The following is a 56,083-nucleotide window of genomic DNA, read 5'->3' on the forward strand; positions in this document are numbered from 1 at the left end:
CCATTGCTTCCAGCTTGTCGATGAGATCGCGGTCGTTGCCTTCCGGCTCGGCCTCGGTCGCCTCCAAGCCAGCCAAAATCTCCTTGATGCGGTCGATCGAGGACAGGATCACCGTCACCGCCTCGGCAGTCACAGGCATGCCGTCACGGAATTTGCCCATCAGGGTCTCGCCGGCATGCGCCAGCGCTTCCAGCCGCGGCAGGCCGAGGAAGCCGCAGGTGCCCTTGATGGTGTGGACCAGGCGGAAGATGTTATCCAGGATCTTGGCGTTGTTCGGCTCCTGCTCGAACTTCACCAGTTGATTGTCCACGGTGTCCAGGCTCTCGCTGGTCTCCGTCAGAAACTCCCGCAACAGATCATCCATGAAAACAGGCCTTCATACAGGAAGGGCGCGCACGAGGCGTGATGCGCCATTTCGGAATGGGGCCAGCTTCACCGCAAAGCGTTTAATATTGGTTGAGTATGTGCAAAAGAACGGCACCAACAAAGAGATAAGGCGCTCCGGACAAGCCGAAGCGCCTCGTAAAGATTGCATTAACGCGTCGCGAGCGAGGCTTCGCGTTTACGAAGCGGTAACGATGATGGCTTCGCCTTCCGGCTTGAGCGTCACGGTGAGCCCGCAGGCCTGCGCGAGCAGCCGCGTATAATAAGGCTGGATCGCATGCGCATCGGCAGCCGGCCCGCGCTCGCCGCTCAGGAGCTCGGAGATGTTCTGCGGCAGGCGTGCATTGTGTCCGGTCGCGGTGATGCGAAAGCTCATCACCTCGCCCTCGCCGACCGGATCGACCGTCAGCATGCCGCCGCGCGGGATCGTGTGCTGGGCGACGACCAGCATGTTGAGCAGCAGCTTGACGCGGTTCTTCGGCAGCAGCAGCCGCGGCAGATTCCAGGTGATCGAGCACTTGCCGTCCTCGATATGGCCCTTCGCCATGGTGTGGGCATCGCCGAGATCGATCTGCGCGCCGGAGGAGCCGGCCGCGCCGAAGGCAAGGCGGCAGAACTGCAGCCGGGCGGAGGCCGTCTTGGCGCTTTTGCGAATCAGGTCGAGCGCGAACTCGCGGTCCTCGGGCTTGGGATCGTCGTCGAGCACTTCGAGCCCGTTGACGATGGCGCCGACGGGGCTGATGAGATCGTGGCAGACCCGCGAGCACAGCAGCGCGGCGAGTTCGAGCATATCGGGAGCGGCAGTGGTCGCGGGCGACGAAGCGTCAGACATATAATGGGGTCCTGGAGGGTTCCTGGAATTGCACGGCGCTGGACGCCGCGAATCACGCATGCTTGACGGATGCTGCGGGTTCTAACATTCGCAACCCCGCGGCAGCTAGCTTGCGATCGGTTCGAGGCGGCCATAAGCCCGGGCGAATCGATCGGGGCGAATCAGTGGACGAGGAACGATATTGCCGACAGATGAGGCATGCAGGTGAAACGGATCATTGACGGAGCGGCCGCTGCCGGCCTGATGGAGCCGCTGACTGCGCTGGTGGTGAAGGCGGGCGAGGCGATCCTCGCCGTCAACCGCGCGGCCATGCGGATCGACGGCAAGCAGGATGGCTCGCCGGTGACCGAGGCCGACCTTGCCGCCGACCGCATCATCGCGGACGGACTCGCGCAGCTCGCGGGCGACGTTCCGACGCTGTCGGAGGAGCGGACCCAGCTCGCCTCCCCGCCGTTCCAGGGCAGCTTCTTCCTGATCGATCCGCTCGACGGGACCAAGGAGTTCGTCGCCGGCCGCGACGAGTTCACCGTCAACCTCGCCTTGGTGACGGACGGCGTGCCGCTGCTCGGCATCGTCTCCGCACCCGCACTCGGCCTGCTCTGGCGCGGCATCGTCGGCCGCGGCGCCGAGCGCGTGAGGTTCAACGGCGCGACGATCGCCGCCGCCGAGCCGATCCGCACCCGCAAGCTGCCGGCGCGCGGGGAGCCTTGGATCGCCGCAGTGAGCCGTTCGCACGGCGATGCCAGAAGCGAGGCGTTCATCGCCGACAGGCCCAATGCCGTCAGGATGACGTGCGGCTCGGCCGTGAAATTCGGCCGCATCGCGGAAGGCGGCGCCGACATCTATCCACGTTTCGGGCCGACCTCGGAATGGGACGTCGGAGCCGGCTGCGCGGTCGTGACCGCGGCCGGCGGCAAGGTGACCGACGGCAAGGGCGGCGAGCTCCGATTTGGCCAGCGCCGCGATACCGGCTTCATCATCCCGGAATTCATCGCGTGGGGCGACCCGCAGGCGGTAGGCTGCGACTGACCAGGGCTCGTTACTGCCCGAGCTTCTCCTGCAGGGCCGGCCAGCGCTTGCCCACCTCATAGAGGAAGCGCTCGGGATCGGCGACGAAGGCGTCGCGATTGTCTTCCCGGCTGAACAAATAGAGCCGCTGCGCCACGATCGCGAAGAAATGCGGATTGGCGGGGACGGTGACGCCGCGGGCGATATCGACCGGATCATAGCCGCCGAATTGCGGTCCGTAGATTTCGGGATGGGCCTGGAAAGAGGCGCGGTTGCCCTCGTTCCGGAAGCGCCAGACGGCCCCCCAGAGGTTCGCCTCGAACTCCGCCGTCCCCTGCACGGCCGCGCCGGCGACGAAATAAGCGACGGGGTCGAAGCCCTCGATGGCGACGCCGCTGAAGCGGTTGACGACGATCCGCTCGGTGGTGGCGGCCCCTGTCGGTCCGCCGGCACCGAGGATCCAAATGCCCGCCAGCAGGCAGAGGCGGCGGGCGATCAAGGCAATTCCGGGGCGCAAAGGGCTATCTTCCTGCCGTTGTGCCGTCATAGTTGCTGCGGATAACATCCGAGTCGAGGGGACATCCGGCGCAACCTAGGGCCATGCCTGTTGGCGTGAGGTTAAGGAAGCGACCGGATTCGGTACCAGGGGTTCTTTTATGACTTTCGCATCACGCCTTGCTGCGCTCGCGCTTGCCGCGATGATCGGCTGGATCGTGCCGGCCTCCGCCCAGCAGGCGCCGCCGCCTGACCTGCCGCCGCCGCAGCGGACCCCGACGCCCAATACCTATGGGCCGGACGAGCTCGTCACCGCCGGCCATCGCTTCTTCGGCAACGTCTCGCGCGGGCTCGCCTCGATCATCGAGAAGGCGGTCAGCCAATGGGGCCTGCCGAACGGCTACATCCTGGGTGAGGAAGGCTCCGGCGCCTTCGTCGCCGGCCTGCGCTACGGCGAGGGCACGCTCTACACCAAGAACGCCGGCGACTTGCGCGTCTATTGGCAGGGCCCCTCGCTCGGCTTCGACTGGGGCGGCGACGGCGCCCGCACCATGACGCTGGTCTACAACCTGCCGGCCACCAACGCGATCTACCAGCGCTTCGCCGGCATCGACGGCTCGGCCTACATCATCGGCGGCTTCGGCATGACCGCGCTGACCTCCAACAACATCGTGCTGGTGCCGATCCGCTCCGGGCTCGGCCTGCGCCTCGGCGCCAATATCGGCTATCTCAAATACACCCCGCGGGCGACCTGGAACCCGTTCTAGGCCCACGTCCTCCCCACTGCCCACCGATCAAGGTTAACGACAGAGCGGGGCTGGCTTTCTGCCGGCCCGCCATGGCATTGTCGTTGGTGAATTTTTCCTTAAGCTTGGGAGTTCTGGCCCATGGTCGAACCGATCATGTACCTGGCGATCGGTTTCCTGCTCTCGATGCTGTGCGGGCTTGCGATCGTGCCGCTGGTGCATAACCGCGCGGTGCGCCTGACCACGCGCCGGCTCGAGGCCGCCACCCCGCTCTCGATGGCCGAGATCCAGGCCGACAAGGACCAGCTCCGCGCCGAATTCGCCATGTCCGCGCGGCGGCTCGAGATGAGCGTCGAGCAGCTCAAGAACAAGACCACGAGCCAGCTCGCCGAGCTCGGCAAGAAGAGCGACGCCATCAACCGCATGAAGATCGAGCTCGGCGAGAAGAACGCCACCATCTTCGCGCTGGAGGCGCGCGAGAAGGCGGTGAAGGAGCAGCTCCGCGCCACCGAGGAGGAATTCGCCGCCAAGACGGCGTCCTTGCGCGAAGCCGAGATCGCGTTGACGGACAAGCAGGCCGAGCTCGCCAAGATCAACTCCGAACTGTCCGACCGCTCGATGATGGCGGAGAGCCGCCAGGTCGAGCTGGTCGCAGTGCGCGCGCAGATCGAGGAATTGAAGCACCGGGTCGGCGATGCCGAGAAGGAATTTGCCGCCACGCAAGCGCGCCTCGCACAGGAGCGCACCGAATCCGAGACCGCCTCGCGCGAGCTCGGCGAGGCGCGCGGCCGCGTCGAGAATCTGAGCCAGCGCGTCACCGAGCTCGACCGCCAGCTCATCGTGCAGGTCAAGGAGGCCGAGATGCTGTCGAGCCGCGTCGCCGATCTCGAAGGACGCCTTGCCACGCAGGGCAAGCTGCTCGCCGAGCGCGACTACGAGAACAACCAGCTGCGCCAGGCCAACGAGGCCAACGAGCGCACCATCAAGGAGCTGCGCGTCGAGATCGCGGGCCTCAGCGGCGGCAAGTCGTCGGCTGCGATGGAGCAGCTGCGCGCGGAAAAGGCCGCGCTGGAGGAGCAGCTGCGCAGCGCACGCGACGAACGCGCGAAACTCCAGCGCGACATCAACGCGATCCAGCAGCAGGCCGAGAGTTCCTGGGCGACCGAGCGCATGGAGAACGCGCTTCTGCGCGAGCGCATCAACGACATCGCGGCCGAGGTGGCAAAACTCGCGATGCAGCTCGAAGGCCCGAACTCGCCGATCGAGGCGCTGCTCGCGGCCGAGGCCGGCCAGCCGCCGAAGCCGGCGCCGCGCCCGGCCAACGATGCCGCGACGGGCGGCGCTCCAGCGCCCCGCCTGCCCGAAGGCGGAGGAACGCTGGCCGAGCGCATCCGCGCGCTCCAGGCCCACGCCTCCCGCGCCCGCCAGCAGGGCGCGTAACCGCCCAAAATCCGGCTTCCCCTGCGGAAGGCGCGACCTGACCAAGGTTTTCCGCCCCGGCGACGGCTTGAAAACTTGACACCTTGGGCCGGCACTTCTAAATCGCGGGCTCCGATGTGCCGGCCGGCCTAAGGTTGCGGCCGCCTGCATGATGGTCCCGGGCGCATAGCTCAGCGGGAGAGCGTTCCCTTCACACGGGAGAGGTCCAAGGTTCGATCCCTTGTGCGCCCACCACGCTTCGCCAAAAGGCTTCGCGTGGCGCAGCCACGCCCAATGGCAGCGAAGCCTGTCCGGCGTAGCTCGAAGAGCGTAGACGGACCGGGGGTCTTGCTTCCGCTCTGTCAAAAATTCGAAAACAACCCCATGCACAGTAGCCGACCTCAGTCGGATCAAAGGGTTACGACTTTTCCGAATTTTCCTTGCTCCGTCGGGCAAAACAGGGGCATGATGGCATCATCGGGAGGGGCGCACGCTTGATGAGCATGCTGCGCCTGAGGGCCCGCACGGCATCGCCGGCTTAGAGATTCAGGGATGAGCTGGATGACGCTCCCTCGCCCTCCTTCGAAACTCTGGATACGAATCGCGATCGCGGTGCTTGCTGTGGCCGGCATCGGAATCGCGGCCATGGTTGGTCTCATCTGGTTCGCACTCGAAGGATTTGCCAGCTGCCGCAACGTGGTCCTGAGCTCGACGCGGTCGCCCGACGGCACCAAGGCCGTGTTCGTCTTCAGGCAGGAATGCAACGCAACGGTTCCGGATTCCACATATGCGAGCATCGCACCGATGGACCGGACCTTTTCACCTGATCGCAACCACGCATTCCTCGGCTTCGCCGGTCACGCGGAGATACTACCCAGCTGGCGCGGGAGCAACGTCGTCGAAATTGCGATGATGCCAGGGGTCGAGGGAGGCTTCATCCGGCACGATGAGAAGGTCGGCTCGATCCGGATCGATTACATATGATCTGCGGGCTCGACGAATGATCACCACTTCATGGAGCCCGAACCGGCAATCTCTGCTCCGCAACCACGCGCACCGGCGGAAAAGAAACGCAATCCACGACGTCGAACAGCACGCTGATGCTGCCGCTGAATGACTGCGCGAAAGCGATCGCGTCATCGCGCTTTGCGTCGGCGATTTGTGTGCCGAGCGTGCAATGAGGTCGCCAGTTTTCCGGCCGATAATGCAGCCGACACAAGGCTGGATCGATTGCAGCGCTGATGGAAGCGTGCCACCGGACGAGCGTTTCATCGAACTCCGGCTCCGCCCAGAGCACGAGCGGCGGACCTGCGAACCAACGAATTCGCTTGAACGCGACCTGCAATGGCCCTTCGCCTCCAACTGCGCGGAGCATGGTCTCCCACGCGGTCTTCGCGGTAATCTCGGGCGCATCATAAATGGCGAATGTAAAATGCGGCCGATAGCCGAGACCCCTCATCGAAGGCTGGCTCTCAAACGCGGCAACTTCATCCCACAAGGCTCCGATCCGCTCTGCGGAGGAATGGTCGGACCGAATGTTAATAGCCAAAGCCATGCGCCGGTCGCTCTGTGAAGCAATGGATTTTTGCCTCATCAATGGCGACAAAACCAGGCCTTTTGCGCGCTAGTGAGCCATAAGGACGGGGATATCCGCGTGCTCCATGATATAGCTGGTCGCTCCACCGAATATCATCTGCCGTAGCCGCGTGCGGGTGAAGGCTCCTTTGATCAATAGATCGCAACCGTGTGCCCTGGCGGCATCGAGGACCGCCTCACCAGTCTCGCGCCCGTCCAGCTCCACGCTGATCAAGCTGGCCGCAATGCCATTGTATTGGAGTTGCCGGGCGATCTGACCGGCAGACGGTCCCGGCACCGCCTGGCCGCCGATCACGGTCAGGACCGACACCCTTTCGGCCAGACGAAGCAGCGGCATGGCAAATGCGTCTGCCCGCGCTTGCTCGGTACTCCCGTTCCAGTGGATCATGATGTTTGTTGCGACGCTTCTTGGTGCATTCGACGGCGTCAGTAGAACGGGCCTGCCGCTCTCAAACAGCGCGGACTCGATCGCGCGGCGGTGAGGGCCCGCAGCATCAACGTCGGATCGCGCCATCACGATCAGATCGAAAGCGCGCCCATAACTTCCGACAAAGTCTTCGCCCTCAGGCGCGGTCTCCAGCCAGCCGAAGCAAGGCGGGTTCGACCCTGCGGTGGCGCGGGGAACATCATGCTTCAGCATGAATGCTTCGAAAAAGTTGCGCATGTCGTTCAGTTCGGCTTCGCTCTTCACTTGATACGTGTCCAGGAGAATGCCGGTGGCCAATTCGGCGGCCGCATATTGAGGGATGCCGAACCGGAGTGGAAAGCCTTCGATATAGGCGCCGGTGCGACGCGCTAGGCCTACGGCCACAGCGAGCGTAGCTGTCATCATCGGAATATTCTGAAGCGGGACCAGGAGCGTCTTCATTTCGAATCTCCGATTTTCTGACGAAGATTGACGGTGGATGCATGCTCTCAATTGGGGCGGCGTCTGCAACACCTTCACTTTGCGAGCCGCTCTGGTTTGCCACCGGCAATGGTTGCAATCATGCGGCCTGCGCAAGCCTCGTATCGATCTCCTGGCGCAGCGCGGCGAAGTCGATTGGCTTGGTCAACAGGTCGGCGGCGCCCTTCTCCAGCGCCTTGCGTTTGGTCTCGGCATCACCGTAGGCCGTGATCATGATAACAGGCACATCGGGGCGGGCCGAGCGCACGATAGGCAGCATCTCCAGTCCGCTCATTCCGGGCATATTGATGTCGGACAGGATCAGAATCAGGGTGGCATCCGCAATCTCGGCCGCGCGCTGCAAGGCCAGGGGCGCCGAGGATACAAACTCCATCAGAAAACGACCGGCGCGCAGATCGCGCCGAAACTGCTGGCGGAACAGCGCCTCGACATCGGGCTCGTCGTCGACCACCATGATATAGACGCTCAATTTCTGCCTCCGCTCTACAATGGTGCCGCCCGCGTACGCGGCAGCGTAATGATGAACTCGGTATATTCGCCCGGCTCGGTATCGACCTCGATGCTGCCGCCGTGCTGCTTCACAATGATGTCGTGGCAGATCGAAAGGCCAAGGCCAGTTCCTTCGCCGGCCGGCTTGGTCGTGAAGAATGGATTGAATATCTTCTCTCTGACTTCGGCCGGGATGCCGGTGCCATTGTCGCGAATGCGAATTTCAACGGCGCCGCCGAGGTCTGTGGTCGTGGCACGCAGCCTTGGCTCGAAGCCGTCACCGACGACCTCCTTTTGTTTGCTGGCAGCGTAGAAACCGTTTGAAACCAGATTGAGGAACACCCGCGTGATTTCCTGCGGATACAGCTCGAGCGCTCCCGCAGACGGATCGAGTTTTCTTTCAAGCGTGATATTGAAGCCGGCTTTTTCAGCGCGCGCTCCGTGATAGGCCAGGTTGAGACTTTCTTCGAGGATGGCGTTGATCTCCGCCGCGCGGCGTTCGCCGGACCCCTCGCGGGAGTGCAGAAGCATATTCTTGACAATGGAATCGGCGCGCGTTCCGTGCTGCACGATCTTTTCCAGGTTACCTTGCAGCATGTGGATCAGCGCGTCGATGTCCTGCCTTTCCGCCTCGCCGAGGCCGGCTGAGCGCAGCGCGTCGCCGAGCTCGTCGGTCAGTTCGGAGGACAGCGCAGCAAAATTGTTGACGAAATTGAGCGGGTTCTTGATCTCGTGCGCAATGCCGGCCGTGAGTTGCCCGAGCGAGGCAAGTTTCTCGGTCTGGATCAGCCGATCCTGCGTATTTCGCAGTTCCTCGAGCGATTGCGACAATTCCATGGTGCGCTCGCGCAGTTCATTCAGCAGGCGTGCATTCTCGATCGCGATCACGCCCTGGTGTGCGAAGTTGGACACGAGCTCGATCTGCTTGTCTGTGAAGGGTTTCACTTCCTGGCGGAAGATCGTGATGGTGCCAATCAGCTCATCTTCCTTGAGCATGGGCACGATGACGACGGTCCTTGCGCCGGCAAGGTCGGCGAGCGCGCGAACATTGGGATTGCCTTCGATATAGGGCGGCTGCGTCCTGATGTCGTCGATATGAACCGTCTGATGAGCCTTTTCGACGGTGCCAAGCCCGCTCGCGGGATGTGGGCGAATGTTCTGGTAGAGCCGGGTATCGACATAAGCTTGCGGCGCGTTGTGCAATGCGACCGTGCGAAAGCCGCCCTCCTCGTACAGATTCATGGTGCCAAAGCCGGCGCCGCAAATTCGCGTCGCATTCTCCAGCATCTTGTGGAAGACCGGAGTGAGTGCGCCCGATGAAGCGCTTATGATTTCCAGCACCTCCGACGTTGCCGTCTGCCGCTCCAGCGATTCATTCAATTGCTCGAACAGGCGCACATTGCCGATGGCGATAACGGCCTGATCGGCAAAAGTCTGCACGATCTCGATCTGTCGTTGGGTAAACGGGCCCGGTTCCGGTCGCGCCAAACTGAGAACCCCGATCGAGGTGCCCTCACGTATTAGCGGTATGTTGAGGGTCGCGCGATAGCCGCCGATTCTCGCGAGGTCGTGCCGCGAGAAGTCGGGGTCTTTCATGAGATCGGCGACATGGTCGACCCGGCCAGTGAGCGCTGCCCGGCCGCTCGGCGTGTCGCGGCTAGGCGCAAGCGGCTGGCTCTTGCGTAGCGCGACCCATTCCGGTGGGTTGTTATGGGAGGCTTCCAGGTGCAACAGCCCATCGCGAATGAGATAGATCGCGGCTCTAGGGTCGCCGCAGAGCCGTGCGGCCGAGCTGACAAGCGTCTCGAGAACATTGGGCAAATCGAACGCCGAACGGCTGATCACCTTGAGCACGTCGGCCGTTGCGGTCTGCTGGCGCAGCGACTCGCTGAGATCCTCAGTGCGTTCGCGCAACTCCTTGAGCAACCGCGCATTCTCGATGGCGATCACCGCTTGGTCGGCAAAGGTGGCGACGAGCTCGATCTGCTTTTCGGTGAAGGGCTGCACGCGCTTGCGGGCGATCACGATTGCGCCGATCGGCTCATTTTCGCGCAGAAGGGGAACACCGAGCGCCGTGCGTTGACCAGCGATCGTGATCGACTCCTGCAGGCCGTATTCGGGATCGGCAGCGACGTCGAGGATTTGCACCGGACGGCGTTCGAGGACGGCTCGACCCGTGACCGTGCGCCGGCCGGGGGCGATCGGATGAGCCTGCAGAAAGGCAATGTAGTCGTCGGAAAACCCGACCGCTGCTCCGGCCTGATATTCATCGCCCTCGCGGCGCATGATGAAGGCCATCTCCGCCTCGCACAGCCGTGCCGCCGAATCGACCAGCGTGTCGAGCACGGTTTGCAGATCGAAGGTCGAGCGGCTGATCACCTTCAGCACGTCGGCAGTCGCAGTTTGCTGCTGGAGCGATTCGGCGAGGTCGCGCGTTTTCGCCTGGACCTCATCGAACAGCCGCACATTCTCAATCGCGATCACGGCCTGATCGGCGAAAGTGGAGACCAGGTCGATCTGCTTGTCCGTGAACGAGTTCACGGTCTTGCGGCCCAGAAATAGCACGCCGATCGTTTCTCCGGACCGAAGCAGGGGTACGCCCAGAAGGGTGCGGTAACCGCCGGCCCGCTGTTGCTCGGGATAGGCATAGTCGGGATCGACCAGGGCATCTGGGATCTGAACAGCCTTGCCGCACAGCAGGACCCTCCCGACGAGGCTACCGCGTCCAGCATTGAGCCGAACGCCCGCCGAGACCTTGGCCCACTCGGGCGAGAAATTGTACCGAGTTGCGTGATAGAAGGAGCCATCGGCGTCCTGCCGGAGGATTGCCGCCATGTCGGCCCCACACAGCGACGCCGCCGATTCCGTCAGCGTGTCGAGAACCGTTTGCAAATCGAACGCGGAGCGACTGATGACTTTCAACACATCGGCGGTCGCGGTCTGCTGCTGCAGCGATTCCCGCAAGTCGTCGGTACGCGCCTGCACCTCGTCGAACAGCCGCACGTTCTCTATGGCGATGACGGCCTGGTCGGCGAAGGTCTGCAGAAGCTGCACGTGATGCGGAGCGAAGGCCCCCGGCTCTGCCCGCGTGACGCTGATCATGCCGATCACCACGCCGCCAGTCGCGAGCGGAACGAACAACATGCTGCGAAAGCCGCGGGCGCGCGCGATGAATTTGATCTCGTTCGTCAACGCTTCCGTATCGGGGGTCGGCACCACCTTGCCCGCCTGTGTCCTCGCAAAACTCTCGAAATCGGTGATCGGACGCGGAAACATCTTCTTCAAAGCTTCATCGGCGGCAGAATTCGTCGGCGTGAACGCCGCCAAGTGGGCATTGCCGTCGATGAAGCGGAATACGGTCGTCGAAAAGCCGCCGAGCAAGGCATTTGCGCGCCTCGCGATTGCATCGAATACCGGCTTCACCTCCGATGGCGAGCTGGCAATGATCTTGAGAATGTCCGCGGTGGCGGTCTCGCGATCTTGTGCGGCGCGCAACTCGGCCAGGAGCCGCGCGTTCTCCTGCTGCAATTCCGCCACAACGCCCTGAGGAAGCGCGGCCATGATGAAAATCCGTGTCGGCAGCCGGTTCGCGGCCGACGTCAAAATTTAATCAAGAAAGCGCCGCGAATTATTTCACCATCAGGTGCTTCCGACCAGACATACCGTGAGTTGATTTTCGATCGACTACGCGTCAATTCGTCCTCGTGATCGACCGAAGCGGCAAGTTTCACACAATGCCGCTGGAGGCCGATTTACCTCGGGTCCGCCTGGTGCTGGCGCCAGGGGGATCGCGGGACCCACGTGCCGCGAGCGCCGTAGATTGCGTCCCGAAACACCTAGGAGAGCCCCATGGCGACCATATTCATCACCGGCAGCACCGATGGCCTCGGCCGGGCGGCGGCCCAATCGCTGCTCGATCAGGGGCACCGCGTGGTGCTGCACGCGCGTTCAGCCGATCGTGCCGCGGCTCTCGGCGGCCTCACTTCGCGTGCGAAGGGATTGGTGATCGGCGATCTCAGGAGCGCGGGGGAGACGCGGAGCATCGCGGACCAGATCAACGCGATCGGGCGCATGGATGCGGTCATTCACAATGCCGGCGTCTACACGCGGCCGAGCCGCGGCGCGACGCCGGAAGGCCATGCCGAGACGCTGGCCATCAACACGCTTGCGCCGTTCATGCTGACGGCTCTGATCGCGCGGCCCGCTCGATTGATTTATCTTAGCAGCGGATTGCACCGCGGCGGAGAGGGCTCGCTCGACGACCTCGATTGGACCAAGCGGGCCTGGAACGCCGCCACGGCCTATGCCGAGAGCAAGCTGCACGTCGTCGCGCTCGCCTACGCGCTGGCGCGGCGGTGGCCCAACGTCCTCTGCAACGCCGTCGATCCCGGTTGGGTGCGCACGAAGATGGGAGGCGCGGGCGCCCCTGTCGATATCGACACCGGGCAACGGACCCAGACCTGGCTGGCAGTCAGCGAGGATCCTGCGGCCCTCGTGAGCGGCCGCTATTGGCATCATCTCGAGCAGCAAGAGCCGGCCCGTGAGGCGACCGATCCGAGGTTTCAGGACCAGCTCATCGGCAAACTGAGTGAGCTGACGGGCGTCGAGCTGCCGGAGGTGTGACGTTCGATGTATCCTCGTCATTGCGAGCCAACGGGTCCGCGCGAAGCCCGGCCCGATGACAGGCTCCACGAAGCAATCCAGAATCTCTCCGCGGAAAGACTCTGGATTGCTTCGTCGCACCAGTGCAAAATTGCTTCGCAATTTTGTCACGGGCTCCTCGCAATGACGGCGGAGAGCGGCGTTTCACGTCGCGCGCTGTGGCCGCCAGGCCGTGTAGAGACCGATCAGTGTCCCCATGGCGACCAGCGCAGCTGCCAGCAGCACCTGCAATTCGCCATCGTCGGTGGGGCCGATGGACGACACCAGCCGGGATACGATGACGAACAGAATGCCCACTGCGGCCGCGGCACCCACGCAGAGATAAGCGAGCTCGCGCGTCAGGCTGCGGCCGAGCAGTCCGAGCGCCGTGAAATACATCGAACAGGCGTTGGGATGAACGAACAAGGCAATGCGCGCATAGCGGCCATAGGCGTCGAACAGGGACTCGCATCGGCGCAAGGCCGCCTTCGAGGCCACCCGCTGCAGAAACGGCCTGAAGAAACGCGCTTGTCCATAGCTGAGAACGGCGCCCAGGATGATGGCGAGCCACGCCGCGAGGAAGACGGAGCCGTCCACGGCCTTCGGACTGAGCGCCACGGACATCAGGATGAGGGCGGTGCCGGGAAAATAGCCGAAATACGGGAAGACCGCTTCCACCAGCACGCAGGCGAACATGAAGACTGGAAACCATGCCGACCCGGCCGCGCCATGGACGATGGCGTTCAGGTCGAACAGGCTCGTCCTGTAGAGAACGAGGTACATGCACATGGCGAGGCCCGCCAGCGCATAGAACGGCAAGGCTCCAGACAAGAACCGTCTCATCCAATCATCAACTTCGTTTGGCGGAGACGACGGCCTCGCGCTGTTCCGGATCTGCTTTAGGCGAATGGGGTTGCTGCTGTCGATGGCGCTCTTTGCCACGCAACTCACCTCGGCTTGCGCACCCCTACGCAATCGACAGGATCTCGATCTCCTGCGCACCTGAACCGACGACGTCGCCGACCGCCTTGCCCATCAGCGACCTCGCGACGGGCGCGACGAACGAGATCGAGCCGGCCTTGGGATCGGCTTCGTCCTCGCCGACGATGCGGTAGGTCTGGACGCGGCCGTCAGCGCGGCTGAAGCTCACGGTGCTGCCGAACGCAACGATTTCGGTCGCGACAGGATCGGGCATCACCTGCGCCGTACGCAAGCGTTCCGTGAGATAGCGGAGATCGCGCAGGGGCACGGCGGACTGCCGTCGCTTCTCGTTGACGTCCTCGATGGCTTGCGCGGCTTCATAGGCCGCCCGCGCTTCGGCGAGCTGCGCCTGCAATGCGTTGAAGCCTGCTTCCGTCACGAGGTTCGGATGCGGCGAGATCGGGCGGTCCGGCAACAGCGTCTCGGACGCGGTTTCGGCGCTCTCTTCCTTGGTGAAGGCGACGCTCAATTGAAGATCCTGTCGAACTGTTTCGCTTGCGACACCGTGCGGCGCCCGCGACCGAGATTATATCTCAAGTTCGACGAAACGGCGGAGCTTGAAGACGAGGTCCGGCACGGCCTGGCGGAACCGGGTTGCGTTCTGGAAACTGGTCGAGAACGGCGCGAAGGTGAGCATCGCGTTCCAGTGCCGGTAACCATAGACCGTGACCGAGACGCCGGAACTCGGGAAGTTGTCCAGCTTGCGCAGCTCGCCGAGCACGAGATCGGCAATCGCCTCCGCCGGCAGCAGCCGCTTGCCGTTCCGCGTGGTTGCGATTTGCGCGGGCGGCTCGGCCGGCTCGGGGGCCGCCGCTGCGGCATCGGGCGCGCTCTCGGCTTCGGCCGCATCGGATCTGGACGTCGCGGCCGGCTCCACGGGATCCGCCGGAACGATCGGCGGGACCTCGGCGAGCGGAGGCGGTACAACAGGGTCTGTGCGCTTACTGCCTCCCAGGATGCTGCTGATCATGGCCACAAGGCCGGCATCCTTCACCTCGTCGCTCATCATTCCCCCCGGGCTTCGGCCTACTCTAGCACCGCTCGCGCAGACCGCCACCGGCGATGTGGCAGGGCCATCGCACATGGGAGCTCTTCCCTTGCGGCCATCCTTCGAGACGCCCGCTTTGGCGGGCTCCTCAGGATGAGGTCGGAGTGCGCGGCAGCAGCTTCAACGAGCGCTGGTGCCGCAGAGCCTCATCCTGCGAGGAGGCGCGTAAGCGCCGTCTCGAAGGACGAGGCGTGCGCGCCGGCCGCGCCACAAGTCATAGGCGATAGCGTGCGATCCGTTACTGCTTAGCGAACGGAATGTATTGGTGGTACCGCTTGGGCACCGAGCTGCGGTAGCGCGCCGGCACGGTGCCGGTGTCGACCGAATGATCGATCTCCTGCTGGCGGGTCATCTTCTTCTTCGCCGGCTTCTTCGACGCGCTCTTCTTGCCGTCAGTGGGCTGGCTGGACGTGTCGGTGGTCGCGCTTGGCGCTGTGGTCGTCGCAGCCGGCGCAGTGCTTGTCGCGGCAGGCGCAGCGGTTCCGCCCGCGGCCGGCGCGCCCTGCGCCAGCGCGAGCGGCGATTGCATCATGAGCATCAGCGCTGCCGTCGCAGCCAGCAAATATGATTTCTGCATCAGAACCTCCAAAATACCTGATCCGAATGAGCCAGCGTAGGCCTCCGGCATCGACGCGTGCAAGTCCGCCCACGATAGGCCCGATCGCACGCCGGAACTGTGGTGGGGGTCACACTCCCGGCATGGTCTGCCTCACGACATCGCAGCGTGCGCAGGTGCGCAATGGCGCGCTCGGCTATGCGCGAGCTGCGCGGCCGGTCTCCTCCAGTCGCGAGGCGAACCAGCGTGACAGCGGCTCGTCGACGGCACCGCTGACATAGACCTCCGACATCGTCACATGTTGCCTGTCCAGCACCAGGAGCAGGCCGATCCAATAGGGAAACCAGACATGGACGTCGGTCAGCGCCCGCAGCTTGTGCTGGTCGTGATCGAGCGGCGTGTGGTTGCTCGCCTTGCGGATTTCCACGGCGAGCAGATTGTTCGGGATCTCGCGCTGATGCACGACGACATCGGGGTAGATCGACTTGCCGAGATGGTCGTCGGTCGAGATGATGGTGCCGTGCGGCAGATGCAGCGTGCGCTCGCCGAGCCGGTCGTAGTTGCAGTCGACCGACCAGCCCGAGAACTGCTTCTCCAGATGCACGGCGAAACGGTGCGTGACCGCCCGCTCGCCGACGTCCTTCTCGAACAGGAAGCCCTCGTGGGCGTAGAAGTCCCTGACAGCCGCGATCACCTTGTTCAGCTCGGTCTGCATCGTGCCTCCGGGCCCATCACGTGCGCGCCAAGTTGGTAGCCCGGATGAAGCGTAGCGCAATCCGGGACTCTCGCAAAACACACCAGCCCCGGATTACGCTACGCTCCATCCGGGCTACATGAGACCGGAATTCGCGGCGCAATCGGTCCGGTCTACATCTGAACTTCGATCAGGCGCGGGCCGGGCTCGGCGACGGCCTCTGCCAGCGCCTTGTTGAACTCGTCGGCGTTGGTGACGGCGCGGCCGGGAACGCCCATGCCCTTGGCCAGCGCCACGAAGTCCAGGGTCGGGCGGTCGAGGCGGAGCATGTCGTTGGCGCGCTGGCCGGGCTCGCCGGCGCCGACATTGTCGAACTCGCCGCGCAGGATCTGGTAGATGCGGTTGGCGAACACGATGGTGACGATGTCGAGGTTCTCGCGTGCCTGGGTCCACAGGGACTGGATCGTGTACATCGCGCTGCCGTCGCCGACCATGGTGATCACCTTGCGGTCCGGGCAGGCGATCGCGGCACCGATCGACAGCGGCGTCGAGAAGCCGATCGAGCCGCCCATGTTCTGCAGCCAGTCGTGCGGGGCGGCCGCCGCCGTCGGCGGGAAGAAGCCGCGGCCGGTGGTGAGGGATTCGTCGACCATGATCGCGTTCTCGGGGATCGCACAGGCAATGGCCTGCGCGATCGAGGCGAAGGTGAGCGCGCCGGTCGGCTTGACCAGCTCAGCCAGAGCCTGCGGCTTGACGTCCCTGGCGCTGGCCTTCACGGCACCGGCGAGCGCCTCGAGCGCGGCAACCGAATTCTCGCCCCAGGAGGTCATGCGATGCACCTCGCAGCCCTGCGGCTTGAGCATGCTCGGCTTGTTCGGATAGGCGAAGAACGCCACGGGATCGTCGGACTCGACCAGCACGATGTGACGGAATTTCGCCAGCATCGGCAGGGCCTGATCAATGACGTAGTGGATGCGGTCGATCGAGAAACGGCCGCGGCCGCGCGCCATCTTCGGACGGAAGGTTGGGCCCATCACCGTGCAGCCGGTCTTGCCGGCGATGCGCTCGGCCAGGGCCAGCCCCTGCGCGCTCAGCGCGCTGCCGGTCATCAGGAGCAGCGTGCCTTCGCCGTCGCCATGCAGGATCTTTGCGGCCTGCTCGACCGCCTGCGGCGAATAGCTGGCGCGCTGCTGCTCGGCCGGAACCTCGGCAATGCCGTCGGCCTCGTTCCAGGCAGTGTCGGCGGGCAGGATCAGGGTCGCGATCTGCGGCGGCGCGCTTTTGGCGGCGGCAATCGCCGCAGCGCCGTCGGCGGCGACCGATTTGGCATCCGGGGAGGTGCGGACCCAGGACGACATCGGCCGGGCCAGGCCTTCGATGTCGGATGTGAGCGGCGCGTTGTAGCCGATGTGGTAGACGGCGTGCTGGCCGACAATGTTGACGATGCCGGAATTGGCCTTCTTGGCATTGTGCAGATTGGCAAGGCCGTTGGCGAGGCCGGGGCCGAGATGCAGCAGGGTCGAGGCCGGCGTGCCCTTCATGCGGAAATAGCCGTCGGCCGCGCCCGTCACCACACCTTCGAACAGGCCGAGCACGCAGCGCATGCCGGGGACGCGGTCGAGCGCCGCGACGAAATGCATCTCGGAGGTGCCGGGGTTGGTGAAGCAGACGTCCACCCCGCCCTTGACCATCGTCCGCACCAGGCTTTCCGCACCGTTCATTCTGTCTGCTCCCGCAACCGGCATTTCCAGTGATCCGCTCGATCAATCATTGTTCGCGCGGCCCGTCAAAGCAATAGCGGGCATTGCGGCCCTGCCCCGCGTGGCGACGCCCGGATTTGGCTAACGCTTTCCAGCAAATTGGCGAGAGTTGCGATTTGGTAACGTCAGTCGTTAACGATGCGACCCTCACGGGCCCGTGGCTTGCGAAATCCGCGCAAATATGGCCTCTGGATCCGGTTGAATCGATTTTTTTCTGGGGGAAATGATGATCCGGTTTTTTGCCGCACCGATGGCCGCAACGGCGCTGCTGCTGACTGGCGCAGCCGACGCGTCCGCGACGGGAATGATAGACTTCACGGGCACCAGTTCCACCAGCTATATCGGCCGCGGCGGCGCGAGCCCGATCCCCCGCACCACCGTCATGTATAACGGCAGCTACGCCCCGGGCACCGTCGTGGTGAACACCGCCGAGCGGCGGCTCTATTTGGTGCTCGGGAACGGGCAGGCGCTGCGCTACGGCATCGGCGTCGGCCGCGACGGCTTCCGCTGGGCCGGGGTGCACAGGATCACCGCCAAGAGGGAATGGCCGGACTGGACGCCGCCCTCGCAGATGCTGGCGCGCCGGCCGGACCTGCCGCGCCACATGAAGGGCGGCATCGACAACCCGCTCGGCGCCCGCGCCATGTATCTGGGCTCGACGCTGTACCGCATCCACGGCTCCAACGAGCCGGAGACGATCGGTCAGGCCGTCTCCTCGGGCTGCTTCCGCATGACCAACGACGACGTCACCGACCTCTATAGCCGCGTCTCGATCGGCACCCCGGTGGTGGTGCTGAACAACTGACCAGGAACCCGCGCGGCGCGTGAATTTGCGCTCTTGTGCACGCGGGGCGAATGCGGCAGCGTCACAGCACGATGAGCGCATTCGTCCCGCCCTCGCCCGGCTTTCGCTTCGCCCTGCTGGCCCTCGCGACGCTCGCCTGCGCGCCTGACATCGCACCCATGGCTGCCGCCGGCGAGCTGCCCGCGGTGTCCTCGCGCCAGCGCGCCGAGAAGAAGAGCTTCACCGACGGCGAGATCATTGAAGGCTTCCTGAAGACGGCATTCGGCGCCGAATACCATCTTGCCGGCCGCGTCGACCGCATCCGCAAGTTCGACGGGCCGGTACGCGTCTACGCCGAGAGCGACCGCGAGGATCGCAAGACGCAGCTCGCCAAGGTCGTGGCCGACATCGGCAAGCGCGTGCAGCATCTCGACATCGCCATGATCGACACCAACGAAGCGGCGAATGTGCGCGTGAAGCTGGTGCGCGACCGCGATCTCTTCCGCACCATCTCGAGCTTCTACGGCGCCGAGAAGGCGCGCGAGATCCGCTCCTCGCTCGATCCGCAATGCCTGTCCGGCTTCCGCAAGAACGACAATTTCGAGATCGAGCATTCCGACGTCATCCTCACCGTCGACAACGGCGATTTCACCTTCCTCGATTGCGCCTATGAGGAGCTGCTGCAATCGCTCGGGCCGATCAACGACACCACGAGCGTGCCCTGGACCATGTTCAACGACAACGTCTCGATGGGCTATTTCGACGTCTACGACCAGTACATCCTCAACCTGCTGTACGATCCCCGCATCAAGGCGGGCATGACCGTGGCGGAGGTCAAGGCCGTGCTTCCCGCCGTCCTCAAGGACGTGCGCGCCTGGGTGAAGCGGGCGAATAATCTGAAGGAGTGAGGCGGTCCAAGGGAGCGATCTACTCGTCGCCGTCCTTCTTCCGCAGCAGATCCGTCGCCAGATCCGACAGCTTCGGCGGCGGCAGGGCCGCGAACGGCAGCGGCCGCGTCACATCGATCGCGGCCAATCCCAGCCGCGCGGTCAGCAGCCCGTTCAGCACGCCTTCACCCAGGCGCTGCGACAGCTTCGCCGCGATGCCGTGGCCGAGCATCTGCTGCACCAGGCTGTCGCTCGCGGCCATGCCGCCGGTGATGGCGAGATGGGCGATGACGTGGCGAAGCAGGCGGATCATGCCGAGCGCGCCTGGGCGGCCGCCATAGAGATAAGCGAGCTGGCGGATCAGGCGCAGTGCCGCCACGAACACGAACAGCACGTCGATGGCGGCGCGCGGGCTCACCGCCGTCACGATCGAGACCTTTTGCGCGGCCGACGACACCAGCCGCCGCGCCTCGGCGTCCAGCGGCGACATCAGCTCGCGCTCGGCGAGGCGGATCATGTCGGCGCCGTCGATGATCTCGCCGGCATGGCTCTCCAGCGTGGCGCGGGCGCGCGCCAGCTGCGGATTCTGGTGCGCGATCTTGAGCAGGTCCTGGACGATGACCCGGCTCTCCTTGCGATCGTCGCTGGCCAGCACGGAAGCTGCGCGCTGGTGCAGCTTCTCGATGGTCGCAAGACGCGCGAGACCGAACGCCTCGCGCCCGATCACCACCGCAAGCGCCAGCGCGGTGACGGCGGCGAAGGCAAGTCCAACGAAGCCGAGCGTCTGGCTGCGCGCGAACAGATCCTCGACCAGATGCACCACGCCGAGCCCGGTACCGAGCAGCGTCAATCCGGCGAGCCCCGACCAGAACAGCGTGCCCCAGGGAAAGCCGCGCCGCGCCGGGACTGCGGCGTGCACCGGCACCGGCAGCATCGCCGGGTCGGGCTCCGGCGTGATCTGGATGGTGGCGCGACCGAGACGGCCGGTCTCGTCGGCCTCGGCGACGACGACGCCGGGATCATCGAGCCGGAACGTCGCCGGCCGCCGGGGCTTCGATCGGTCGTTCATGCGAGCTTGTCTCCGATCAGGAACTGCAAGGCACGGTCGAGGCGGATGTGTGGCAGCGTCGGCTGGTCGGCACCCTCGCGTTCGAGCTTCGGCGGGCGGAAGCGCAGGAAGCGGAAATCGCTGTTCCCGGCCGCCTCCGACGCGAGCCCGCGGAACGCATCCGTCCCATTGAACAGCGGCTCGGGATCGAGCGGCAGATCGCCCGGAAAGGTCGCAACCTCGGTGTTGCCGTCGAAGAACTCGCCGCCGGCGCTTTCGCCCGCGGCAGGTGTTCCCAGGATCGACGGCAACTTGTCGCGGCCGTGCGCCACCTGTGCTTCGCGCGTGGCGCGCACGGCGGCGAGCGCGACGACGTCGATCGCCGCGCCGGTGTTTTCCGCGCGCGCGACCGCGCGCGAGACGGCGCGGCGCAGCACCGCCTCGAGCCGGTCGTGGCTGGAATGATGCAGATGATCCGCCTTGGTCGCCGCGAACAGGATGCGGTCGATGCGCGGCCGGAACAGGCTGGAGAGGATCGTGCTGCGGCCGGTGTTGAAGCAGTCGAGAATGCCGGCGAGCGCGGCTTCGAGATCGTGCAGCGCCTCGGGGCCGGAGTTGAACGCGGCGAGCGCATCGGCCAGCACGATCTGACGGTCGAGCCGCGCGAAATGATCGCGGAAGAACGGCCGCACCACGACGTCCTTGTAAGCTTCGAAGCGCCGCACCATCATCGCCCACAGCGATCCCTCGCCCGCCTGCCCGCCCGCAGGCACGTCCAGCGGCGCAAAGGTCAGCGCCGGCGTATCGGCGAGATTGCCGGGCATCAGGAAGCGACCGGGCGGCAACAGGCTCATCGCAAACCGCTCGTTGCGGCAGGCGCGCAGATAATCGGTGAAGAGCTTTGCGGCCGTCAGCGTCGCCTGCTCGTCCTCGCGCGCTTCGGGCTTGAGCGTCGCGAGATGACTGTGCCACTCGGCCGCGAGATGCGCGCGTGGCGCCTCGCGCGACAGCGCCAGGCTCTCCGCCGACCATTGCTCGTAGCTCTTGTGGAGCAGCGGCAGGTCCAGCAGCCATTCGCCGGGATAGTCGACGATGTCGAGCGTCAGCGTGCGGTCGGCGCCGTTCGGGCGCTGGTAGTCGATCACGAGCCTGAGCTCGCTGATGTCCACGGTCGAGCTCGGCCAGCGCCGTTCCTCGATCAGCGCGCGCAGATGGCTCTCATATGCAAAGCGCGGCACGGCATCGTCCGGCTGCGGCGCCAGGTGCGCCCGCGCGATCCGGCCCGAGGCGTAGGCCTCGAACACCGGAAACCTGCCGCCACGCGTCAGTCCATGGATCAGCGCGGTGATGAATACGGTCTTACCGGCGCGCGACAGACCGGTGACACCAAGCCGCACCGTCGGGTTGAAGAAGTGCTCGCCATAGTCGATCAGCGCCCGCGCCGACAGCCGCGCTTCCTCGACCATATCCTGGAAACTGAATGCCATATGAACGTGAGGGGATCTCGGGCGAGGGATACGCAAAACGGATTAGTCACAAAAGTGGCAATTGCCTGAAGAAATTCAAGCTTTCATACTTCCACCGCCTTTCTCGGCAAATCAGCCGTTTGAACGACCCGCCGGTCCTGAAACACCCATCCAGAGGGCATTGCCTCGAGCCTTTGCGGATTGCCATGACCGTCTTCCAGTTGAAGCAGCTTGCATCCTCTTCCGTCCACGCCGCAGCCGACGCGATCGGCTGGGACTACGATCGCGCCGAGCTGATCGCCGACGGCATCGTCCACGGGATCGGCGTGCTCGCGGGCATCATTGCCGCGACGGTGCTGGTGGTGCTGACGGCGGTCTATGCCGACGCCACCGACATCGTCGGCGTCTCCGTCTATGTCGCCGGCCTGCTCTCGATGCTGGTGCTGTCGGCGACCTATAATCTCTGGCCGGTCTCGCCGGCCAAATGGCTGCTGCGCCGCTTCGACCATTCCGCGATCTATCTCTTGATCGCCGCGACCTACACGCCGTTCATCCTGGAGCTGAAGGACAGCGTGTTCGCGCTGGTGCTGCTGGCCGGCGTCTGGTGCGTCGCAATCCTCGGCATCGTGCTGAAGCTGCTCTATCCCGGCCGGTTCGACCGCGTCTCGGTCGGCATCTATCTCGCGATGGGCTGGAGCGGCATGATGCTCTACGATGCCGTGGTCAGGGCGTTGCCCACGCTGGTGCTGGGCTTCATTCTTGCCGGCGGCCTGCTCTACAGCTTCGGCGTGATCTTCCACGCCTGGCGGCGGCTGCGCTTTCAGAATGCGATCTGGCACGGCTTTGTCTTGGCCGGCGCGGCATGTCATTATACCGCGGTGCTCGACCTCGTGTTGAGCTGAGAAGTTTCCGCGAAGCGGTATAAGACGAGAGGAGACGTCGCATGCAGGTGACCGGCAAGGTCGTGGTCGTCACGGGCGGCGCAAACGGCATCGGCAAGGCGCTGTGCGAGGCCTTTCACAATGCGGGTGCGGCCAAGGTCGTGGTGGCGGACATGGACGCCGCCAATGCGCGAGCGGTCGCGGCCATGGTCGATGGCGCCGCGTTCAAATGCGACGTCGCGCAGGAAAAGGACATCGTCCACGTCATCGAGGAGACCGAGCGGCAGTTCGGCCCGATCGCGCTGTTCTGTTCCAACGCCGGCATCGGCGGCGGCTTCGATCCAATGTCGGAGAACGCCGGTGGCGCTTCCGACGAGCCTTGGCAGCGCAGCTGGGCGATCCACGTCATGGCGCATGTCTATGCGGCGCGGCATCTCGTCCCTCGGATGAGGGCGCGCGGCGGCGGCTATTTCCTCAACACCATCTCGGCCGCGGGCCTGCTGTCGCAGGTCGGCAGCCCGGCCTATTCGACGACGAAGCACGCGGCGGTCGGTTTTGCCGAGAATCTCGCGATCTCGCACAAGGCCCACAACATCAAGGTCTCGATCCTGTGTCCGCAGGGTGTCGACACCAACATGCTGCGCTCGATTCCCAAGGGCCCGCAATCCGGCGACGGCGACCTGACGCCCGAGCAAGTGGCGAAAGACGTGCTCGCCGGCCTCGAGCAGGAGACGTTCCTGATCCTGCCGCACCCGCAAGTGCTCGGCTACATGCGCAAGAAGACCGAGAATTACGACCGCTGGATCGGCGGCATGGCCAAGATCCAGGCGAAGATGCGGGAGGAGTTCGGGAAGTGACCGTTAGGTGCTCCCACGCTAGACGCTGTCATGCCCCGCGGAGGCGGGGCATCCAGTATGCCGGCCCTGTCGGCTCAACCACAACCGGCTCAGAGTACTGGATCGCCCGCCTTCGCGGGCGATGACACCGAGCGTGTAGAAGCAGCTTCAGCAACCTCGCGCATCACACCACCGCCACCGTCTCCCCCACCCGGCTCGCGCGCAGCGCCTGCGCATAGAGCATCATGCCCTCGCACACCGTGCGCTGCTCGGCCGGCGTCAGCGCCGCCAGCGCGCCGCGGACCTGCTGCCGGCCGAACGCGTGGAGGGCCTCCAGCGTGCGCCGGCCCTTTGCCGTCAGCGACAGCAGCTTGCTGCGCGCATCCGCCTCGTCCGGCGTCTCCTTGAGCTCGCCGCAATCGATCAGCTTGCGCACCAGACGGCTGACGCTGGATTTCTCCAGCCGCAGGAAATCGCCGAGCTCGCCCGACGTCATGGGGCCACGAATGCCGATCTCCAGGATGGTGTGGACCGCCGAGGGCGGATAGCCCGAGGCCGCCACCGTGGCGTCCATGAAGCCGAGTTCGCGCACCATCAGGCGCGAGGCGGCGCGGATGTCGTCAATCAGCGAAAGCTCGGCCATGGCTTGACTCGCCCATATAGTTGTATCATACAACTATATGGGCGCAACGGCGCGCGCAAGTGTTTGGAGTGGACCATGAGCGAAGCCTTGCCGACCGGTCAGCGCATGAGCGGCAAGGTCTGCCTGATCACGGGCGGCGGCAGCGGCATCGGGCGCGCAACGGCGCTGAGGATGGCGGCCGAAGGGGCGGAAGCGATCGTCGTCGCCGGCCGGCGCGAGGCCGAGATCGAGGCCACCGCCGCCGCGTGCCGCGAGCTCGGCACGGAGGCGATCGCGCTTCAGACCGACATCACGAAGAAAGACGAGGTCGCGCGCCTCGTCGGCACAGCCGTCGGGCGCTGCGGCCGGCTCGACGTTGCCTTCAACAATGCCGGCTTCCAGGAGCGCCGCGCGCTCCTGGAGGAGCAGGGCACGGAGATCTACGACAGCGTGTTCGACACCAATGTCCGCGCGCTGTTCCTCTGCCTGCGCCATCAATTGCCGGCGATGCTGGCGCAGGGGCGCGGCAGCATCGTCGTCAACACCTCCGTCAGCGGGGTGCGCAATCCCAATCCAGGCTTTTCGCTCTACTCGGCCTCAAAGGCCGCCGCGATCTCGCTGACGCGCTCGGCGGCGATGGAGAACGCGCCGCGCGGCATTCGCATCAATGCGATCGCGCCCGGCCGCGTCGTCACAGACATGATGCTGCGCGCCGGCGTCGGCGATGTGGCGACGGTCAGCGCAGGCCTGCCGCTGCGGCGGATGGGCAGCCCGGAGGAGGTCGCCGAGGCCGTGGTGTGGCTGTCGTCGGATGCGTCGTCGTATGTCGTCGGGCATGTGCTCGCGGCCGACGGAGGTTTTTTGGCGTCGTGATGTCGTAGCCTGGATGGAGCGCAGCGCAATCCAGGGCCGACTCGCCTGTGGCAGGATTCCCGGATGACGCTGCGCTCCATCCGGGCTACGAGACGGTCAATGCTTCTGCCCGTACAGCACAGGCACTGCGGAATCCACGACGACCTCAACGAGGCTCGTGCCCGCATACGCCATGCCGCGCTTCAGCGCTTCGCCCAGCTCCGCGGCCTTCGTCACCCGCACCGCATGACAGCCCATGCCTTCGGCAAGCCGCACGAAATCGATCCCCGGCAGCTCCAGCCCCGGTACATTGCGCACCTGCATCACCTGGCTGAACGAGCGCATCGCGCCGTAGCCGGAATTGTTGATGACGACGATTGTGAGCGGCAGCTTGCGCTGCGCGGCGGTCCAGAGCGCCTGGATCGAGTACATCGCCGAGCCGTCGCCGATCAGGCACACCGTGCGCTGCTTCGGCTTGCCGAGCGCCATACCGACGGCGGCGGGCAGAGAATAGCCGAGGCCGCCGCTCGCCATGGTGTAGAAACTGTCCTGGCCGCGCATCGGCAAGAATTTTTGCATTGCCGGCCGGTGCGAGGGCACTTCCTCGACAAGTGATGCGTCATCCGGCATCGCCTGCGACAGCGAATGCAGCAGGAATTCGACCGGCAGCGGATCGGCGGGCTGCGGCGCCGGCGGCAGTGTGCGGCCTTTTGGCGCCGCGCGCCTGCTCTCCGGCAGCAGGTCGAGCAGCAGGCCGAGCGCTGGCTTCATCGTCGCGATGATGCTGGTGCCCGATGGCGTCACTGCGGCGGCATCCGCGTCATCCGTGATCTGGAAGATGGTCGCGCCGCGGTCGAAGATCGCGGCATGGCCCTCGACATGGAAGGTGAACACCGGCGCGCCGATGACGACGACGACATCGTGCTCGCGCAGCGCATCGGACAACTGCGCCGGCGAGGCGTGCAGAAAGCCTGCGAATTGCGGATGCCTCTCGGGGAACGAGCAGCGTGCCGAGAACGGGCTTACCCAGACGCTCGCCTTGCTCTTCTCGGCGACGCGCACCATCAGATCCACCGCGCCGGCGCGATCGACTCCGGGGCCGACGACGAGCGCAGGGTGTTTGCTTGAGGCGAGCGCCGCAACCAGCGCCTTCATCGGCTCCAGCTCAGGGCCGATCTCGCGGCTCACTTTCCGCGCCTCTACCGGCGCGCAGGCATGGGCCCAGTCGTCGATCGGAATCGACACGAAGGTCGGCCCGCACGGCGGCTGCATCGCGGTGTAATAGGCGCGCGCGATCGCTGCCGGTACGTCCTCCGGCCTTGCCGGTTCGACACTGTACTTGACATAAGGCCGCGGAAACTCGGAGGCGCGCTCGGCATAGAGGAACGCCTGCAGAGGCAGGATCGAGCGGGCCTGCTGGCCCGCGGTGATCACCAGCGGCGTCTGGTTGCGATGCGCGGTGTAGATGTTGCCGAGCGCGTTGCCAACGCCGGCGGCCGAATGCAGGTTGACGAAGCCGGCATTGCGCGTTGCCTGCGCATAGCCATCGGCCATGCCGACAGCGGAAGCTTCCTGCAGCGCCAGCACGTAGTCGATATCGTCGGGCCAGTCACTGAGGAACGGCAGCTCGGTCGAACCAGGGTTGCCGAACACCCGGTCGATGCCGAAGGCGCGCAGCAGGTCGAGCGTCGCCTGCTTCACGGTGACGGGCTTGCTGCCGGTCTTGCCGTTCCTGGCCATGAGTTTCCGTCCCTGCGTTTATTGATTGAACGTAGCGGCCCCACCCGTCATTGCGAGCGAAACGAAGCAATCCAGAATCTCTCCGCAGAGGCAGTCTGGATTGCTTCGTCCCTTCGCTCCTCGCAACGACGAGGAGAGACTATCACCACACCGCCGTGCCCTTCATCGTCGGCTGCCCCTCCGCGTTCGCGGTCCAAAGCTCCATCCCCGCCTCGGTCTCGTTGGCGTTGACGGAGAACTCCGTGCCCTCGAACAGCGGCTGCACGCCGCGATACGAGAACTTCTTCGGCGCCTTGCCGCCACGAAGCTTGGCCGCCATCTCGACGATCAGCGCCGCCTGCAGCGGGCCATGGAAGATCAGGCCCGGATAGCCCTCGACCTTGGTGACGTAATCGCGGTCGTAATGGATGCGGTGGCCGTTGAAGGTCAGCGCGGAGTAGCGGAACAGCAGCACGGGATCGGACACATGCGTTTCGCGATGCTGCGCCTTGGGCGGCGGAGGCGACGCCTTGCCGCCAGCCGGCGCGCTGCCAGTCATCTCGCGATAGACGATGTCCTGCCGCTCGCGGATCGCCGTGCCTCTCGGCGAGGAGATGCTGTGCTCGACCGAGACGAAGCACAGCGTGCCGGTCGAGCCCGTCTTCACTTGCACGTCTGCGATGCGTGATGTTCGCGTCGATTCATCGCCGACGCACAAGGGCTGCAAGAACTCGATCTCGCCGCCGGCCCACATCCGGCGCGGCAGCGGCACCGGCGGCAGGAAGCCGCCGCGGGTCGGGTGGCCGTCGGGCCCTAACATCGACATCGGGAACACCGGCTGCGCCAGGCACCAGTGCGCCGTGAACGGCGCAGCGTCGCCCGCCTTGGGCTCGCCGACCTCCTGGAACAGCGTCGCGCGCAGGCCCTTGACGAGCTGCGCGGTGACGATGTCGGTGGCCTCCTGGCTGCGCCCGATCCATTGCCGGAGATGATCGATGTCGAGCTTCTCGGTCATGACGCCTCGCTCTCTTTATTTGGACTGAGGACGCTCGCCGATGGCGGGCACGGCGCCGTAGCTGCGCGTCTCGCCGACGATGATCGGCGCCGGCGCGGGATAGCTGACGCGGCCGTTCGGCGTGTCGACCTCGATCCGCCGCAGATGCGGATGGTTGGCGAGGTCGGCCATGGTGTTGACCTCGGCGAATGCGATGTCCGCGTCCGACAGCCGCTTCAAGAGCTCGTCGCGAGTCATCTTGCCGAAAGCATCCGCCACCGTCGTGTCGGTGAAATCGCGGTTGCGCACGCGCTCGACCATGTTCGCGACGCGGGGATCGGCCGGCAGGTCCGGCTGATCCAGCACCTTCGCGCACAGCGTCTTCCACTCGCGCTCGCTCTGGATCGAGATCAGGATGTCCTTGCCGTCCTTCGAGGTGAACACGCCATAGGGCGCGATCGAGGGATGGCGCAGGCCCATGCGCTTGGGTGAATTGCCGGCTTCGGCATTGAGCAGCGGCACGGTGCACCAATCCGCCATCACGTCGAACATAGAGATGCGGATGTCGGCGCCCTTGCCCGTGCGCCCGCGCGCGATCAGCGCCTCCAGGATCGCGGCATGCGCGGTGGCGCCGGTTGCGACGTCGACGATCGACATGCCGACGCGCGAGGCGCCGTCGGGATTGCCGGTGATCGAGGCGAGCCCGCTCTCGGCCTGGATCAGGAGATCATAGGCCTTGCGGTGGGCGTAGGGACCTTCGTCACCATAACCGGTGATGGTGCACGAGATCAGCTTGGGATAGTCCTTCAAGAGCCGCTCGCGCGAGAAGCCGAGCTTGTCCATCGAGCCGGGTTTCAGGTTCTGGATCAGCACGTCGGCACTCGCGATCAGCTTCTCCAGCTCGGCGCGGCCTTCCTTCGTGGTGAGATCGACCACCGCCGATTGCTTGCCGCGATTGAGCCAGACGAAATAGCTGCTCTGGCCCTTGGCCGCCGCGTCATAGCCGCGGGCGAAATCGCCCTCGGGCCGCTCGATCTTGATCACCTCCGCGCCGGCATCCGCCAGGCGCGAGGAGCAGAACGGCGCCGCCACCGCCTGCTCGACCGCAATCACCCTGATCCCGTCCAATGCTCCCATGGCCGCCACCTCAGTACGAGCGCGGCATGCCGAGCACGTGCTCGGCGACGAAGGACAGCACGAGGTTGGTCGAGATCGGCGCCACCTGGTAGAGCCGCGTCTCGCGGAACTTGCGCTCGACGTCGTATTCCTCGGCAAAGCCGAACCCGCCATGGGTCTGGATGCAGGCGTTCGCCGCTTCCCAGGACGCATCCGCCGCCAGCATCTTGGCCATGTTGGCCTCCGCGCCGCAATCGAGCCCGGCCTCGTATTTGCGCGTGGCTTCCTTCACCATCAGCTCGGCCGCGCGCATCGAGGCGTAGGCTTTTGCGATCGGAAACTGGATGCCTTGATTCTGGCCGATCGGCCGGCCGAACACGGCGCGCTCCTTGGCGTAGTTCGTCGCCTTCGCGATGAACCACTTTGCGTCGCCGACGCATTCGGCCGCGATCAGGATGCGCTCGGCATTCATGCCGGAGAGGATGTAGCGAAAGCCCTTGCCTTCCTCGCCGATCAGATTCTCCGCCGGCACCCTCATGTCGGTGAAGAACACTTCGGTGGTGGCGTGGTTCATCATGGTGCGGATCGGGCGGATCTCGAGACCGTTGTTCTTGGCCTCGCGCATGTCGACGATGAACACCGACAAGCCATCGGTGCGCTTCTTGACCTGGTCCTTCGGGGTGGTGCGCGCCAGCAGCACCATCAGATCGGAATGCTCGGCGCGGCTGGTCCAGATCTTCTGGCCGTTGACGATGTAGCTGTCGTTGCCGTCCTTGCGCGCGAACGTCTTCAGCGAGGAGGTGTCGGTGCCGCTGGTCGGCTCGGTGACGCCGAACGCCTGCAGGCGCAACTCGCCGCTCGCGATCTTCGGCAGGTACTTTGCCTTCTGCTCGGCATTGCCGTGCCTGAGCACCGTGCCCATCGTGTACATCTGGGCGTGGCAGCCGCCGCCGTTGCAGCCGGCGCGCTGGATCTCTTCCAGGATCGCGGCGGCCGCCGACAGCTTCAGGCCCGCGCCGCCGTATTCCTCGGGAATCAGCACCGAGAGATAGCCGGCCTCGGTCAGCGCATCGACGAACGCCTTGGGGTAGGCCATCTCGCGGTCGAGCTTGCGCCAATATTCGCCGGGGAACTGGGCGCAGAGCTTGGCTATGGCCTCGCGGATGTCGGCGTAATCTTCGGCGTGGTGTTCTTGACTCATGGCGTTTCCAATTCTCAGCGGCAGTTAAAGATAACGCCGGCCAACCCACGGGCGTTGTGAAAACAATGCCCGCCCCCTATGCTCATTTGTTATAGCGTATGGAGTAGCCTTCCAGGATTGGCAAGCATGGATTTCCGGCAGCTCAGGACCTTCAGTTGCGTGGCGGAGCTCGGCAGCCTGTCCAAGGCCTCCGACACCTTGCGCGTGGCGCAGCCGGCGCTCTCCCGGCAGATCAAGCTGCTGGAACACGAGCTGCGCACCGAACTCTTCACGCGCAACGGCCGCGGCATGGTGCTGACCGAGGCCGGCCGCCTGCTGCTCGCACGCACCTCCGGCATCGTGCGGCAGATCGACCAGATCCGCGACGACATCCAGTCGGCCAAGGGGCCGCCGTCCGGCCAGGTCGTGCTCGGCCTGGTTCCGACCGTGAGCTGCGTGCTGTCGGCGCGCTTTGCACGGCGCTGTGTCGAAAAATTTCCCGGCATCTCGCTGCGCATCGTCGAGAGCTACAGCGGGCATCTGGTCGAATGGCTGCATCGCGGCGAGATGGATCTCGCCATCCTCTACGGCCGCTCGGCCGACCTGCATCTGAACGTGCAGAGCCTGGGGCGCGACAACATCGTCGCGGTAGGTCCGCGCGGCTGCGGCTTGGCGCGCAAGAAGAGCGTCGACATCGGCTGGCTGCTGCGGCAACGCCTGGTGCTGCCCTCTCATTCCCACGGCCTCCGCGCGCTGATCGAGCACGCCGCGGCGCGCAAGCGCATCAAACTCGACGTGCAGCTCGAGGCCGACTCGTTCAGGGTGCTCACGAGCCTTGTCGAGGAGGGGCTCGGCTTCGCATTGCTGCCGCCGTCTTCGGTCCATGCCGAGGTCGCGGATGGTCGGCTGGAAGCTGCGCCGATTTCGAAGCCGATGTCGCGTGAGCTCATCGTGGCCTCTCCGATCGAGCGCCCGGTGACGACAGCGACCGCCGCCGTGACGGCGCTGCTGCGGGAGGAAATCGCGGCCTGCCGCAAGGAAGGCATCTGGGACATCAAGCTGGCCTGAAGGGTCTACGGCCTAGCCGGCCGTTTCCCCAGTGCTTAGGCTCCGAAAAGGCGCCGTTCCCTTCTCATTTTGCTTGAGCAGTCATGCCGGAATTCTATAGCGCGCGTATCATGGCCGCGCCGGCATCTCGACCGCGCGCATGGTCGCGAGCCCGAAGGCGCAGACGCGCCGGTTTCCCTTCGACTCTGAAACCACTTCCACCTTGGCGACCGCGATCGAGCCGCCAACCTGGATTGCCTCGGCGCTCGCGATGATTTCTTCGCCGTCGGCAGGTCCCAGGAAGTTGATCTTGATCTCGACCGTGACGGCGATGCGGCCCTTCGGGAGCGCGGTGCTGACCGCGGCGCCGGCGGCCTGGTCGGCCAGGCCCGCGATCACGCCGCCGTGGAAATGGCCGAAGAATTGCGTCAGCTCCGGTTTCTTGGTCAGCGCCAGCGCAACATTGCCCGGCTCGGCTGCAACGACGCGCATGCCTGAGGATTGCGGGAAGCCCGACATCGCCATGATGTCTGCGAGCATGTCGATCGAGTTGGTCTCTGCCATAGTGGTCAGCCCGGTATCCGCACCGGCAGCGACTCATAGCCCTTGATGAAGCTCGAATAGATCCGCTTGGGCTCGCCGACCACCTCGATGCGGTCGAAGCGCTTCAGCATTTCTTCCCAGACGATGCGCAGCTGCAGCTCGGCGAGGCGCATGCCGACGCAGCGGTGGATGCCGAAGCCGAAGGACAGGTGCGTGCGCGGGCGCGGGCGGTCGATGATGAACTCGTCCGGCTTGTCGAACATCTCCTCGTCGCGGTTGCCGGAGACGTACCACATCACGACGCGGTCGCCCTTCTTGATGTGCTTGCCGCCGATCTCGGTGTCCTGCAATGCGGTGCGACGCATATGCGCCAGCGGCGTCTGCCAGCGGATCACCTCCGGCACCATGGAATCGATCAGCTCCGGATTGGCGCGCAGCTTGTCGTATTGCTCCGGGTTCTCGTTCAGCGCCAGCACCGAGCCGGTCATGGTGTTGCGCGTGGTGTCGTTGCCACCGACGATGAGCAGGATGATGTTGCCCATGAGGTTGTCGGGGTCCATGTGGCGCGTGGCCTCGTTGTGGGCCATCAGCGACAACAGATCGTTGCGCGGCGCGGAGTTGACACGCTCGTTCCAGAGCTTGGACATGTAGGCGTAGCACTCGTCCATCTCGCGGCGGCGCTCTTCGGCGCTGGCGACGATGCCGCTCTTGGGCAGCGCGGTGGAAACGTCGGACCAGCGCGTCAACTTGCGCCGCTCCTCCCAGGGGAAGTCGAACAGGGTCGCCAGCATCTGCGTGGTCAGCTCGATGGAGACGCGCTCGACGAAGTTGAACGTCTCGTTGCGCGGCAGATTGTCCAGCACGGTCTGCGAGCGCTGGCGGATCAGCTTTGCCAGCTCGTCCAGGTGTGTCGGCGTGAACATCGGCGAGACCGTCTTGCGCTGCGCCGAATGCCGGGGCTGGTCCATCGCGATGAAGCTCGGATAGTCGTAGCCTTCCGGCACGTCGCGGATCGAGATGCCGCCGAGCTTGGAATCCGAGGAGAAGATGCCGTGATTGGTGTCGACATGCATGATGTCGTTGTACTTCACCACCGACCAATACGGCTCGATCGGCGCATTGGTGCAGTAATGCACCGGCTCTTCCTTACGCAGCCGCTCGAACCAGGGCCACAGCGTGTCGTCCTGGAACAACCGGGGCGCGCCGGGGTGGAATTGCGACAACGGCGTCGCATAGGCCTCCTCGCGGGCCCTGCGCATGCGTTCGGCCTTGTCCACTTTAACCGGCGCTTGGATGTTCATGATCGTGGCTCCGTTGCGTTCGACTCACGCAGCAATCTTCACCGGCAGCGTTTCGATACCCTTTACAAAACTCGAATAGACCCGGGTGGGTTCGCCGACCACATCAATATGGTCGAACCGCTTGAGAATTTCCTCCCAAATAATCTTGAGCTGGAGCTCGGCGAGCCGCAGGCCGACGCAGCGATGGATGCCGAAGCCGAAGGACAGGTGCGTACGCGGGCGGGCGCGGTCGATGATGAACTCGTAGGGCCTGTCGATCACGTCCTCGTCGCGGTTGCCCGAGACGTACCACATCACGACCTTGTCACCCTTCTTGATCTGCTTGCCGCGGAACTCGAAATCGGACAGCGCGGTGCGGCGCATATGCGCGAGCGGCGTCTGCCAGCGGATCACCTCCGGCACGAAACTGTCGAGCAGGTCAGGGTTCTCGCGCAGCTTGCGATATTGCTCCGGATGCTGGCTCAGCGCGAGAAGCGAGCCCGACATGGTGTTGCGCGTGGTGTCGTTGCCGCCGACGATCAGGAGGATGAGATTGCCGAGGAAGTTCTTCGCATCCATGTCGCGCGTAGCAGTGCCATGCGCCATCATCGACAATAGGTCGCTCTTCGGCGGCTGTTCGATGCGCTGCTTCCACAGCTTCGAGAAATAGGCCGCACATTCCGTCAGCTCGGCCTGCCGCTCGTCCTCGGTCGCGACCAGGCCGTCAGGCCCGGGAATCGTGGTGGCGACGTCGGACCAGCGCGTCAGCTTGCGGCGATCCTCCCAGGGGAAATCGAACAGCACCGCAAGCATCTGCGTGGTGAGCTCGATCGACACGCGGTCGACCCAGTCGAACACCTCGCCGCGGGGAAGGTTGTCCAGGCACTCGGCCGAGCGCTTGCGGATGTTGATGGCGAGATTGTCCAGATGCGTCGGCGTGAACATCGGCGCCACGGTCTTGCGCTGGGCGGCATGGCGCGGCGGGTCCATCGAAATGAAGCTCTCACGGCGTAGATCCGGATCGATGTCGCGGATGGTGATGCCGCCGAGCGCGGAGGCCGAGGAGAACACCGCATGGTTGGTCTCGATCTCCATGATGTCGTTGTAGCGCGTCACCGACCAGTACGGCCCGAACATCGAGTCCTTGCAGTAATGCACGGGATCCTCGCGGCGCAGCCGATCGAAATAGGGCCAGAACGTATCGGTCCTGAACAATTCGGGGTCGCCGGGATCGAACTGCTCCAGCGGCAGCGACATCGCGCGCTCGCGCAAGGCGTCGAGCTTGGCCGCGCTTTCGATGGTCCCATGCATGACCGTTCTCCCTGAATATGAACCGCGCGTCGTTGAATTCTGCGCTGCGGTATTTGATCTGCAATTACAGCCGGTTGTCTGCGCCGGGGCAAGGGAGAGTTTTGCCACATCCAGCCTTCACGAGCGCGTTGCACGATCGTCACGACGCCACGAGAACGTGACCTCCCGCACGCCGAACGACAGAGAATCGTGCGAGAAACCCGCTGGAATCGAGCTAAATCGAACCCGCTCATCTTGGGGATCGACTAACCTCTGATCTATAGTTTGGCCGGAACAGATCCGCATCCCGAGGTTGCCGCCGTGAACGACATGCAATGGACCCCGATCGGGTCCGAACCCTTGCCCCCGCCGCTGCCGGCGACGCGGGTCGATTTCTCCGGCAGCCGCTCCGAGTTCCGCAAAATGGTCACCAAGGGTGCCATGCTCGAGCTCGTGACCTTCGGCTTCTACCGGTTTTGGCTCGTCACCGACATCCGCCGTCATCTGTGGACGCACACCGCGATCGATGGCGATGCGGCCGAATACACCGGACGGGCCAAGGAGCTCCTGGTCGGCTTCCTGTTCGCGCTCGCGATCCTGTTGCCGATCTATCTCGCCTATTTTCTCATTGGCATCGAGTTCGAGCGCTGGCAGGCCTTTGCCTCGACGCCGCTATTCATCGCCTTCTACGCCTTCGGCCAGTTCGCGATTTTTCGCGCGCGGCGCTACCGCCTGACCCGCACGGTCTGGCGCGGCGTCCGCTTCTGGATGGACGGCTCCGGCTGGGCTTACGCGTTTCGCGCCATGCTATGGGGCTTGCTGGTGCTCCTGACGCTCGGTCTCGCGCTGCCCTGGCGCGCGGCGGCGCTCGAACGCTACAAGATGCGGCACACCCATTACGGCGATCTCCGCGGCGATTTCGACGCCGACGGCTGGACCTTCTTCAAGCGCGGCTGGTGGCTCTGGCTGCTCAGCCCGATCGCGCTGATCATCTTCCCGCTCGCACCGTTCTTCTATGCCGAGTTCAAGGCGCGCGAATGGCGCTGGTGGCTCGACGGCATCCGCATCGGTGGCGTCAGCCTGTCCTCGGAATTGCCTCATGATGCCTTCTACGGCCTGTATTGGAAAGTGATCGGCTGGTGGATGCTGCTCACGGTCGCGTTCGCAGCCTATATGGGCGGCAGCGCCTTCCTGGTCGTCTCGCTCACCGGCGTTTCCGCCGAGGAGATCTTCGCCGGCGACAATGCGACGAAGAGCATCCCGATGGTGGCGATGATGGTGATCGGCTATTTCGCGCTCGCTCTTGCCATCAACATCGTCATGCGGGTCTATCTTCAACGCGATCTTTGGGCCAAGGTGCTGGAGACCGTCGAGGTGCACAACATCTGGGCCGCGGCGGACGTGCGCGGCAGCGGTCAGCTTGCCGGCGCGCTCGGCGAAGGCTTTGCCGACGGACTCGATGTCGCGGGATTCTGAGCTGTGAGTGACGTGTTTGCCGAGACCCCGGCGCAGTCGGAGAGTCCGACCATCTTCTTCGACGGCGTGTCGAGCCGCAGACGGCAGGTGACGCTGACGCTCAGTGATGCGCTCGAGATCGCCGAGGACGGCGCAACGCCTGTTCGCTGGGCCTATGCCGACGTTCGCCGCGCCGACAGTCCCCCCGGAATCCTGCGCCTGGCTGCGACGTCTGCACCGCCTCTGGCGCGGCTGGAGATCCGCGATGCCGTGCTCGCCGCGGACGTAGCCGCGCGCTGCACGCGCCTCGACGAGCACCGGACGACGCGCAGCGGCGTCGCGAAAATCGTGGGCTGGTCGGTTGCCGCCGCCGTCTCCATCGTCTGCGTCGTCCTGTTCGGCGTGCCGCTCGCCGCCGACCGGCTCGCGCCGCTGGTGCCGAAGCCCGTGGAACGGCGCATCGGCGACGCCGCCGAAGTGCAGATGAAAACCATCTTCGGCCGCGGCGTGTGCGAAGACCCCGCGGGCAAGGCCGCGTTCACGAAGCTCGTCAACCGCCTGCGCGATGCGGCCGGCCTCGACGACTCAATGACGGCCGGCGTGCTGCCGAGCTCGATACCGAATGCCTTCGCGCTGCCCGGCGGCAAGGTGTTCGTGCTGAAGGGCCTGCTCGACAAGGCCGAAAGTCCCGACGAGCTCGCCGGCATCCTCGCCCACGAGCTCGGCCATCTCAAGCATTACGACAACATGCGCGGCCTGATCTACAACGGCGGCACCTCGTTCCTGATCGGCCTCTTGTTCGGCGACATCACCGGCTCCTCGGCCGTGATCTTCGCCTCGCGCAGCCTGGTCGAAGCGTCCTATTCGCGCGAAGCCGAGACCGGCGCCGACACCTTCGCGATCGAGATCATGCATGCGCTCGGCCGGTCGCCGAAGCCCGCGGCCCAGCTGATGTTCCGCATCACCGGCAAAGAGGGCGGCTCCGGCCTGACGAATATCCTCGCCAGCCATCCGCTGACCGAGGACCGCCTCGCGCGCATGACGAAGGAGGACCGGCCCGCCAGCGGCCCGCCGCTGCTGACCGACACGGAGTGGCAGGCACTGAAGGGCATTTGCCGCAGCGGGAAGGTGTGACGGCCCGCTCCTGGCGCATCACTTCGCCGGCGCAGCCGGTGGATTCGATCCGGTGGTGACGTTCGGCGCCGTGTTCGGGTTCGAGGTCGTGGTCTGGGGACCGAACTCGCGACCATTGTAGAAGAAGACGGCCGCGACCACGGCGATCACGAAGATCGCGCCGACCGCCCAGCCGACCGGGCTGTTGCGGCGCGCTCTGTCGGCCCTGCGGTCGTCATTCTGATAGGTCATCGTTGCTCTCCATCGCAAAGCAGGAGAACCTCGCGCGGTGGAAGCTGTTCCTAAAACGCGCCCAGCACTTACCGCGTTCCGTAGGCGCGGTCGCCGGCATCGCCGAGGCCCGGCAGGATGAACCCGTTGTCGTCGAGCCCTTCATCCACCGCCGCCGTCCAGATCGGCACGTCCGGGTGCAATCCGCGCAGCCGTTCGAGCCCTTCCGGTGCGGCGATCAGGCAGGCGAGGCGGATGTCCCTGGCGCCGCGCTCCTTCAGCCGGTCGATGGCGGCGACGGCGGTGTTGGCGGTGGCGACCACCGGCGTCACCACGATGGCGAGGCGCTCGCTGAGGTCAGACGGCGATTTGAAGAAATACTCCACCGCGGCAAAGCTGTGCGGCTCGCGGTAGAGCCCGATATGGGCGACGCGCGCGGTCGGCACCAGATCCATCATGCCGTCGACGAAGGTGGTGCCGGCGCGCAGCATCGGCACGAATACCAGCTTCTTGCCGGCGATCTTGGCCGAGTGCATCGTCGCCAGCGGCGTCTCGATCACGGTGTCGGTGAGCGGCAGGTCGCGCGTCACCTCGTAGCACAGCAGCATGCCGATCTCCTTGATCAGCTCGCGGAACGACTTGGTCGAGATGGACTTGTCCCGCACCAGCGTCAGCTTGTGCTGCACCAGCGGATGATCGACGATCGTGACGCCTTCCATGATGAGATGCTCTTGCTTTTCCCTTCTCCCCTTGTTGGAGAAGGTGGCGCGAAGCGCCGGATGAGGGGTATCTCTCCGCGAACTCCAACTGAGAGATGTGCCCGCGGCGACAACCCCTCACCCGGCTTCGCTTCGCGAAGCCACCCTCTCCCACAAGGGGAGAGGGTTTAAAACACCGTGCCGTCGCTGATCACCTTGAGCGGCGGCGATCCATCGGGACGGCGTGCGAATGCGATGGCGCGGCCCGCCGCCCACGTGCCGCCTTCGAGGATGCTCGCAAGCGGCAAGGTCCGAGGGGTGCGGCCGAGCTTGGCGCGAATGCGCTCCGCCAACCTGTCGAGCAATGCAACCGTCAGCGCGCGCCACTCCACGACGAGCAGCGAATCCACTTCATGCGCACGCGCGGCATCGGCGGCATCGCGCAGGCGCAGCACGTCATGATCGACGAACAGACCGCCGTTGCGGTATTCGGCGAGCCCGGTCAGGCCATCGATGTCGGTCACCTCAAAGCCGGCGCGCTGCAGCGGCTCGATCAGCGAATAGCTCAGCCATTGCGACAGCTTGTGCAGCGGCACGAGGCCTGCCGTGCCGTCGTCCGCCTTGATCGCCGGATGCCGCCAGCAATCGCCGAGCGGCACGCCCGCAAGCTCAAGTCGCGACGGCCAGATCGGTCCGAGCTGGTTCAGCACCGCGGACAGGATCGCGGGCGCTGCGACGGCGCCGCCGATCGCCTGCGCTGCGATATGATCGAACAGCCCGCCCGGCCGCGGCGTATCGTGCAGGCCGAACACGTCCGCACGCTCCGAGACCTGCCTGCCCAGACGCCGCAGCAGGTCGGTGCGTCCCTCCAGGCCGAGCAGCGGATTGGCCTCGGTCACCTGAAAGGCGGAGGTGAGTGAGCCAAGAGGCAGTCTTTCAAGCACCTCCGCATCGGCCCTGAACGGCGTACGCGCATCGCGCGAAAACAGCCCGCTCGCGAACATGTCGAGGCTCGCGATCGCGAGCCCTTCCGATCGCCCTACGTCTGCTCCCGTCACGCTGTCGCGATAGCGCCAAGCTGCGCCGGCGCCGGCATCGAGCAGCACGCTGACGATGGCGAGGTCGAACTCGGCGCGCGCTTGCGCCGCGCGATCCGGCCAGGACGCAGCATCGGCAAGCCGGGCCCAGCGGTCGATGCCGCCGAGCACGAAGTGCCGCCAGCGCGCATGAAAGGGAATGTCGAGTGTCGGATAGGCTTTACGGGTCACCGCGAGCACGGCATCGGCAACGCCATCGATGCGGTCGAGATCGACCGTGAAATGGGTGAGCCCGCCGGCAAGGCCGAGCTCGAGCATCTGTCCGGCGCGCGCGCGCACCGCCTTTGCGGTGAGCAGCGCGCGTGCCTGCGATTCCAAAGCGTCCGCCATCGCGATCAGTATTTTTCCAGCGAACGCCCGACCACGCCGTTCACGTCCTTTTCCGGTGCGATGTCGGTCGAGTAGTAGCCCGCGGCCTTCTTCGCGGCGATCTCGACATGGGCGTCGGCCGGAATCAGCTCCAGCGGGATCGGCACGCGCTCGACGATGTCGATGCCTTGCGAGGTCAACGCGTCGTATTTCATGTCGCTCATCGACAGGAAGCGGTCGATGCGCTTGAGGCCGAGCCAATGGATCGTATCCGGCATCAATTGCTGGAAGCGCGCGTCCTGGACGCCAGCCACACACTCGGTGCGCTCGAAATAAGCGGCGGCCGCATCGCCGTCCTCCTGCCGCTTGCGCGCATTGTAGACCAGGAATTTGGTGACCTCGCCGAGCGCGCGGCCTTCTTTGCGGTTGTAGACGACGAGCCCGAGCCCGCCCTCCTGCGCGCCGCGCGCGGATTCCTCGATGCCGTGGATCAGATAGGGCCGGCAGGTGCAGATGTCGGAGCCGAACACATCGGACCCGTTGCACTCGTCATGCACGCGGCAGGTGATCCTGGTGCGATGGTCCGGCAGTTTCGTCACGTCGCCGAACAGGTAGACCGTGGTGCCGCCGATCGGCGGCAGGAACACCTTCATGTCCGGGCGCGTCACCAGCTCCGGGAACATCCCGGCGGTCTGCTCGAACAGCGTGCGCCGCAGCTCGGTCTCGCCGGTGCCGAAGCGCGCCGCAAGGCCCGGCAGGTACCACACCGGATCGATCGCGATCTTCACCACCGACACGCTGCCACTGGCGTGCACGACCTCGCCATCGGCGCGCAGCCGCTTTGCGGCGAGCGCATCGCGAATCTCCGGCAGGTCGAGCCGCGCCCGAGTCACCGCGATGCTCGGGCGGATGTCCGCGCCCTCGGCGATCTCCTGGCGAAAATTCTCGGCGACCAGATGCCCCCAGGGATCGAGCGCGACGATTTTTGTGGGATCGGTCCATTGCTCGAACGGACCGATGGTGGCGGCCGGAAAGGTATTGGTGAGGTCAGGACGCCTGATCGGGTCCAGCGCCCCGGCGGAGACCGCGAGCGCGCGGTACATCGCGTAGGACCCGCCATGGCTGCCGATCACGTTGCGATCCCCGGCGCGCGACACCGTACCGATGATCGGCCCGCGCGCGCGCGCATCAGCGGCGCCCCAATGGATGGGAAAGGCGGCCTTCCTGCCCGGCTCCGGATGGGAGGTCAGGCGGATGTGGTCGGTACGGTTGGCACGGCTCATGTCCAGGCTCCCAAAAAGCCAACGGCCCGCCGCTCGGACGGGCCTGGCTCACTTGCGACGCCGAACCGGCGGCGCAAGCTCAATCCAACATATTGTAGCGGCCGGCGACGACAGACAAGTTAATCGTGGCAGGGCGCAGGGGCCGTTCGGGGCCAAATTCCCGTCATCGAGAGGGCCGTCAGGCCGTCGCATCCGATGCCAGCGCGCCCATCGCGCTTGCCGCTCGGCCTGCGAGGCCAGTTTAAGGAATTGAAATAGTTCCATTTTTCGTGTTTTCAAGGTGTTGCTTCGTTTCGTGCGGTGGGCTTCAAGTTCGGCGCACCGCGCTGCCCTGCCTTGGAGACTGCTATGCCTGCCGCCAGCTACATCGATCCCCGCAACGGAAAGCTCTATCCCTTGGACCAGCCGCGCTGGTGCTCAGACGAGCGCACGCCGCTGCTGGTGACGCCGGGGGCGGGCATCTCACGCGAGGACATCGATGGCCGGACGCGGTCGCTCTGGCGCTACCGGGCGGCGCTGCCGGTCGAGATCGAGAACCCGATTACGCTCGGCGAGGGCTGCACGCCGCTGGTCCAGCAGGACTGGGGCGCGCTGCGCCCGCTGTTCAAGCTCGAATGGTTCAACCCGACAGGCAGCTTCAAGGACCGCGGCTCGGCGGTGATGCTGTCGTTCCTGCGACAGATCGGCGTCGACGCCATTCTGGAGGATTCCTCCGGCAACGGCGGCTCATCCATGGCGGGGCTGGGTGCGGCCGGCGGCATGCGCGTCAAGATTCTGGCGCCGGCCTCGACGTCGCCGGCCAAGATCGCGCAGGTGCGCGCCTACGGCGCGAGCGTGCAGCTCGTCGAGGGCCCGCGCGAGGAATCCGAAGCCGAGGCCATCCGCCAGTCGAGCCAGACCTTCTACGCCAGCCACAATTGGCAGCCGTTCTTCCTCGAAGGCACCAAGTCGCTGGCCTACGAGATCTGGGAAGATCTGGGTTTCCGCGCGCCCGACAACGTCATCATTCCCGTCGGCGCCGGCAGCAGTCTGCTGGGTTGCGCCTTCGGCTTCCGCGAGCTGATGAAGGCCGGGCAGATCTCGAAGCTGCCGCGCCTGTTCGCGGCGCAGCCGCTCAATTGCTCGCCGATCGATGCAAGCTTCAAGGCCGGTGTCGATACGCCCGTCGCGCGCGAGGTGAGCAAGACCGTTGCCGAGGGCACCGCGATCAAGACTCCCCTCCGCCTGCGTGAGATCATCGCCGCCCTGCGCGAGAGCGGCGGCGGCACCATCGCGCTCACCGAGGACGAGATCGTCGCCGCCCTGCGCCGCCTCGCGCGCCAGGGCCTGTTTGCCGAGCCGACCAGCGCCAGCGCGGCTGCGGCGCTCGACAAGCTCGCCGCAACCGGCGCCATCAATGCGAACGAGACCACGGTGGCCGTTCTCACCGGCACCGGCCTCAAGGCCGCAACCACCGTCGCCGATCTCGTGCAGTAGGCTCGCGCTTACCCTCCCGCTCCAGGCTCCTGGAGAGGCTTGGAGAGAGAACGCGAGCGCCCGCCGGCGTCCGCCAGCACCTTCCACTGGAACAGCGGCGAGTCCTTTGGCGGCGAGAGCTGCGGGGTCCAGCCGGTGAGCTTTTCGATCACATAGGTGTCCGCCACGACGCCGCGCCAGCGGCGTTCGACCGTGGCGAGTTGCTCGCGCTGCGCCGGAATGTGCTCCCACAGCGATGCGCGGTTGTCCGGCTCGCGCCCGACATAGATCCCGGCATGGCCCTTGATCCTGTCCATGCCGGGATCGCGGAAGTCCTGGAAGCGGCCGCGCTCGTTGAGCTCGATCACGGGCACGCGGCCCCGGAACAGCCAGCGCATCATGGCGTAGGTGCGGTAGTCCGTGGTTGCGATCCAGGTCGCGCCTGTTGCGTCGAGGGCGGCTTGGGCCTGCGCGGCGACCTGCTCGTAGCCGGCCTCGGCGCCGATCGGGTCGATCTTGCCGAGCAGATTCCAGGGCGCGGCAACGTAGTAGAGGAACACGATGATGACGAAGGGAATGCCTAAGACGATCGCTGTCCTGGCCCAGAACAGCGAGGAGTCCAGCATCCTGGCGGACCATCCCTCTTTCCTCATCGTGACGAGGTTGGCCGCGGTGGCGGCAAAACCGGCTGGCCACATGAACATCGGCCAGGTGTCGCCGACGCGCAGCGTCAGCGACTTGAAGAAGAAATAGGCGAACGGCACCAGCACCGCCGTCGACAAAAGGATCGCGATTGGCTCGCGCGTGCGATAGCCGCGCCACGCCGTCAGCACCAGGCCCGTCAGCACCACCGGCAGCAAGACGAAACCGACCAGGCCGAATTGTAGGCCGATGTAATCGCCGATCGTACGCAGCGAGACGCCGTAATTGGCGGTGGCGCGCACGCCCTGGAAACGGAACGAGGCCCAGTCGTGCTGCACGTTCCAGATCAGCACCGGCGAGAACACCGCTATCGCGACCAGGACGGCGAGATAGGGGTACGGACTGCGCAGCCAGCGCCAGCGCCAATCCGGCACCAGCAGAAAGGCGGCAACGGCCGGCGCGAACATGATCACAGTAAATTTCGACAGCATCGCGAGGCCCGCGAACAGACCGGCCGCCAACCACCAGCGGCCATCGCCGCTTTGCGCCAGCCGCACCAGCGACCACATCATCGCGACCGCGAACGGGATCATGGCGACGTCGGGCGCGACCTTTGCCATCAACAGGCCGTAATAAAGCGCGGCCTCCGGCATCAGCACCGCGAACACGATCGCGCGCGCATCATGGGTGAGGCGGCGGACGATGTCGGCGAGCAATAGCTGCGTCACCAGCATGGCGACGATGCCGCCGAAGCGGACGCCGAGATTGGTATCGCCGAAGATCGCGGTTCCGAAGCGGATCAGCCAGGCGATGCCGGGCGGATGATCGAGGAAGCTGAGCGCAGCCTCCTTCGACCAGGTCCAGTAATAGGCTTCGTCGGTGCGCAGCTCGATGGCCGAGGCATAGACGATGCGGAGCAGCGTCATCGCGGCGATGATCGCTGCAGCCATGAGGATCAGACGCCGTTCGGCGCCGTCAGGCTTTGCAGAGATGTCGGGAGCGATCGTCACGGCGGCGCTTTTCCCCGACTTGGAAGGGGGAGTCAATGTGGGGCCGTCGTCCCTGTGATCCTGCTGGCTGTCCATATCGGAAATTAAAGGTTACGCTGGCTGGTCTCCTCCAGGACCTGACACAACCGAATCATGGCCACCGCTCCCACACAGATGTCAGTCGTCCGCGCTGCCGGGGTGCGGCAGGTGCGACTCGTTTGCGGTATCATCCTGTTCGCCTTTGTCGTCAGTCATTTCCTCAACCACGCGCTCGGCAACATCTCGGTCGATGCCATGGAGACCGGGGTCTACTACCACACGCTGTTCTGGCAGTTCCTCCCGGTCGCGATCGTGTTCTACACGGCCGCCCTCACCCATATGGGCCTCGGCGTCTACGCGCTGTATCAGCGCCGCCAGTTCCGCTGGCGAACGATCGAGCCGCTCCAGCTCGTGCTCGGCTTGAGCATCCCCGTCCTCGTCATGGGCCATGTCATCGGCGTGCGGCTCGCGCAGACGCTGTACGGACACGAGAAGCTGTATCCGCAGGAGCTCTATTTGTTCTTCGTCGCGGCGCCGGGCCTGCTCTGGCAGATGACGATCCTGCTTCTCATCGCCTGGGTGCACGGCTGCATCGGCGTCTATTTCTGGCTTCGGCTGAAGCCGTTCTTCACGCGCGCGGCGCCCTATCTGCTCGCGGCCGCCGTGCTGATCCCGACGCTATCGCTGCTCGGCATCTACCAGGGCGGCCGCAGCGTCGCCGCCGACAGTGACGACGGCGAATGGCGTAAGCAGCATCTCACCCGCAGCAAGGTCGGCACGGTTGCGGAAGGCAACACGCTCGAGCGCATCGCGGGCGGTCTCACCATGGGCTATTTCGGTCTGTTGGGACTGGTGCTGGCGGCGCGCGGCGTGCGCGCCCTGCGCGAACGGCGCGGCGGCATGATCGCGCTGTCCTACGGCAACGGCAAGACGGTGCGGGTCCCCAAGGGCCTGTCGGTGCTGGAGGCGAGCCTGCGCCACAACGTGCCGCACGCCAGCGTCTGCGGCGGCCGCGCCCGCTGCTCGACCTGCCGCATCCGTATCATCGGCGATCATGATGCCCTGCCCACTCCGTCGCAGCGCGAGGCTTTCGTGCTCACCCGCGTCGGCACCGCCGATCCCTCGATCAGATTGGCCTGTCAGCTGCGTCCGACCTCCGATCTCTCGTTCTTCCAGCTCTTCGCAGCTCACACGCATGCAACGGACGGAGTCTCGACATCGGCCAGTATCGGCCAGGAGCGCTATCTCGTCAGCCTGTTCGTGGACATGCGCGGCTCGACTCAGCTGGCCGAGAAGCGCCTGCCGTTCGACACGGTCTTCATCGTCAACCGCTTCCTCGGCGCGGTGTCGCAAGCGGTGATCGAGAACGGCGGCCAGCCGAACCAGTTCGTCGGCGACGGCATGCTGGCGCTGTTCGGACTCGCGGCCGACCCGCAAACCGCCTGTCGGCAGGCGATGAAGGCCGCCGCGGGAATCGCTGCGCATATCGACGAGCTCAACGATCTCCTGAGCCACGATCTGCGCCAGCCGATCCGCTTCGGCATCGGCATCCACGGCGGCGAGGTCATCATCGGCGACATCGGCTATCGCGATCACATCGTCTTCACCGCGCTCGGCGATGCCGTCAACGTCGCCGCCCGCCTGCAGGACATGACCAAGACGCTGGCCTGCGAGGCGATCGTCTCGGACGAAGTGCGCCGTACCGCTGATATTGCCGACGACGCACTGCCGCAGCAGGAGGTCGCCATCCGCGGCCGCGACCAGCCGCTCGCAGTGCGCGTGGTGGCGAATGCGAGGGAGCTGGCGGCGCTGGTCGATCGCAGCAAGCGCGTGGCGGCGTGATTCTTTACCTCTCCCCGTAAGAACGGGGCGAGGGAGCGCACCGTCGTCGCGGCCTACTGCTCGTCAATCTCGTTACGAGCACAACACCGGCCTGCTGCAACGCAGCGGCATGGGCTTGCTGCGAAAGCGCGAATTGACTTCACGCAAATGGTTGCGACAGATGAGCGCAGGATCGTGCTGATGACCGCCGATCCAACGAGAAGCTCCGGGAGGAGAAAGAATGTTCGATCGACGCGACCTGCTCAAGGGAGCAGGCCTTGCCGCCATGGCGGCCACACTGAATTCCACCAAGGCGCTGGCCCTCGACACGGTGACCCTGCCCTTCGCCAATGGCGAACGGCCGCTGGTGAAATATCCGCAGAAGCGGCCGATGATCGGCCTGACCAGCCGGCCGCCGCAGCTCGAGACCCCGTTTGCGGTGTTCAACGACGGCCCGATCACGCCGAACAACGCGTTCTTCGTGCGCTACCACCTCTCCGACCTGCCCTACGATCTCAACCCCGACAAGTTCACGCTGGAGGTCAAGGGCAAGGTCGACAAGCCGCTGAAATTGTCGCTGAAGGACATCCGCAAGATGAAGGCGACGGAGATCGTCGCCGTCAACCAGTGCTCCGGCAACAGCCGCGGCTTCTTCGAGCCGCGCGTCGCCGGCGGTCAGCTCGCCAACGGCGCGATGGGTTGCGCGCGCTGGCGCGGCGTGCCGCTGAAGAACGTGCTGGAGATGGCCGGCGTGCACAGCGGCGCCAGGCAGGTCACCTTCAACGGCATGGACGGACCGGTCAACGACAAGACGCCGGATTTCATCAAGGCACTCGACATCGATCACGCCACCGACGGCGAGGTGATGCTGGCCTATGGCATGAACGGCGAGGACCTGCCGTTCCTCAACGGCTTTCCGCTGCGCCTGATCGTGCCCGGCTATTTCGGCACCTACTGGGTCAAGCACCTCAACGAGATCACCGTCATCGACGACGTTTATGACGGCTTCTGGATGAAGTCGGCCTACCGCATCCCCGACACGCCGAACAATGCGGTCGAGCCGGGCACCGCGCCAAAGGCGACGATCCCGATCAACCGCTTCACCATCCGCTCCTTCATCACCAGCGTCCCCGATGGCGCCAAGCTGAAGGCGGGAGCCGTGACCCTGCGCGGCATCGCGTTCGATGGCGGCAAGGGCATCAAGCAGGTCGAGGTCTCCACCGACGGCGGCAAGACCTGGGTCGGCGCCAAGCTCGGCAAGGACCTCGGCAGGTACGCCTTCCGCGAATGGAAGCTGCCGGTGAAGCTCGCGGCCGGCAGCCACGAGCTCAAGGTCCGCGCCACCGGCAATGGCGGTGAGACCCAGCCGGACATGCCGCGCTGGAACCCGGCGGGTTACTTGCGCAACGTCGTCGAAACCGTTCGCGTCAGCGTGGCCTGAAGGAGACTGATCATGCAGCGCATCGTTCTCCTCGCCATCACGCTCGCCGTCACCGCATTGATGGGCTCGTCACTTGCAGCGCCCGTCAATTACAAGACCCCGGACGAAGTCGCCGCCTTCAAGCCCGGTCCCAATCTCGAGGTCGTGCAGGGCAATTGCAGCGCCTGCCATTCGTCCGACTACGTCGCCACGCAGCCGCCGATGAAGGACAAGAGGGCGTTCTGGCAGGCCGAGGTGACCAAGATGATCAAGCTCTATGGCGCACCGATCGACGATGCCGATGTCGGCAAGATCGTCGATTATCTGACCGCGACCTACTGACGGATGGCATCACGCGCCCCTGCCATTTGACCGCGAAACGGGCAAAACCGGCAAAAACGCCGCGAAGTTGAGCGGAATTCGGCGAAATGGCGATGTGGTTTGAGCTACCAAGCCTGCCACATTCCGCGTATCCTGTTAGGACCGAACCGGCCGGTTGGCGGGGACTGGCGGTTCGAGATCTCGGAGGAAGACCCGCGGAGAAGTCGTGATGGCTAAAGGTACGGTCAAGTGGTTCAACCCGACGAAGGGTTATGGATTTATCCAGCCTGCGTCGGGTGGCAAGGATGTGTTCGTGCATATCTCGGCAGTGCAGAAGGCCGGTCTGTCGACCCTCAACGAGGGACAGACGGTGGAATACGAAGAGATCGCAAACCGGGGCAAGACCTCCGCGGAAAACCTCAAAGTATAAGCCCGCGCCAGCCTTTGCTGCCTCCCGGATTTGTCCGGGAGCGGGCCAAGAAAATTTAAGAAGACGGCCGGTGCATTCGACGACAGGCGTTGCGATTGCACAAGGATAGCTATTTTTCCTTGCGAAGACCGCTCATCGAACCACAGCAATGACAATCGCGACTGCACTTCGCTAACCCACCGGCAGCGGTGCGTCGCGCTTGATCTCCTCCATCACCGCATAAGTTCGCGTCTCGCGCACGCCCGGCATCGACAGCAGGGTCTCGCCGAGAAAGCGTCGATAGGCGGTCATGTCTGCAAGCCGCGCCTTCACAAGATAGTCGAAGCCGCCGGCAACCATGTGACACTCCAGCACTTCAGGGGCGAGCCTCACGGCTCGGGCGAACCGCTCGAAATTGTCGGGCGTGGTCTTGTCGAGCAGCACCTCGACGAACACCAGGAGCCCAAGGCCGAGCCGGTGCGGGTTGAGCCGCGCGCCATAGCCTTCGACAAAGCCCTCGCGCTGCAGGCGCTTCAACCGCTCGCCGATCGAGGTCGGCGACAGCCCGATGCGCTCGGCGAGCTCGACATTGGCGATGCGCCCATCCTCCTGCAGGATCGAGAGGATTTTCCGGTCTGTTCGATCGAGTTCCATATCTTATCTGGCCAAATGGGTAATCCTCTTCATTTGCTAAGGCAAACTGGCTAAATTGTCTATCGAACTACGGTCACGCGGGCCTTATCCTGGATTTCAGCCACAGGACACGCCATGCCGAACATCCCGCCCCCCTTCTCCGCGCCCTACGCCCCCGATGATTCCGAGATCGCCGCAAAGGTTCTGCCGGCCTCGCATCTCATCCCCGCACGGGAGGCCCGGATCGACCGCATCGCGACGCGGCTGATCGAGGCGATCCGCAAGCGCGACGACCGGCTCGGCGGGGTCGAGGACATGCTGCGGGAGTTCGCGCTCTCGACCAAGGAGGGGCTGGCGCTGATGGTGCTGGCGGAAGCGCTGCTGCGCGTGCCCGATGCGCGCACGGCCGACCAGTTCATCGAGGACAAGCTCGGCGAAGGCGATTTCATCCATCACGAGACCAAGTCCACCGCGTTCCTGGTCAACGCTTCGGCCTGGGCGCTCGGCCTGTCGGCGCGGGTGATCCAGCCCGGCGAGACGCCCGACGGCACCATCGGCCGATTGGTGAAGCGGCTCGGCGCACCGGCGGTGCGCACCGCGACGCGCCAGGCGATGCGGTTGATGGGCAACCATTTCGTGTTAGGGGAGACGATCGAGCAGGCGCTGGAGCGGGCTCGGCCGCGCTCGGGCCAGAAGCCGCGCTATTCCTTCGACATGCTCGGCGAAGGCGCGCGCACGGCCGCCGATGCCAAGCGCTATTTCGACGCCTATGCCAGCGCGATTGACACGATCGGCAAGGCTTCGGGCAACCATCCCCTGCCCGACCGGCCCGGCATCTCGGTCAAGCTCTCGGCCCTGCATCCGCGCTTCGAGGCGATCAGCCGCGGCCGCGTGATGGCCGAGCTGGTGCCGCTATTGCTGGACCTTGCGCAGCGCGCCAAGACGCATGACCTCAACTTCACCGTCGATGCCGAGGAAGCCGACCGGCTGGAGCTGTCGCTCGACGTGATCGCGGCGACGCTCGCCGATCCCTCGCTTTCCGGCTGGGACGGATTTGGCCTCGCGATCCAGGCCTATCAGAAGCGTGCTAGCGCGGTGATCGACTATGTCGATGAACTCGCCCGCGCGCATGACCGCAAGCTGATGGTGCGCCTGGTCAAGGGCGCCTATTGGGACACCGAGATCAAGCGCGCCCAGGAGCGCGGGCTCGACGGCTATCCCGTGTTCACGCGCAAGGCGATGACCGATCTGAACTTCGTCGCCTGCGCGACGAAGCTTCTCGCCTTGCGGCCGCGCATCTTCCCGCAATTCGCCACCCACAACGCGCTGACGGTCGCGACCGTGCTGGAGCTCGCAGCAGATGGCGGCGGCTTCGAGTTCCAGCGCCTGCATGGCATGGGCGAAGCGCTCTACGAGCAACTCGCAAAGGATCATCCTGACATCGCCTATCGCACCTATGCGCCGGTCGGCAGCCATCGCGACCTGCTCGCCTATCTGGTGCGGCGCCTGTTGGAGAACGGCGCCAACTCGTCCTTCGTGGCGCAGGCGGCCGATTATCGCGTGCCGGTTTCGGCGCTGCTGCAGCGCCCGGCGAATGCCATCGGCCAGGCGTTGCAGGCCCCTCATGCCAAGATTCCGTTGCCGGCAGATCTGTTCGCGCCGGAGCGGCGCAATTCGCGCGGCGTCGAATTCGGTGAGCGTGCCGCGCTCGACCAGCTGCTGACGGACGTGAAGGCCGCGGCGGCCGACCTCAAGCCTGTCGCTGACGCAACACGGGATCAGGCCAACGCGGCGGTGACGACTGCGCGCGCCGGCTTTACTGCCTGGAGCCGGACACCTGCAGGCACACGCGCGGCGGCGCTGGAGCAGGCCGCGCATCTTCTGGAAACCCGCGGCGCCCGTTTCATCGCGCTGCTGCAAGCCGAGGGCGGCAAGACGCTCGACGACGCTCTGTCCGAGCTGCGCGAAGCCGCCGACTTCTGCCGCTACTATGCCGCGCAGGGCCGCAAGCTGTTCGGAAACGATGCCGCCATGCCCGGCCCGACCGGCGAGAGCAATGTGCTTAGCCTGCGCGGCCGCGGCGTGTTCGTCGCGATCTCGCCGTGGAATTTTCCGCTCGCAATCTTCCTTGGCCAGGTGACCGCGGCGCTGATGGCCGGCAATAGCGTGGTGGCGAAACCCGCCGAGCAGACGCCGCGCATCGCGCGCGAGGCCGTAGCCCTGCTGCACGAGGCCGGCATCCCCAGAAGCGCGCTGCATCTCGTCACCGGCGACGGCCGCATCGGCGGCGTCCTCACCGCGCATCCTGATGTCGCCGGAGTAGTCTTCACCGGCTCGACCGACGTCGCGCGCCAGATCAACCGGACGCTGGCCGCCAAGGACGGGCCGATCGTGCCGCTGATCGCGGAGACCGGCGGCATCAATGCCATGATCGCGGATGCGACCGCACTGCCCGAGCAGGTCGCCGACGACGTCGTGACCTCTGCGTTCCGCTCCGCAGGCCAGCGCTGCTCGGCCTTGCGGCTTTTGTTCGCGCAGGAGGATGTCGCCGACCGCATGGTCGAGATGATCGCGGGCGCCGCGCGCGAACTGAAGATCGGCGATCCCGCGGATGTCGCGACCCATGTCGGTCCGGTGATCGATGAGGAGGCCAAGCAGCGCCTCGATGCGCATATCGCGCGGATGAAGCGCGAGGCGCGGCTGCATTTTGCGGGCACCGCGCCGGATGGCTGCTTCGTCGCGCCGCATATCTTCGAGCTCAAGGAGGCCGGTCAGCTCACCGAAGAGGTGTTCGGCCCGATCCTGCATGTCGTGCGCTATCGCGCGGAGAACCTCGAACGTGTATTGCAATCGATTGCGCGCACCGGCTACGGGCTCACCCTCGGCATCCATTCGCGCATCGACGACACCATCGAGGCCATCGTCGACCGCGTCCAGGTCGGCAACATCTACGTGAACCGCAACATGATCGGCGCCGTGGTCGGCGTGCAGCCGTTCGGCGGCAGCGGCCTGTCCGGAACCGGCCCCAAGGCCGGCGGCCCGCACTACCTCGCGCGCTTTGCCACCGAGCAGACCGTGACGATCAACACGGCTGCGGCCGGCGGCAATGCCGCATTGCTTGCGGGGGAGGAGTGAGGCCCTGCGCCAGGTGCCGTTGCATCCCGGCAAAACATCGGTCTAATGCTCTCATCACGCGCCCGCGCCAATTCCAGCGCGCGGGAAACGACTGAAGCGAGGGAGCGACGCCGCGATGGAGAAGGGCATTTTTGCAGGCCTGAAGGTGCTGGACTGCGCGAGCTTCATCGCAGCGCCCGCGGCCGCGACCGTGCTGTCGGATTTCGGCGCCGACGTCATCAAGATCGAGCCGCCCGGCACTGGCGACCCCTATCGCAACCTGCCGAACCTGCCGGGCTATCCCTCAGGCGAGCACAATTTCGCCTGGCTCTTGGAGGCGCGCAACAAGAAGAGCATCGCGCTCGACCTGTCGAAGCCGGAAGCGCAGGCCGTGCTCTACAGACTGGTGGAGGAGGCCGACGTCTTCATCACCAACATGCCGCCGCCGGTGCGCACCAAGCTTGGCATCACCTATGACCACCTCGCCCATCTCAACGACCGGCTGATCTACGCCTCCTTCACCGGCTATGGCGAGAAGGGCGAGGAAGCCAACAAGCCCGGCTTCGACAGCAACGCCTATTGGGCGCGGTCCGGCCTGATGGATCTCGTCCGCGCCGACACCGACACCACGCCGGCGCGCTCGGTCGCGGGCATGGGCGACCACCCTTGCGCCATGGCATTCTACGGCGCGATCGTCACCGCGCTGTATCAGCGCGAGAAGACCGGCAAGGGCTCGCATGTCGCGTCCAACCTGATGGCGAACGGGGTGTGGGCCGCGAGCGTGCTGGCGCAGGCCAAGCTCTGCGGCGCCAAGTTCGGCGAGCGGCGCCCGCGCGAGCGCGCGCTTAACGCGGTGGCCAATCATTACCAGTGCAAGGACGGCCGCTGGCTGATCCTGTCGCTGCTGAACGAAGAGAAGCAGTTTCCGACGCTGGCCAAGTGCCTGGGCCGCGAGGATCTGATCAACGATCCCCGCTTCGCCACCAAGGCCGACCGTCACGCCCGCTCGGTCGAGCTGATCAGGATCCTGGACGAGACCTTCGCCACCAGGGATCTCGCCGAATGGCGGAGAATCCTCGACGGTAACGGCCTCGTGTTCGGCGTCGTCGCCATCCTGGACGACATCCCCAACGACAAGCAGATGCTCGACAACGAGGTGCTGGTGCCGTTCGAGAACGACACCATGCTGACCATCAACAGCCCGATCTGGATCGACGGCGCCAAGAAGGTGCAGCCGCGCAAGCCGCCAGCCGTCGGCGAGCACAGTGACGAGATTTTGCGCGGGGCGGGATTTGACGAGGCGGCGATCAAGGCGCTGCGGGGGTCGGGGGCTGTGGGGTAAGGCCGAGTCGGTTGCTCCGAACACCGTCATTGCGAGGAGCCCTTGCGACGAAGCAATCCAGACTGTCTCCGCGGAAAGATTCTGGATTGCTTCGCTGCGCTCGCAATGACGATGCCGGACTATCTCGCTATAACAATCGGCAACACACAGTGCCGCGAGGTCCCATGCCCAGCTACCGCCTGCACTACTTCCCCGAATCCGGCAACAGCTACAAGCTGGCGCTGATGCTGACGCTCTGCGGCGAGACGTTTGAGCCGGTCTGGACCGATTTTGCCGGCGGCGTCACGCGCACGGCGGAATGGCGCAAGGCCGTCAACGAGATGGGCGAGATTCCCGTGCTCGAGATCGACGGCGTGAAGATGACGCAGACCGCGCCGCTGCTGCTGAAACTGGCCGAGCAATACGGCCGTTTCGGCGCCGAGACGGAGGACGAGAAGTTCGAGCTGCTGCGCTGGCTGTTCTGGGACAACCACAAGCTCACCGGCTACATGGCGACCTACCGCTTCATGCGCGCCTTCACCGAGAAGAACGATCCGCAGGTGCTGAAGCATTTTCGCCGGCGGCTCGAAGACTTTCTCGGTATCCTCGACGGCCATCTCCAGCACAATGCATTCGCGATCGGCGCAAGGCCGACGGTCGCGGACATCTCGATGATGGCCTATCTGCATTATCCCAGCGACGAGCATGGCTTCGATTTCGCATCGAGCCATCCCGCCATCCACGCCTGGCTCGGCCGCATGGCCGCGCTGCCGGGCTGGAAGCAGGCCTACGAGCTGCTGCCGGGAAAACGGATGACGAACTACGCGACGTGAGGACTCTCTCTTCTCTTCTCCCTCTCCCCGTTCTTACGGGGAGAGGGTTGGGTGAGGGGCTTCTCTCCACATGTGAGTTCGTCGAGGGACCTGTACCCCCTCACCCGAATTCGATCTGCGATCGAATTCGACCTCTCCCCGCAAGCGGGGAGAGGTAAGCAAGCTCACCTCAGCGACAGCCAGCCCAGCGTGAACAGAATTCCGCCGATGATGACGGCCACCGCGACGGCCCAGATGCTGACGCGGGCGCTGCCGGTGACCTGCTTGACTTCCTCGTTCCGCGCGATCTCGCGATTGCGCGCCTTGTTGGCGTTGCCGGTATCCGTCATGGGTCATCCAAATCGCTTGAGACTTTATCTTGCGCGTGATCCTTCGGAAAACCGCTCCACACTTTTCCTGGATCACGCGCTAACGCGTCTTGATGAAGCACATGCCGATGCGGCGCGAGGCCGCGGCGGCCTGGCAGGTCAGACCGCTAGCACAGCTCCATGACGTAAAACTCCTGTCCGGCGTTCCCGATCCCGGATCTTGCAGGGAACAATGCGCGCCCCAGCCGTCCTGATATTCGCTGCCGTCCAGCTCGCTGCTGCCGCGGGTCTGCGGCCGGCTGGCAAATCCGCGTGAGAGATCAGGGGTTTTTCCGGCCGCGAACGCGGTCAGGATGTCGCGGCGGCGGAGCTGGTCGCCGAAGAAGTGCGGCGAGGCCGCCACGATGGCGGCATTCGACGGTCTGTCCGCAAGCCAATCGACGCCCGGGAAATGGAAGCCGCCGATGCCACGGGTCTGGTGACAGCCGGTGCAGGTGACGTCGTTGAGCCGGCGCTGGAAGCCTGCGACCGAACGGACGTTCTGCATGTCGAGGCCGCGTGCCGCCGCCCGCTTCAGCGCGCCGACCACGTCATTGTCGGTGAAGACGGGATCGCCTTTGCCCTCCCCCTGCATCATGCCGAACTCCGGCTGCAACGCCGAGGCGTCGAGGCCGGCGGGGGTCGGCACAATTGCGGCCCTGGCCAGGAATTTCTCGGGGATCAACACCGTGCCGCGATCGAATTCACGCAAGTTCTCGGGCGCGAGCAGCCAGGCCTTGAAGTCGCGCCGCAGCGCATCGTCAGCAAGAATGCGATCGCGGTCGATCTGGTTCTCCAGCGTCGATTCCACGAATGTCCTGGTGGCGGCATTGTACTTGAACACCTTGAGAAGATAGTCGGAGCGGAAATCGTGCAGCGCCGATTTCGGCGCGACCGAGACCTGGATGTTGGTCTCGATGCTGTCGAGCATGGCTTCGTCAGGCGGAGCGCGACCGCCGATCAAGCCCTGCCAGTCGCCATTGTCGAGCCAGCGCCGCGCGATCTCGGCGCAGCTGATCGGCTTGCCGTTCGCATCCGTCTGGCGCCCATCGCGCGCCTTCATCACGAGGTTGAATGTCATCGGCAGGCGCGTTGCGGTCTTGCCGCCATCCGGCCCGCTGTCGAAGCGCGCCAGACGATAGATCAGCCGGATCTCGCCACAGGACTCTTCCGAGACATAGGCACGATCCATGCGATTGACGATGCCGGCCAGCACGAAGCGCGCCTCGCGCGATTTCAGATTGGCCCGATCGAACAATTGTACGTCGAAGCCCTCGCCGACGCCGATGGTCTCGCCCGGATAGGTCGCCCTGAACCATGCGATATAGCGGTCGAATTCCGCATCGATCGCGGGCAGAATGTCTTTCAGCTGCGGCAGCGAGGCGAACATCGGCTCGGTCGTGAGCGGGACGTCCGAATTCCGCTCCGGCGACAAAAGACGCGAGATCGTCAGCGTGTTGTTCTGGTCGAGCTTGCGCAGGAGATCGGGATCGGTAATCGCGGTGCCGCGCGTCAGCGCGGCATTCTCCGCTGCGAACAGCGAAACCACACCGCCCAGCAATGCGGCGGCAGCAACGAGAATTCGCAAGGCGCGGCCCATGCCTGAGGTAACACCGCGCAGGGACACCTATTCAAGCAAAAAGGCGCCTCACATCGCAGTGAAGCGCCTCTTCGAAAGTCGGATATCGGAACGCTCAGCGTCCGGTGATCAGCCCCCTCGAGGTGACGACCACCCAGCGGCCATCCTGGCGGCGGATCGCATCGACACGGCCGACGCCGGGGATGGGGTCGCCGGGATAGACCTCGTAGAGGCCGTCGCGGCCCTCGATCAGCGCGCCGCCATTGCCGGCGCTGCGCAGCCGCCAGCCTTCGATCGTCGGCAGACGCCCAACTTCGGTCTTGGGAGCTGCGGGCGCCGGGACCGGTGCGGCCGCCGCGGTCGCGACCTGCGTCGGCGCGATCGAGCCGGTGGTCTCCTTGGGCACCGCTGCAGCGGCCTGCGCAGGCGCGGCGGGCGGCGTGGCGCGGAGCTTGTCTACGGCCTCGGACAGCTTTGCGATCCTGGCCAGCGGCTCGGCCTGCGCCTTTTCGAGCTTGTCCAGGCGGTCGTTGGCCCGGTTGAACTGGGTGAGGCCGGTCTTCGAGCTCTGCTCGACATTGGCCTTCAGGGCGACGAGGTCGGCGTCGATCCGCGCCACGGACGCATCCAGCGCGCTGGTATCGGCGACCTGGACCGGAGCCGGGGCGGGTGCGGCGAAACGCATCATGCCGGCGGTCGCAAGCGCGCCGCTGATCGCGCCGACGCTGGCGGCAATCGCCACCACCGCGGCCATCGCCGACAGCCGGCGCTTGCTGCCGGACTCGCGCGGCTCGTCGGCCTTCCCATGCGGGGCGAACTCCTCGCGCTCCCAGGCGCGGTCGGCGGGCGGCATGACGATGAGCTTGCCGTGCT

General features: G+C 65.3%; 53 protein-coding genes and 1 tRNA gene (1 of these 54 cut by a window edge). 22 read left to right on the forward strand and 32 right to left on the reverse strand.

What is annotated here, in order from left to right; genetic code table 11:
• Together I6F36_RS30640 and chpT are read right to left on the reverse strand one after the other, a co-directional pair.
• A partial coding sequence (locus I6F36_RS30640; RefSeq protein WP_225172792.1) for an Hpt domain-containing protein occupies window positions 1–364 on the reverse strand: 364 nt, incomplete at its 3' end.
• Between the two features lie 198 nt (window positions 365–562).
• The gene (gene chpT, locus I6F36_RS30645) at window positions 563–1,216 is read right to left on the reverse strand and encodes a histidine phosphotransferase ChpT (RefSeq protein ID WP_036009803.1); all 654 of its coding nucleotides are present in this window, start codon (window positions 1,214–1,216) and stop codon (window positions 563–565) included.
• A 198-nt stretch (window positions 1,217–1,414) separates the two neighbouring features.
• On the opposite strand from chpT, the gene I6F36_RS30650 reads away from it, so the two are divergent.
• Window positions 1,415–2,245, forward strand: a complete 831-nt coding sequence (locus tag I6F36_RS30650) for a 3'(2'),5'-bisphosphate nucleotidase CysQ (protein ID WP_225134794.1) — start codon at window positions 1,415–1,417, stop codon at window positions 2,243–2,245.
• A gap of 10 nt (window positions 2,246–2,255) precedes the next feature.
• On the opposite strand, the gene I6F36_RS30655 is transcribed toward I6F36_RS30650, so the two are convergent.
• Window positions 2,256–2,741, reverse strand: a complete 486-nt coding sequence (locus I6F36_RS30655; protein WP_036009801.1) for a YHS domain-containing (seleno)protein — start codon at window positions 2,739–2,741, stop codon at window positions 2,256–2,258.
• 139 nt (window positions 2,742–2,880) lie between these two features.
• Between I6F36_RS30655 and I6F36_RS30660 the strand changes: the two genes are divergently transcribed.
• From I6F36_RS30660 to I6F36_RS30675, 4 genes are all read left to right on the forward strand, one after another.
• Window positions 2,881–3,486, forward strand: a complete 606-nt coding sequence (locus I6F36_RS30660) for a DUF1134 domain-containing protein (protein ID WP_036009799.1) — start codon at window positions 2,881–2,883, stop codon at window positions 3,484–3,486.
• Between the two features lie 120 nt (window positions 3,487–3,606).
• Entirely contained in the window at window positions 3,607–4,905 is a 1,299-nt protein-coding gene (locus tag I6F36_RS30665) for a hypothetical protein (protein ID WP_225134796.1), read from the forward strand.
• Window positions 4,906–5,064: 159 nt separating this feature from the next.
• A tRNA-Val gene (locus I6F36_RS30670) sits at window positions 5,065–5,139 on the forward strand.
• A gap of 306 nt (window positions 5,140–5,445) precedes the next feature.
• On the forward strand, window positions 5,446–5,868 hold the full coding sequence (locus I6F36_RS30675; protein ID WP_225172793.1) for a hypothetical protein: 423 nt from the start codon (window positions 5,446–5,448) through the stop codon (window positions 5,866–5,868).
• 28 nt (window positions 5,869–5,896) lie between these two features.
• On the opposite strand, the gene I6F36_RS30680 is transcribed toward I6F36_RS30675, so the two are convergent.
• The 4 genes from I6F36_RS30680 to I6F36_RS30695 form a co-directional block, all read right to left on the reverse strand.
• On the reverse strand, window positions 5,897–6,439 hold the full coding sequence (locus tag I6F36_RS30680; protein WP_225172794.1) for a 2'-5' RNA ligase family protein: 543 nt from the start codon (window positions 6,437–6,439) through the stop codon (window positions 5,897–5,899).
• 69 nt (window positions 6,440–6,508) lie between these two features.
• Entirely contained in the window at window positions 6,509–7,348 is an 840-nt protein-coding gene (locus I6F36_RS30685; RefSeq protein ID WP_225172795.1) for a universal stress protein, read from the reverse strand.
• 118 nt (window positions 7,349–7,466) lie between these two features.
• Window positions 7,467–7,856: a response regulator gene (locus I6F36_RS30690; protein ID WP_225172796.1), complete on the reverse strand. Its 390-nt coding sequence runs from the start codon at window positions 7,854–7,856 to the stop codon at window positions 7,467–7,469.
• A gap of 14 nt (window positions 7,857–7,870) precedes the next feature.
• Window positions 7,871–11,437 (reverse strand): GAF domain-containing protein, encoded by a 3,567-nt coding sequence (locus tag I6F36_RS30695; RefSeq protein ID WP_225172797.1) that lies wholly within the window; start codon window positions 11,435–11,437, stop codon window positions 7,871–7,873.
• Between the two features lie 288 nt (window positions 11,438–11,725).
• On the opposite strand from I6F36_RS30695, the gene I6F36_RS30700 reads away from it, so the two are divergent.
• On the forward strand, window positions 11,726–12,499 hold the full coding sequence (locus I6F36_RS30700) for an SDR family NAD(P)-dependent oxidoreductase (protein ID WP_225172798.1): 774 nt from the start codon (window positions 11,726–11,728) through the stop codon (window positions 12,497–12,499).
• 183 nt (window positions 12,500–12,682) lie between these two features.
• Here the strand turns inward: I6F36_RS30700 and I6F36_RS30705 are convergent, their stop codons facing one another.
• From I6F36_RS30705 to I6F36_RS30730, 6 genes are all read right to left on the reverse strand, one after another.
• Entirely contained in the window at window positions 12,683–13,360 is a 678-nt protein-coding gene (locus tag I6F36_RS30705; RefSeq protein WP_225158039.1) for a hypothetical protein, read from the reverse strand.
• Between the two features lie 124 nt (window positions 13,361–13,484).
• Entirely contained in the window at window positions 13,485–13,967 is a 483-nt protein-coding gene (gene greA / locus I6F36_RS30710) for a transcription elongation factor GreA (protein ID WP_036009784.1), read from the reverse strand.
• A 57-nt stretch (window positions 13,968–14,024) separates the two neighbouring features.
• Window positions 14,025–14,504, reverse strand: a complete 480-nt coding sequence (locus tag I6F36_RS30715; RefSeq protein ID WP_225172799.1) for a hypothetical protein — start codon at window positions 14,502–14,504, stop codon at window positions 14,025–14,027.
• Window positions 14,505–14,784: 280 nt separating this feature from the next.
• Window positions 14,785–15,123: a hypothetical protein gene (locus I6F36_RS30720; RefSeq protein ID WP_128266570.1), complete on the reverse strand. Its 339-nt coding sequence runs from the start codon at window positions 15,121–15,123 to the stop codon at window positions 14,785–14,787.
• Between the two features lie 175 nt (window positions 15,124–15,298).
• Complete coding sequence (locus I6F36_RS30725) at window positions 15,299–15,817, reverse strand: hypothetical protein (protein ID WP_036009755.1); 519 nt, start codon at window positions 15,815–15,817, stop codon at window positions 15,299–15,301.
• Window positions 15,818–15,969: 152 nt separating this feature from the next.
• Window positions 15,970–17,517 carry an acetolactate synthase large subunit gene (locus I6F36_RS30730; protein ID WP_036036084.1) on the reverse strand — a complete coding sequence of 516 codons (1,548 nt, stop codon included), beginning with the start codon at window positions 17,515–17,517 and terminating at the stop codon, window positions 15,970–15,972.
• 265 nt (window positions 17,518–17,782) lie between these two features.
• Here I6F36_RS30730 and I6F36_RS30735 point away from each other — a divergent pair, with 265 nt between their 5' ends.
• Both I6F36_RS30735 and I6F36_RS30740 read left to right on the forward strand, forming a co-directional pair.
• Window positions 17,783–18,361 (forward strand): L,D-transpeptidase, encoded by a 579-nt coding sequence (locus I6F36_RS30735; protein WP_225172800.1) that lies wholly within the window; start codon window positions 17,783–17,785, stop codon window positions 18,359–18,361.
• Window positions 18,362–18,432: 71 nt separating this feature from the next.
• Complete coding sequence (locus I6F36_RS30740; RefSeq protein ID WP_036036088.1) at window positions 18,433–19,248, forward strand: DUF2927 domain-containing protein; 816 nt, start codon at window positions 18,433–18,435, stop codon at window positions 19,246–19,248.
• 19 nt (window positions 19,249–19,267) lie between these two features.
• Here the strand turns inward: I6F36_RS30740 and I6F36_RS30745 are convergent, their stop codons facing one another.
• Entirely contained in the window at window positions 19,268–20,296 is a 1,029-nt protein-coding gene (locus I6F36_RS30745; protein ID WP_225172801.1) for a YcjF family protein, read from the reverse strand.
• Window positions 20,293–21,762, reverse strand: coding sequence for a YcjX family protein (locus I6F36_RS30750; RefSeq protein WP_225172802.1), 1,470 nt, complete (start codon window positions 21,760–21,762; stop codon window positions 20,293–20,295). Before I6F36_RS30750 ends, I6F36_RS30745 begins: the two co-directional genes overlap by 4 nt.
• Window positions 21,763–21,947: 185 nt before the next feature.
• Here I6F36_RS30750 and I6F36_RS30755 point away from each other — a divergent pair, with 185 nt between their 5' ends.
• Together I6F36_RS30755 and I6F36_RS30760 are read left to right on the forward strand one after the other, a co-directional pair.
• Window positions 21,948–22,643 (forward strand): hemolysin III family protein, encoded by a 696-nt coding sequence (locus I6F36_RS30755; protein WP_036009743.1) that lies wholly within the window; start codon window positions 21,948–21,950, stop codon window positions 22,641–22,643.
• A gap of 41 nt (window positions 22,644–22,684) precedes the next feature.
• Window positions 22,685–23,479: an SDR family oxidoreductase gene (locus tag I6F36_RS30760; protein ID WP_036009739.1), complete on the forward strand. Its 795-nt coding sequence runs from the start codon at window positions 22,685–22,687 to the stop codon at window positions 23,477–23,479.
• A gap of 163 nt (window positions 23,480–23,642) precedes the next feature.
• On the opposite strand, the gene I6F36_RS30765 is transcribed toward I6F36_RS30760, so the two are convergent.
• Window positions 23,643–24,101 (reverse strand): MarR family winged helix-turn-helix transcriptional regulator, encoded by a 459-nt coding sequence (locus I6F36_RS30765; RefSeq protein ID WP_109145220.1) that lies wholly within the window; start codon window positions 24,099–24,101, stop codon window positions 23,643–23,645.
• Window positions 24,102–24,176: 75 nt separating this feature from the next.
• Between I6F36_RS30765 and I6F36_RS30770 the strand changes: the two genes are divergently transcribed.
• Complete coding sequence (locus I6F36_RS30770; protein ID WP_225172803.1) at window positions 24,177–24,953, forward strand: SDR family NAD(P)-dependent oxidoreductase; 777 nt, start codon at window positions 24,177–24,179, stop codon at window positions 24,951–24,953.
• 96 nt (window positions 24,954–25,049) lie between these two features.
• Here I6F36_RS30770 and mdlC read toward each other — a convergent pair whose 3' ends face one another.
• The 4 genes from mdlC to I6F36_RS30790 all read right to left on the reverse strand — a co-directional run bounded on the left by mdlC (window position 25,050) and on the right by I6F36_RS30790 (window position 29,962).
• Complete coding sequence (gene mdlC, locus I6F36_RS30775) at window positions 25,050–26,672, reverse strand: benzoylformate decarboxylase (RefSeq protein WP_225172804.1); 1,623 nt, start codon at window positions 26,670–26,672, stop codon at window positions 25,050–25,052.
• A 142-nt stretch (window positions 26,673–26,814) separates the two neighbouring features.
• Complete coding sequence (locus I6F36_RS30780; RefSeq protein WP_225172805.1) at window positions 26,815–27,666, reverse strand: MaoC family dehydratase N-terminal domain-containing protein; 852 nt, start codon at window positions 27,664–27,666, stop codon at window positions 26,815–26,817.
• 15 nt (window positions 27,667–27,681) lie between these two features.
• Window positions 27,682–28,782: a CaiB/BaiF CoA-transferase family protein gene (locus I6F36_RS30785; RefSeq protein ID WP_225172806.1), complete on the reverse strand. Its 1,101-nt coding sequence runs from the start codon at window positions 28,780–28,782 to the stop codon at window positions 27,682–27,684.
• 10 nt (window positions 28,783–28,792) lie between these two features.
• Window positions 28,793–29,962, reverse strand: coding sequence for an acyl-CoA dehydrogenase family protein (locus tag I6F36_RS30790; protein ID WP_225144228.1), 1,170 nt, complete (start codon window positions 29,960–29,962; stop codon window positions 28,793–28,795).
• A 126-nt stretch (window positions 29,963–30,088) separates the two neighbouring features.
• Here I6F36_RS30790 and I6F36_RS30795 point away from each other — a divergent pair, with 126 nt between their 5' ends.
• Window positions 30,089–31,009: a LysR substrate-binding domain-containing protein gene (locus tag I6F36_RS30795; protein ID WP_225172807.1), complete on the forward strand. Its 921-nt coding sequence runs from the start codon at window positions 30,089–30,091 to the stop codon at window positions 31,007–31,009.
• Between the two features lie 108 nt (window positions 31,010–31,117).
• Here the strand turns inward: I6F36_RS30795 and I6F36_RS30800 are convergent, their stop codons facing one another.
• From I6F36_RS30800 to I6F36_RS30810, 3 genes are read right to left on the reverse strand one after another with little or no spacing between them, the layout of a single operon-like run.
• A complete protein-coding gene (locus tag I6F36_RS30800; protein WP_225172808.1) occupies window positions 31,118–31,552 on the reverse strand; it encodes a PaaI family thioesterase in 435 nt (144 codons plus the stop codon).
• 5 nt (window positions 31,553–31,557) lie between these two features.
• Window positions 31,558–32,832, reverse strand: a complete 1,275-nt coding sequence (locus I6F36_RS30805; RefSeq protein ID WP_225172809.1) for a cytochrome P450 — start codon at window positions 32,830–32,832, stop codon at window positions 31,558–31,560.
• A 24-nt stretch (window positions 32,833–32,856) separates the two neighbouring features.
• The gene (locus I6F36_RS30810) at window positions 32,857–34,122 is read right to left on the reverse strand and encodes a cytochrome P450 (protein WP_225113917.1); all 1,266 of its coding nucleotides are present in this window, start codon (window positions 34,120–34,122) and stop codon (window positions 32,857–32,859) included.
• A gap of 309 nt (window positions 34,123–34,431) precedes the next feature.
• Between I6F36_RS30810 and I6F36_RS30815 the strand changes: the two genes are divergently transcribed.
• The gene (locus I6F36_RS30815; RefSeq protein WP_225172850.1) at window positions 34,432–35,577 is read left to right on the forward strand and encodes a DUF898 domain-containing protein; all 1,146 of its coding nucleotides are present in this window, start codon (window positions 34,432–34,434) and stop codon (window positions 35,575–35,577) included.
• 3 nt (window positions 35,578–35,580) lie between these two features.
• Window positions 35,581–36,690, forward strand: coding sequence for a M48 family metallopeptidase (locus I6F36_RS30820; RefSeq protein WP_225172810.1), 1,110 nt, complete (start codon window positions 35,581–35,583; stop codon window positions 36,688–36,690).
• Between the two features lie 18 nt (window positions 36,691–36,708).
• Here I6F36_RS30820 and I6F36_RS30825 read toward each other — a convergent pair whose 3' ends face one another.
• The 4 genes from I6F36_RS30825 to I6F36_RS30840 form a co-directional block, all read right to left on the reverse strand.
• On the reverse strand, window positions 36,709–36,921 hold the full coding sequence (locus tag I6F36_RS30825) for a hypothetical protein (protein ID WP_225148013.1): 213 nt from the start codon (window positions 36,919–36,921) through the stop codon (window positions 36,709–36,711).
• A gap of 68 nt (window positions 36,922–36,989) precedes the next feature.
• Entirely contained in the window at window positions 36,990–37,619 is a 630-nt protein-coding gene (upp, locus tag I6F36_RS30830; RefSeq protein WP_036009715.1) for a uracil phosphoribosyltransferase, read from the reverse strand.
• A 167-nt stretch (window positions 37,620–37,786) separates the two neighbouring features.
• Window positions 37,787–39,025, reverse strand: a complete 1,239-nt coding sequence (locus tag I6F36_RS30835; RefSeq protein WP_225172811.1) for a URC4/urg3 family protein — start codon at window positions 39,023–39,025, stop codon at window positions 37,787–37,789.
• Between the two features lie 5 nt (window positions 39,026–39,030).
• Entirely contained in the window at window positions 39,031–40,287 is a 1,257-nt protein-coding gene (locus I6F36_RS30840; RefSeq protein ID WP_036028644.1) for a GTP cyclohydrolase II, read from the reverse strand.
• Between the two features lie 348 nt (window positions 40,288–40,635).
• On the opposite strand from I6F36_RS30840, the gene I6F36_RS30845 reads away from it, so the two are divergent.
• Window positions 40,636–41,763, forward strand: a complete 1,128-nt coding sequence (locus I6F36_RS30845; protein ID WP_225172812.1) for a threonine synthase — start codon at window positions 40,636–40,638, stop codon at window positions 41,761–41,763.
• 8 nt (window positions 41,764–41,771) lie between these two features.
• Here I6F36_RS30845 and I6F36_RS30850 read toward each other — a convergent pair whose 3' ends face one another.
• Window positions 41,772–43,334: a glycosyltransferase family 39 protein gene (locus tag I6F36_RS30850; RefSeq protein ID WP_225172851.1), complete on the reverse strand. Its 1,563-nt coding sequence runs from the start codon at window positions 43,332–43,334 to the stop codon at window positions 41,772–41,774.
• Window positions 43,335–43,526: 192 nt separating this feature from the next.
• Here I6F36_RS30850 and I6F36_RS30855 point away from each other — a divergent pair, with 192 nt between their 5' ends.
• The 4 genes from I6F36_RS30855 (at window position 43,527) to I6F36_RS30870 (ending at window position 47,404) form a co-directional block, all read left to right on the forward strand.
• On the forward strand, window positions 43,527–45,254 hold the full coding sequence (locus tag I6F36_RS30855; RefSeq protein WP_225172813.1) for an adenylate/guanylate cyclase domain-containing protein: 1,728 nt from the start codon (window positions 43,527–43,529) through the stop codon (window positions 45,252–45,254).
• A 220-nt stretch (window positions 45,255–45,474) separates the two neighbouring features.
• Window positions 45,475–46,674: a molybdopterin-dependent oxidoreductase gene (locus I6F36_RS30860; protein WP_225151780.1), complete on the forward strand. Its 1,200-nt coding sequence runs from the start codon at window positions 45,475–45,477 to the stop codon at window positions 46,672–46,674.
• Between the two features lie 12 nt (window positions 46,675–46,686).
• Entirely contained in the window at window positions 46,687–46,995 is a 309-nt protein-coding gene (locus tag I6F36_RS30865) for a cytochrome c (protein WP_225172814.1), read from the forward strand.
• Between the two features lie 208 nt (window positions 46,996–47,203).
• Window positions 47,204–47,404 (forward strand): cold-shock protein, encoded by a 201-nt coding sequence (locus I6F36_RS30870; RefSeq protein WP_008563500.1) that lies wholly within the window; start codon window positions 47,204–47,206, stop codon window positions 47,402–47,404.
• Between the two features lie 171 nt (window positions 47,405–47,575).
• Here I6F36_RS30870 and I6F36_RS30875 read toward each other — a convergent pair whose 3' ends face one another.
• Window positions 47,576–48,037: an Lrp/AsnC ligand binding domain-containing protein gene (locus tag I6F36_RS30875; protein WP_036009699.1), complete on the reverse strand. Its 462-nt coding sequence runs from the start codon at window positions 48,035–48,037 to the stop codon at window positions 47,576–47,578.
• A 114-nt stretch (window positions 48,038–48,151) separates the two neighbouring features.
• On the opposite strand from I6F36_RS30875, the gene putA reads away from it, so the two are divergent.
• The 3 genes from putA (at window position 48,152) to I6F36_RS30890 (ending at window position 53,284) form a co-directional block, all read left to right on the forward strand.
• Window positions 48,152–51,151: a bifunctional proline dehydrogenase/L-glutamate gamma-semialdehyde dehydrogenase PutA gene (gene putA / locus I6F36_RS30880; RefSeq protein WP_225172815.1), complete on the forward strand. Its 3,000-nt coding sequence runs from the start codon at window positions 48,152–48,154 to the stop codon at window positions 51,149–51,151.
• Window positions 51,152–51,266: 115 nt separating this feature from the next.
• The gene (locus tag I6F36_RS30885) at window positions 51,267–52,472 is read left to right on the forward strand and encodes a CaiB/BaiF CoA-transferase family protein (protein ID WP_036028662.1); all 1,206 of its coding nucleotides are present in this window, start codon (window positions 51,267–51,269) and stop codon (window positions 52,470–52,472) included.
• 164 nt (window positions 52,473–52,636) lie between these two features.
• Window positions 52,637–53,284 (forward strand): glutathione S-transferase family protein, encoded by a 648-nt coding sequence (locus I6F36_RS30890; protein ID WP_036009689.1) that lies wholly within the window; start codon window positions 52,637–52,639, stop codon window positions 53,282–53,284.
• A gap of 164 nt (window positions 53,285–53,448) precedes the next feature.
• Here the strand turns inward: I6F36_RS30890 and I6F36_RS30895 are convergent, their stop codons facing one another.
• The 3 genes from I6F36_RS30895 to I6F36_RS30905 all read right to left on the reverse strand — a co-directional run.
• Window positions 53,449–53,613, reverse strand: coding sequence for a hypothetical protein (locus I6F36_RS30895; protein WP_167361650.1), 165 nt, complete (start codon window positions 53,611–53,613; stop codon window positions 53,449–53,451).
• Between the two features lie 79 nt (window positions 53,614–53,692).
• Complete coding sequence (locus I6F36_RS30900; RefSeq protein ID WP_225172852.1) at window positions 53,693–55,231, reverse strand: hypothetical protein; 1,539 nt, start codon at window positions 55,229–55,231, stop codon at window positions 53,693–53,695.
• A 94-nt stretch (window positions 55,232–55,325) separates the two neighbouring features.
• Window positions 55,326–56,083: the 3' portion of a hypothetical protein gene (locus I6F36_RS30905; RefSeq protein ID WP_225172853.1), read on the reverse strand. The gene runs 238 nt beyond the window's last position; 758 of the gene's 996 nt are visible here — the last part of the coding sequence; the start codon falls outside the window, past its right edge; its stop codon occupies window positions 55,326–55,328.

Origin of the sequence: Bradyrhizobium sp. BRP19, assembly GCF_020194195.1 — a bacterium.
GTDB lineage: Bacteria > Pseudomonadota > Alphaproteobacteria > Rhizobiales > Xanthobacteraceae > Bradyrhizobium > Bradyrhizobium yuanmingense.

Bases quoted from the DNA above. Each gene is read 5' to 3' on its own strand.
- chpT (WP_036009803.1), bottom strand. From the start codon at position 1,216: ATGTCTGACGCTTCGTCGCCCGCGACCACTGCCGCTCCCGATATGCTC.
- I6F36_RS30650 (WP_225134794.1), top strand. From the start codon at position 1,415: ATGCAGGTGAAACGGATCATTGACGGAGCGGCCGCTGCCGGCCTGATG.
- I6F36_RS30660 (WP_036009799.1), top strand. From the start codon at position 2,881: ATGACTTTCGCATCACGCCTTGCTGCGCTCGCGCTTGCCGCGATGATC.
- I6F36_RS30665 (WP_225134796.1), top strand. From the start codon at position 3,607: ATGGTCGAACCGATCATGTACCTGGCGATCGGTTTCCTGCTCTCGATG.
- I6F36_RS30675 (WP_225172793.1), top strand. From the start codon at position 5,446: ATGACGCTCCCTCGCCCTCCTTCGAAACTCTGGATACGAATCGCGATC.
- I6F36_RS30680 (WP_225172794.1), bottom strand. From the start codon at position 6,439: ATGGCTTTGGCTATTAACATTCGGTCCGACCATTCCTCCGCAGAGCGG.
- I6F36_RS30685 (WP_225172795.1), bottom strand. From the start codon at position 7,348: ATGAAGACGCTCCTGGTCCCGCTTCAGAATATTCCGATGATGACAGCT.
- I6F36_RS30695 (WP_225172797.1), bottom strand. From the start codon at position 11,437: ATGGCCGCGCTTCCTCAGGGCGTTGTGGCGGAATTGCAGCAGGAGAAC.
- I6F36_RS30700 (WP_225172798.1), top strand. From the start codon at position 11,726: ATGGCGACCATATTCATCACCGGCAGCACCGATGGCCTCGGCCGGGCG.
- I6F36_RS30705 (WP_225158039.1), bottom strand. From the start codon at position 13,360: ATGAGACGGTTCTTGTCTGGAGCCTTGCCGTTCTATGCGCTGGCGGGC.
- I6F36_RS30715 (WP_225172799.1), bottom strand. From the start codon at position 14,504: ATGAGCGACGAGGTGAAGGATGCCGGCCTTGTGGCCATGATCAGCAGC.
- I6F36_RS30720 (WP_128266570.1), bottom strand. From the start codon at position 15,123: ATGCAGAAATCATATTTGCTGGCTGCGACGGCAGCGCTGATGCTCATG.
- I6F36_RS30725 (WP_036009755.1), bottom strand. From the start codon at position 15,817: ATGCAGACCGAGCTGAACAAGGTGATCGCGGCTGTCAGGGACTTCTAC.
- I6F36_RS30730 (WP_036036084.1), bottom strand. From the start codon at position 17,517: ATGAACGGTGCGGAAAGCCTGGTGCGGACGATGGTCAAGGGCGGGGTG.
- I6F36_RS30735 (WP_225172800.1), top strand. From the start codon at position 17,783: ATGATCCGGTTTTTTGCCGCACCGATGGCCGCAACGGCGCTGCTGCTG.
- I6F36_RS30740 (WP_036036088.1), top strand. From the start codon at position 18,433: ATGAGCGCATTCGTCCCGCCCTCGCCCGGCTTTCGCTTCGCCCTGCTG.
- I6F36_RS30745 (WP_225172801.1), bottom strand. From the start codon at position 20,296: ATGAACGACCGATCGAAGCCCCGGCGGCCGGCGACGTTCCGGCTCGAT.
- I6F36_RS30750 (WP_225172802.1), bottom strand. From the start codon at position 21,762: ATGGCATTCAGTTTCCAGGATATGGTCGAGGAAGCGCGGCTGTCGGCG.
- I6F36_RS30755 (WP_036009743.1), top strand. From the start codon at position 21,948: ATGACCGTCTTCCAGTTGAAGCAGCTTGCATCCTCTTCCGTCCACGCC.
- I6F36_RS30760 (WP_036009739.1), top strand. From the start codon at position 22,685: ATGCAGGTGACCGGCAAGGTCGTGGTCGTCACGGGCGGCGCAAACGGC.
- I6F36_RS30765 (WP_109145220.1), bottom strand. From the start codon at position 24,101: ATGGCCGAGCTTTCGCTGATTGACGACATCCGCGCCGCCTCGCGCCTG.
- I6F36_RS30770 (WP_225172803.1), top strand. From the start codon at position 24,177: ATGAGCGAAGCCTTGCCGACCGGTCAGCGCATGAGCGGCAAGGTCTGC.
- mdlC (WP_225172804.1), bottom strand. From the start codon at position 26,672: ATGGCCAGGAACGGCAAGACCGGCAGCAAGCCCGTCACCGTGAAGCAG.
- I6F36_RS30780 (WP_225172805.1), bottom strand. From the start codon at position 27,666: ATGACCGAGAAGCTCGACATCGATCATCTCCGGCAATGGATCGGGCGC.
- I6F36_RS30785 (WP_225172806.1), bottom strand. From the start codon at position 28,782: ATGGGAGCATTGGACGGGATCAGGGTGATTGCGGTCGAGCAGGCGGTG.
- I6F36_RS30790 (WP_225144228.1), bottom strand. From the start codon at position 29,962: ATGAGTCAAGAACACCACGCCGAAGATTACGCCGACATCCGCGAGGCC.
- I6F36_RS30795 (WP_225172807.1), top strand. From the start codon at position 30,089: ATGGATTTCCGGCAGCTCAGGACCTTCAGTTGCGTGGCGGAGCTCGGC.
- I6F36_RS30800 (WP_225172808.1), bottom strand. From the start codon at position 31,552: ATGGCAGAGACCAACTCGATCGACATGCTCGCAGACATCATGGCGATG.
- I6F36_RS30805 (WP_225172809.1), bottom strand. From the start codon at position 32,832: ATGAACATCCAAGCGCCGGTTAAAGTGGACAAGGCCGAACGCATGCGC.
- I6F36_RS30810 (WP_225113917.1), bottom strand. From the start codon at position 34,122: ATGCATGGGACCATCGAAAGCGCGGCCAAGCTCGACGCCTTGCGCGAG.
- I6F36_RS30815 (WP_225172850.1), top strand. From the start codon at position 34,432: ATGCAATGGACCCCGATCGGGTCCGAACCCTTGCCCCCGCCGCTGCCG.
- I6F36_RS30825 (WP_225148013.1), bottom strand. From the start codon at position 36,921: ATGACCTATCAGAATGACGACCGCAGGGCCGACAGAGCGCGCCGCAAC.
- upp (WP_036009715.1), bottom strand. From the start codon at position 37,619: ATGGAAGGCGTCACGATCGTCGATCATCCGCTGGTGCAGCACAAGCTG.
- I6F36_RS30835 (WP_225172811.1), bottom strand. From the start codon at position 39,025: ATGGCGGACGCTTTGGAATCGCAGGCACGCGCGCTGCTCACCGCAAAG.
- I6F36_RS30840 (WP_036028644.1), bottom strand. From the start codon at position 40,287: ATGAGCCGTGCCAACCGTACCGACCACATCCGCCTGACCTCCCATCCG.
- I6F36_RS30845 (WP_225172812.1), top strand. From the start codon at position 40,636: ATGCCTGCCGCCAGCTACATCGATCCCCGCAACGGAAAGCTCTATCCC.
- I6F36_RS30850 (WP_225172851.1), bottom strand. From the start codon at position 43,334: ATGGCTGCAGCGATCATCGCCGCGATGACGCTGCTCCGCATCGTCTAT.
- I6F36_RS30855 (WP_225172813.1), top strand. From the start codon at position 43,527: ATGGCCACCGCTCCCACACAGATGTCAGTCGTCCGCGCTGCCGGGGTG.
- I6F36_RS30860 (WP_225151780.1), top strand. From the start codon at position 45,475: ATGTTCGATCGACGCGACCTGCTCAAGGGAGCAGGCCTTGCCGCCATG.
- I6F36_RS30865 (WP_225172814.1), top strand. From the start codon at position 46,687: ATGCAGCGCATCGTTCTCCTCGCCATCACGCTCGCCGTCACCGCATTG.
- I6F36_RS30870 (WP_008563500.1), top strand. From the start codon at position 47,204: ATGGCTAAAGGTACGGTCAAGTGGTTCAACCCGACGAAGGGTTATGGA.
- I6F36_RS30875 (WP_036009699.1), bottom strand. From the start codon at position 48,037: ATGGAACTCGATCGAACAGACCGGAAAATCCTCTCGATCCTGCAGGAG.
- putA (WP_225172815.1), top strand. From the start codon at position 48,152: ATGCCGAACATCCCGCCCCCCTTCTCCGCGCCCTACGCCCCCGATGAT.
- I6F36_RS30885 (WP_036028662.1), top strand. From the start codon at position 51,267: ATGGAGAAGGGCATTTTTGCAGGCCTGAAGGTGCTGGACTGCGCGAGC.
- I6F36_RS30890 (WP_036009689.1), top strand. From the start codon at position 52,637: ATGCCCAGCTACCGCCTGCACTACTTCCCCGAATCCGGCAACAGCTAC.
- I6F36_RS30895 (WP_167361650.1), bottom strand. From the start codon at position 53,613: ATGACGGATACCGGCAACGCCAACAAGGCGCGCAATCGCGAGATCGCG.
- I6F36_RS30900 (WP_225172852.1), bottom strand. From the start codon at position 55,231: ATGGGCCGCGCCTTGCGAATTCTCGTTGCTGCCGCCGCATTGCTGGGC.